Origin of the sequence: Pseudomonas sp. Irchel 3H7 (assembly GCF_900187605.1) — a bacterium.
Taxonomy (GTDB): Bacteria; Pseudomonadota; Gammaproteobacteria; order Pseudomonadales; family Pseudomonadaceae; genus Aquipseudomonas.
The window spans coordinates 623,511-681,181 of sequence record NZ_FYEA01000001.1; the positions used below are offsets into that span (position 1 = coordinate 623,511).

The 57,671-nt window shown below is 60.8% G+C and carries 36 protein-coding genes (2 of these 36 cut by a window edge); 23 read left to right on the forward strand and 13 right to left on the reverse strand.

Going from position 1 to position 57,671, the window contains the following annotated elements:
* On the forward strand, positions 1-1,154 hold the 3' portion of the coding sequence (locus tag CKW38_RS03015; protein WP_176472267.1) for a TonB-dependent receptor. The gene continues 1,327 nt to the left of window position 1, outside the view; only the last 1,154 of its 2,481 coding nucleotides appear in the window; its start codon lies beyond the left edge, outside the window; the stop codon is at positions 1,152-1,154.
* A gap of 1,043 nt (positions 1,155-2,197) precedes the next feature.
* Here CKW38_RS03015 and CKW38_RS03020 read toward each other — a convergent pair.
* The 7 genes from CKW38_RS03020 to CKW38_RS03050 all read right to left on the reverse strand — a co-directional run bounded on the left by CKW38_RS03020 (position 2,198) and on the right by CKW38_RS03050 (position 29,970).
* Entirely contained in the window at positions 2,198-3,154 is a 957-nt protein-coding gene (locus CKW38_RS03020; protein WP_095111782.1) for an alpha/beta hydrolase, read from the reverse strand.
* A gap of 75 nt (positions 3,155-3,229) precedes the next feature.
* Positions 3,230-15,550 (reverse strand): non-ribosomal peptide synthetase, encoded by a 12,321-nt coding sequence (locus tag CKW38_RS03025; RefSeq protein ID WP_095111783.1) that lies wholly within the window; start codon positions 15,548-15,550, stop codon positions 3,230-3,232.
* A 13-nt stretch (positions 15,551-15,563) separates the two neighbouring features.
* A complete protein-coding gene (locus CKW38_RS03030; RefSeq protein WP_095111784.1) occupies positions 15,564-23,387 on the reverse strand; it encodes a non-ribosomal peptide synthetase in 7,824 nt (2,607 codons plus the stop codon).
* Positions 23,384-26,785, reverse strand: a complete 3,402-nt coding sequence (locus CKW38_RS03035; protein ID WP_095111785.1) for a non-ribosomal peptide synthetase — start codon at positions 26,783-26,785, stop codon at positions 23,384-23,386. Before CKW38_RS03035 ends, CKW38_RS03030 begins: the two co-directional genes overlap by 4 nt.
* Positions 26,786-26,963: 178 nt before the next feature.
* Positions 26,964-27,947, reverse strand: a complete 984-nt coding sequence (locus tag CKW38_RS03040; RefSeq protein ID WP_095111786.1) for a TauD/TfdA family dioxygenase — start codon at positions 27,945-27,947, stop codon at positions 26,964-26,966.
* Between the two features lie 37 nt (positions 27,948-27,984).
* On the reverse strand, positions 27,985-28,725 hold the full coding sequence (locus CKW38_RS03045; protein ID WP_007917127.1) for a thioesterase II family protein: 741 nt from the start codon (positions 28,723-28,725) through the stop codon (positions 27,985-27,987).
* A gap of 72 nt (positions 28,726-28,797) precedes the next feature.
* Positions 28,798-29,970: an MFS transporter gene (locus CKW38_RS03050; protein ID WP_095111787.1), complete on the reverse strand. Its 1,173-nt coding sequence runs from the start codon at positions 29,968-29,970 to the stop codon at positions 28,798-28,800.
* A 241-nt stretch (positions 29,971-30,211) separates the two neighbouring features.
* Here CKW38_RS03050 and CKW38_RS03055 point away from each other — a divergent pair, with 241 nt between their 5' ends.
* From CKW38_RS03055 to CKW38_RS03065, 3 genes are all read left to right on the forward strand, one after another.
* Complete coding sequence (locus CKW38_RS03055) at positions 30,212-31,012, forward strand: glucose 1-dehydrogenase (RefSeq protein ID WP_095111788.1); 801 nt, start codon at positions 30,212-30,214, stop codon at positions 31,010-31,012.
* On the forward strand, positions 31,005-32,831 hold the full coding sequence (locus CKW38_RS03060; RefSeq protein ID WP_007917130.1) for a glycoside hydrolase family 15 protein: 1,827 nt from the start codon (positions 31,005-31,007) through the stop codon (positions 32,829-32,831). The genes CKW38_RS03055 and CKW38_RS03060 overlap by 8 nt, the downstream gene beginning before the upstream one ends.
* 311 nt (positions 32,832-33,142) lie before the next feature.
* A complete protein-coding gene (locus CKW38_RS03065) occupies positions 33,143-33,532 on the forward strand; it encodes a hypothetical protein (protein ID WP_007917131.1) in 390 nt (129 codons plus the stop codon).
* Here CKW38_RS03065 and CKW38_RS03070 read toward each other — a convergent pair.
* Positions 33,504-34,136 carry a hypothetical protein gene (locus CKW38_RS03070; RefSeq protein WP_095111789.1) on the reverse strand — a complete coding sequence of 211 codons (633 nt, stop codon included), beginning with the start codon at positions 34,134-34,136 and terminating at the stop codon, positions 33,504-33,506. The genes CKW38_RS03065 and CKW38_RS03070 overlap by 29 nt on opposite strands.
* 76 nt (positions 34,137-34,212) lie before the next feature.
* A complete protein-coding gene (locus tag CKW38_RS03075; RefSeq protein WP_095111790.1) occupies positions 34,213-35,196 on the reverse strand; it encodes a GlxA family transcriptional regulator in 984 nt (327 codons plus the stop codon).
* Between the two features lie 89 nt (positions 35,197-35,285).
* Between CKW38_RS03075 and inhA the strand changes: the two genes are divergently transcribed.
* From inhA to CKW38_RS03095, 4 genes are all read left to right on the forward strand, one after another.
* A complete protein-coding gene (gene inhA / locus CKW38_RS03080) occupies positions 35,286-35,972 on the forward strand; it encodes an isonitrile hydratase (RefSeq protein WP_095111791.1) in 687 nt (228 codons plus the stop codon).
* A gap of 231 nt (positions 35,973-36,203) precedes the next feature.
* A complete protein-coding gene (locus CKW38_RS03085; protein ID WP_095111792.1) occupies positions 36,204-36,995 on the forward strand; it encodes a CPBP family intramembrane glutamic endopeptidase in 792 nt (263 codons plus the stop codon).
* Between the two features lie 102 nt (positions 36,996-37,097).
* On the forward strand, positions 37,098-38,663 hold the full coding sequence (locus CKW38_RS03090) for a PAS domain-containing methyl-accepting chemotaxis protein (protein ID WP_095111793.1): 1,566 nt from the start codon (positions 37,098-37,100) through the stop codon (positions 38,661-38,663).
* Positions 38,664-38,867: 204 nt separating this feature from the next.
* Positions 38,868-39,392 (forward strand): hypothetical protein, encoded by a 525-nt coding sequence (locus CKW38_RS03095; RefSeq protein ID WP_095111794.1) that lies wholly within the window; start codon positions 38,868-38,870, stop codon positions 39,390-39,392.
* 177 nt (positions 39,393-39,569) lie between these two features.
* Here the strand turns inward: CKW38_RS03095 and CKW38_RS03100 are convergent, their stop codons facing one another.
* The 3 genes from CKW38_RS03100 to CKW38_RS03110 all read right to left on the reverse strand — a co-directional run bounded on the left by CKW38_RS03100 (position 39,570) and on the right by CKW38_RS03110 (position 42,646).
* Positions 39,570-39,935, reverse strand: a complete 366-nt coding sequence (locus tag CKW38_RS03100; RefSeq protein ID WP_095111795.1) for a DUF6124 family protein — start codon at positions 39,933-39,935, stop codon at positions 39,570-39,572.
* Positions 39,936-40,540: 605 nt separating this feature from the next.
* Positions 40,541-40,906, reverse strand: a complete 366-nt coding sequence (locus tag CKW38_RS03105; RefSeq protein ID WP_095111796.1) for a DUF6124 family protein — start codon at positions 40,904-40,906, stop codon at positions 40,541-40,543.
* 1,059 nt (positions 40,907-41,965) lie between these two features.
* Entirely contained in the window at positions 41,966-42,646 is a 681-nt protein-coding gene (locus CKW38_RS03110; RefSeq protein WP_095111797.1) for an alpha/beta family hydrolase, read from the reverse strand.
* Positions 42,647-42,741: 95 nt separating this feature from the next.
* Between CKW38_RS03110 and ccoN (CKW38_RS03115) the strand changes: the two genes are divergently transcribed.
* The 10 genes from ccoN (CKW38_RS03115) (at position 42,742) to CKW38_RS03160 (ending at position 50,846) form a co-directional block, all read left to right on the forward strand.
* Complete coding sequence (gene ccoN, locus CKW38_RS03115) at positions 42,742-44,166, forward strand: cytochrome-c oxidase, cbb3-type subunit I (protein WP_008082029.1); 1,425 nt, start codon at positions 42,742-42,744, stop codon at positions 44,164-44,166.
* A 10-nt stretch (positions 44,167-44,176) separates the two neighbouring features.
* Positions 44,177-44,785 carry a cytochrome-c oxidase, cbb3-type subunit II gene (gene ccoO / locus CKW38_RS03120; RefSeq protein WP_003223389.1) on the forward strand — a complete coding sequence of 203 codons (609 nt, stop codon included), beginning with the start codon at positions 44,177-44,179 and terminating at the stop codon, positions 44,783-44,785.
* Between the two features lie 5 nt (positions 44,786-44,790).
* Positions 44,791-44,988 carry a CcoQ/FixQ family Cbb3-type cytochrome c oxidase assembly chaperone gene (locus tag CKW38_RS03125; protein WP_095111798.1) on the forward strand — a complete coding sequence of 66 codons (198 nt, stop codon included), beginning with the start codon at positions 44,791-44,793 and terminating at the stop codon, positions 44,986-44,988.
* Positions 44,985-45,938 carry a cytochrome-c oxidase, cbb3-type subunit III gene (ccoP, locus tag CKW38_RS03130; protein WP_095111799.1) on the forward strand — a complete coding sequence of 318 codons (954 nt, stop codon included), beginning with the start codon at positions 44,985-44,987 and terminating at the stop codon, positions 45,936-45,938. Before CKW38_RS03125 ends, ccoP (CKW38_RS03130) begins: the two co-directional genes overlap by 4 nt.
* 482 nt (positions 45,939-46,420) lie before the next feature.
* Positions 46,421-47,863, forward strand: coding sequence for a cytochrome-c oxidase, cbb3-type subunit I (ccoN, locus tag CKW38_RS03135; protein WP_007917159.1), 1,443 nt, complete (start codon positions 46,421-46,423; stop codon positions 47,861-47,863).
* Positions 47,863-48,471, forward strand: coding sequence for a cytochrome-c oxidase, cbb3-type subunit II (gene ccoO / locus CKW38_RS03140; protein WP_007917161.1), 609 nt, complete (start codon positions 47,863-47,865; stop codon positions 48,469-48,471). The genes ccoN (CKW38_RS03135) and ccoO (CKW38_RS03140) overlap by 1 nt, the downstream gene beginning before the upstream one ends.
* Positions 48,472-48,476: 5 nt before the next feature.
* The gene (locus tag CKW38_RS03145; protein WP_003175465.1) at positions 48,477-48,662 is read left to right on the forward strand and encodes a CcoQ/FixQ family Cbb3-type cytochrome c oxidase assembly chaperone; all 186 of its coding nucleotides are present in this window, start codon (positions 48,477-48,479) and stop codon (positions 48,660-48,662) included.
* Complete coding sequence (gene ccoP / locus CKW38_RS03150; RefSeq protein ID WP_007917163.1) at positions 48,659-49,642, forward strand: cytochrome-c oxidase, cbb3-type subunit III; 984 nt, start codon at positions 48,659-48,661, stop codon at positions 49,640-49,642. The genes CKW38_RS03145 and ccoP (CKW38_RS03150) overlap by 4 nt, the downstream gene beginning before the upstream one ends.
* Positions 49,643-50,172: 530 nt before the next feature.
* Positions 50,173-50,427 carry a type II toxin-antitoxin system Phd/YefM family antitoxin gene (locus tag CKW38_RS03155; protein ID WP_042705038.1) on the forward strand — a complete coding sequence of 85 codons (255 nt, stop codon included), beginning with the start codon at positions 50,173-50,175 and terminating at the stop codon, positions 50,425-50,427.
* A complete protein-coding gene (locus CKW38_RS03160) occupies positions 50,427-50,846 on the forward strand; it encodes a type II toxin-antitoxin system VapC family toxin (RefSeq protein ID WP_007917175.1) in 420 nt (139 codons plus the stop codon). The genes CKW38_RS03155 and CKW38_RS03160 overlap by 1 nt, the downstream gene beginning before the upstream one ends.
* A 37-nt stretch (positions 50,847-50,883) precedes the next feature.
* Here CKW38_RS03160 and CKW38_RS03165 read toward each other — a convergent pair whose 3' ends face one another.
* The gene (locus tag CKW38_RS03165) at positions 50,884-51,888 is read right to left on the reverse strand and encodes a metallophosphoesterase (RefSeq protein WP_007917177.1); all 1,005 of its coding nucleotides are present in this window, start codon (positions 51,886-51,888) and stop codon (positions 50,884-50,886) included.
* Positions 51,889-52,429: 541 nt separating this feature from the next.
* Between CKW38_RS03165 and ccoG the strand changes: the two genes are divergently transcribed.
* The 5 genes from ccoG to CKW38_RS03195 all read left to right on the forward strand — a co-directional run.
* A complete protein-coding gene (gene ccoG, locus CKW38_RS03170; RefSeq protein ID WP_007917180.1) occupies positions 52,430-53,845 on the forward strand; it encodes a cytochrome c oxidase accessory protein CcoG in 1,416 nt (471 codons plus the stop codon).
* An 11-nt stretch (positions 53,846-53,856) separates the two neighbouring features.
* Positions 53,857-54,396 carry a FixH family protein gene (locus CKW38_RS03175; RefSeq protein WP_007917181.1) on the forward strand — a complete coding sequence of 180 codons (540 nt, stop codon included), beginning with the start codon at positions 53,857-53,859 and terminating at the stop codon, positions 54,394-54,396.
* A 365-nt stretch (positions 54,397-54,761) separates the two neighbouring features.
* Positions 54,762-57,212 carry a heavy metal translocating P-type ATPase gene (locus CKW38_RS03185; protein WP_095111801.1) on the forward strand — a complete coding sequence of 817 codons (2,451 nt, stop codon included), beginning with the start codon at positions 54,762-54,764 and terminating at the stop codon, positions 57,210-57,212.
* A 24-nt stretch (positions 57,213-57,236) separates the two neighbouring features.
* Positions 57,237-57,449, forward strand: a complete 213-nt coding sequence (gene ccoS / locus CKW38_RS03190; protein ID WP_007918328.1) for a cbb3-type cytochrome oxidase assembly protein CcoS — start codon at positions 57,237-57,239, stop codon at positions 57,447-57,449.
* On the forward strand, positions 57,442-57,671 hold the 5' end (the start) of the coding sequence (locus CKW38_RS03195; protein ID WP_016984739.1) for a sulfite exporter TauE/SafE family protein. Its footprint extends 454 nt past the window's final position; 230 of the gene's 684 nt are visible here — the first part of the coding sequence; it begins with the start codon at positions 57,442-57,444; its stop codon lies off the right edge, out of view. Before ccoS ends, CKW38_RS03195 begins: the two co-directional genes overlap by 8 nt.

Here is a 57,671-nt window from a genome sequence, read left to right on the forward strand (position 1 = left end):
TGGGCAGCATTTACGACTACGACCAGCGCGATTACGGCTTCGATGCCTATGTCGACGGCAAATTCGACGCCTTCGGTCAGCAACACGAACTGACCATCGGCGCCAACGCCAGCCGTTCGCACAAGGATGACTTCTACGCCGTCGCCGCGCTGCCACAACGGCAGAACGTGCTCGACCCCAACCACCACATCCCGCAACCGGACGAAAGCTACTACCTGGCCAACGCCTCCCGTGGCGGCCCGGTGGACATGCACATCAAGCAATACGGCGCCTACTCGATCGCCCGCCTGAAACTGGCTGATCCGCTGACCCTGGTCCTGGGCAGCCGTGTCAGCTGGTACAAGTCCGACACCGATTCGGTGCAGTACTTCCGTGGCGAAGGCACCCAGGTCGATACCAAGTCCACCGAAACCGGCCAGGTCACGCCGTTCGCCGGTGTGCTGTTCGACCTCAATGACAACCTGACTGCCTACGCCAGCTACACCGACATCTTCACCCCGCAAGGCGCCTACAAGACCATTGATGGCAGCACCCTCAAGCCATTGGTCGGGCAGAGCTACGAGCTGGGGATCAAAGGCGAGTGGTTCGACGGTCGTCTGAACAGCTCCTTCAACCTGTTCCGCACCATTCAGAAAGATGCCGCCCAGGATGACCCGCGTTGCGAGGACAGTTCTTGCTCGATCAACTCCGGGAAGGTTCGCGCGCAAGGCTTCGAAGCTGAAGTCAGCGGTGAAGTGATTGACCGCCTGCAATTGCTCGCCGGTTACACCTACACCCAGACCAAGGTGCTGGAAGATGCCGACGCCACTCAGGATGGCGTGGTTTACAACTCCTATGTGCCGCGCCACTTGCTGCGTGTGTGGGGTGACTACAGCCTGAGCGGGCCACTGGATCGCGTGACAATCGGTGCGGGTGTCAACGCGCAGACGGGCAACTACCGGACTTCGCCTTTGGGCGGTGACAACATTGATGGCGCCGGTTATGCGGTCTGGAACGGTCGCATTGGCTACCGTATCGATGACACCTGGTCGGTGGCGCTTAACGGGAACAACCTGTTTGACAAGCGTTACTACTCGACCATTGGTACCGAAGGGTTCGGTAACTTCTATGGTGATCCGCGTAACTTCGTGATGTCGGTCAAGGCTGACTTCTGATTGGGTGTGATGTGAGAGAGCCCCGCTTTGGCGGGGCTTTTTTTCGCCTGTTGGTCTTGGTGGCCTTGGCGGCTTTGGGGCCGACCATGCTCCTTGGGTTTTGGGGGCATATCCGTTGCTGCGGGTGTTGCCGCTGGCGGTTTCGCCCAAGCGCCGAAAAGGTAACCCAAAAGGCTTTGCCCCGGCGTACGGCACTTCGCTGAGGCTCAGTGTTCCCTCGCTACGGTGTCCATCCGGGGGCATCGCCTACGGTTTGCTTCGCTGCACCTCCTCTCGATGTATGCGGCTGCGCCGCACGGCGCTGCGCGCCTACCCCCGGATGAACACCTCCGCTCGGCCTGCCGAAGGGACAAAAAATCAAAAGCCAAAGCCAGAGCAAGATCAAAAGCCAGATCAAAAGCCCCTCACCCTAGCCCTCTCCCAGAGGGAGAGGGGACTGATCGAGGTGATTGGGCGAACTCCGCCGACTTGCGATACCGCTTTGAACTCAGGCTCTAAAAAGCAAACCAATCAGCCCCTCACCCTCCAGAAAGAGGGGACTGACCGAAGTGTTTGGGAGAGCTAGATCGACGTGAAATACCGAGTCGAACTCAGATTTTGAGAAGCCCACAAATCGGCTCCCTCTCCCTCGGGAGAGGGCTGGGCGGGCGGCGTTCCGATGAGGGGCGAATCCACCAAAAAACCAAAGCCAAACACCCGCTCTTCACCACTCAATAGGCCGAGTGTCAGCTCGCCTGCTCTTGATCTGTAAGGCGACGTCGGAAGGCTGAGTGGAGGGATTGATCCGGGCGTGGGAGCGCAGCGACCGTTTGGCGCAGCCAAACACAGCGAGAGGAGGTGCAGCGAAGCAAACCGTAGGCGCTGCGCCCGGATCGATCCCGGAGCGAAGGAACCCCGAGCTTTAGCGAGCGGGCCGGACGTAGGAGCAAGCCTTTTGGGTTACCTTTTCGGCGTTTGGAAAAGGTGACCCGCCGTAAGGGCGGAACCCTAATCAGCCGTTACCGCAGCAACGGATATTCACCCAAAAACCAACCAATATCCAATCACCCCAACATCAACGCCAACGCCCGGCTCAGGCGTTCATGCACCCGCAAAACATCAGGCATCACCGAAGCCATCCGCAGCAAATCATGCGTCAGCCCCGGACAGTGCTCAACCTCGACACTCACCCCCTGCCCACGCAGTTTGTCAGCATAAGCCTGCCCCTCATCAAACAATGGATCGAAGCCCGCCAACAACACAATCGCCGGCGCCACACCGCGCAAATCCTCCGCCAACAACGGCGAAAAGCGCCAATCCAGATAGTCTTGCGGACTGCGAGCGTAATGCTGATAAAACCAGTCAAGCGTATCGTTCTCCAACAGATAACCCTCACTGAACAACAACCGCGAATCGTGCACGCGCGATGCATCGGTCACCGGATAGCACAACAACTGTGCCTTGGGTGCGATGGCCACAGTGTGCGGTTGCACCACCGCCTGCAGCGCCAGCACCGTGGCCAACGTGGCACCGGCGCTGTCGCCACCAAACGCCACGCGCGAGGCATCAAGGCCAAGACTTACGGCGTTTTCCGCCAACCATGACAAAGCGTCTTCGCCATCCTCCAGCGCCGTTGGAAAACGATGCTCCGGGGCCAGTCGATAGCCGACCGACAACACCGCACACGGCGTGCGCTGGCAAAACTCGCGGCACACACCGTCGTGCGAATCGAGGCTGCCGACAACAAAACCACCACCATGGAAATACACCAGCACCGGCATCGGCGAGGCCCCAGCATTGGGGCGATACAGACGCAGTGCCAACGGCGCACCATCACGTGCCGACGTGTCGATTTCGCTGACCATCAGGTCTTGCGGCGCCGGCCAGCGCAATTGCGCAGTGGTCTGCTCGAAAGTCGCGCGGGCTTCGCTCGGGGTCATTTGGTGCATGGCCGGCAGGCCGGCGTCCTGGCTGTCTTGGGCCAGGTCGAGAAAGGCTTCCAGATCAGGGTGTAACGACATCGCTAAAATCCTTGTATCGGCAAAAAAAGGGGCGCACCTCGGCAGCGCCCCCGGAGATGACTGAGCGCGTGGCGATCAGCCCACGCGTGCCATGCAATGCTCGACCAACGCCTCCAGCTCACGCTGGAAATCGTCCATCAAGGCATCCATCGTGCCGGCGCGATAACGCTGGCTGCTGTAGATGCAACGCAAGGCCAACTGACCGTCATAGACCTGGCCGACAATTTCCAGCCAGTTGCCCAGATTGGCTTTCAGGCTGTAGTTGTCGCCGGTTTCTTCCAGCGCTGGCACCAGCAGTGCCTGCTCGTCGAAACTCTGGTCAAACTGCCCCAGGTAGTTGAACGTGACCCGTGCTTGCGGCAGTTCGGCCAGTTGCCGCGCCACCTCAGCCCCAGCCAGATGACGCAATACGCCATAGCCGATGCCCTTCTGCGGTACCGCTGCCAACTGTGCCTGCACATTGACGATCGACTGGCCGATGTCGTCGCTGTCGGGGCGCAAACGCACCGGGAACATGCTGGTGAACCAGCCCAGGCTGCGGCTCAGGTCGATGGACTCGAACAGGTCTTCACGACCATGGCCTTCGAGCAGAATCAGCGCCGACGGTTGTTGACTCCAGCGGCACAGGGCACGACTGAGCGCCGACAACAGCAGGTCGTTGATCTGCGTGCCGTATACCGCCGGAGCCTGTTTGAGCAGTTGTTCAGTGTGCTCGCGAGACAGTTTCAGTCGCGCCTGCGCCTGCTGACGCACGAGGTTTTTGCCACGCAGGTTGTCGCAAGGCAGGTCGACGCCCGGCTGATCCAGTTGCTCCCGCCAGTACGCCAGTTCCTGCTCGGCAATCACCGGCGCCTGCGCCTGCAAGGCCTCGGCGAACGATCGGTAACTGCTGGTGCGAATCGGCAGTTTCGGTTCGAGCCCCTGCACACACGCCTCGTATGCCACTTTCAAATCGTCGAGCAGAATTCGCCACGACACGGTGTCGACCACCAAGTGGTGAATCACCACCAGCAGGCGCGCCTGGCCATCCGGCAAGGCGACATGCATCACCCGCCAGACCGGCCCGTCGTCGAGTTTCAGGCTGCGCTGGGCGAGGTTGGCCAAGGCTTCGACCTGTTCGCTGTTGTCCGCCTCGCGGCGCCAGAGCAACGCTTCGCCCTGTTCACTAAGGTCACAGTAACGCTGCAACCAGCGCCCGCCTTCGTGGGAGAACCGCAGGCGCAGCGAGTCGTGATGTTGCGCGATCCAGCCCAGTGCCTGCTCCAGTGCATCGAGGTCCAGCGGCTGGCGCGCACTCAACAGCAATGACTGGTTGTAGTGATGCGCCTCGGCCATGCCTTCGGCAAAGAACCACTCCTGAATCGGCAGAAGATTGAACAAACCCTCGGCGGCGACGTGCGTGACGTCCGCCTGCGGTTTTGGCGTGCCCTCCTTCGCCGCTTCCTGCTCGACGATGCCGGCGATGGTTTGATAACGCATCAGGTCGCGCAGCTTGAGATCCATCTGCAACGTCGGATGGTTTCTGACGCGGGAGATCACCTGCAAACTCAGAATCGAGTCGCCGCCCAGTTCAAAGAAATTATCGCTGATGCCCACTTGTTCGACCTGCAGCACCTGCGCCCAGATGTCCGCGAGCAGGCTTTCCTGCTCGTTGCGCGGGGCCAGGTATTGCTCGGTTTTGAACTCGGGTTCCGGCAGCGCCTTGCGATCAAGCTTGCCGTTCGGTGTCACCGGGAAAGCACTCAGGCAAACGATCTGCGCCGGCACCATGTATTCCGGCAACGAGGTGCGCAGACCCGCCTTGAGTTCATCGCCAATGTCTTCGCCGGTCGCAGTGACCACATAACCGATCAGTTGCTTGCCGGAAGCATTGTCGCGGGCGATCACCAGTGCGTCGGTGACCGACGGCAACTGGCGCAGACTGGCCTCGACTTCGCCCAGTTCGATGCGGAAGCCGCGGACCTTGACCTGATGGTCGATACGGCCGACGTAATCGACCACACCGTCGGCACGCAAACGCACCAGGTCACCGCTGCGATACAGGCGTTCACCCGCCGCGAACGGGTTGGGCACGAAGCGCTCGCAAGTCAGCTCCGGACGGCCGTGATAACCCCGGGCGACGCCATAGCCGCCGATGTACAACTCGCCGGCAAAGCCTGGCGGCAGCGGGTTCATATCCTCGTCCAGCACGTACAGCGAGCGTGCGCCCACCGCACGGCCGATCGGCGCATACGCGGCTTCGCAATGCTGGCTGACCGGGACTTTCCAGAGCATCGGCGTGACCACGGTTTCGGTCGGTCCGTAGCCGTTGGTGAAGTACTGCGGACGCAGCGCAGCCTTGACCTGCTCGAAGGTCTGATCCGGCACCGCATCACCGCCGAAGCAGTAGATGCGCACTGGTGGCGGCGCGATACCGCTGGCCGCGGCGTACTCGGCCAGCTGCTTGAGATAGGCCGGCGGGAAGCAGGCAATGGTGATGCCGTAATCATGCAGCGCCTGATAGGTCTGCTCCGGTGTCCACAGGCAACCGTCGCGAATCACCAGACGACCGCCGCTGTACAAGGTGCTCAACCAGCGCTCATGGGCACCGTCAAAGGCGAACGACATGAAGTGCAGCTCGCAACTGCTGGTGTCCATTTCATACAACTCGGCGATGGCCTGACAGTGCATGCTCAGCGGGCCTTGCGTCACCGCGACGCCTTTCGGTCGGCCGGTGGAACCCGAGGTGTAAACCAGATACGCCAGGCCCTGTTCCTGCACCCGGCAGTCGGGGGCGTGGTCGGCATAACGGCTTTCATCAAGGTGATCGATTTCCAGGCGCAGCAGACCTTGCGGCGCCGGCAAGGTCGCTCGCAGGCTGCTCTGGGTCAACAACAGCGCCATGCCCGAATCTTCGATCATGTACGCCAGACGCTCCGGCGGATACTCGATGTCCAGCGGCACATACGCCGCACCGCTCTTGAGCACGGCGAGGAAGCTCACGACCATTTCCAGCGAGCGCGGCAAGGCCACGCCGATCACCACTTCCGGACCGGCGCCGTGTTCGATCAGGCAGTGCGCCAGTCGGTTGGCGCGTTGCTCGAGTTCGGCGTAGGTCAGGTTCATCCCGGCGCATTGCAGAGCAATAGCCTGCGGCTGTTGTCGCGCGTGACGGCTGATCAATTCCGGCAACAGCGCCGCTTGATGGGTATGCGCCGGTTCAGCACTCCAGACCTGCGCCGCTTGCCATTGCTCACCGCTCAAGCGCTGCAAATTACCGAGGCGTTCGTACGGCGCCGCCAGCATCGCGGCGAGGGTGTTTTCCATGGTCTGGCGAATACCGACGACGGCCTCAGCGCTGAAGTGGCTGCGCAAATACAGGTATTCGATCGATAACTCGTCACCGAGCATCACCGCGAGGTCCATCGGCACGTTGGTCACACCGTGGCCGATGGATTTGCCGAAGGTCAGGTCAGTGTCGTTTTCTTCCTGCAGACGGTCGTCGATCGGGAAGTTTTCGAACACCACAATGCTATCGAACAACGCCTGACCACCGAGACTGGACCAGCGCTGTACATCGGCCAGCGGCGCCTGGGAGTAATCGCGAATGTCGAGGTTGTAGGCCTGCACTTCGCCCAGCCAGTCAGCCAGACGCTGATCGGCTTGCGGCGTCTGAATGATCGGCAAGGTATTGATGAACAGACCGAGCATGTTGCCGACATTCGCCAGACTTTCCGGACGCCCCGACACCGTGGCGCCAAAGGTCACCGTCTGCTGCCCGGTGTAGCGTTGCAACAGCAGCAACCATGCGCCCTGAATCAGCGTGTTGGGGGTGATGCGCAGGTCGCGGCAGAACTGCAACAGCCGCGCGGTCTGCGCTGTGTCCCAGTTCGAATAGATCGCATCGTGACCGGCAACATCGGCGCTGTGGCGCGGGTGCATCGCCTGGCTCAGTGCCGTCGGCTCGCTGACCACCGCCAGGCGCGCCTTCCAGAACAACTCCTGGGCGTCCTGATCCTGTGCCTGCAGCCAGGCGATGAAGTCGCGGTAACGACCGTTCTCGCCGATGATTTCGCCCTTGGCGTAATACTGCAGGACCTCACCGAACAGCCGCGAACTGCTCCAGCCGTCCATGAGGATGTGGTGGCTGGTCCAGATCATCTGGTACTGATCGTCGCTCAGGCGCAGCAGGGTCACCCGCAACAAACGCGCATCGGCCAGATTGAAACCGAGCGCGCGGTCATCGCTGGCAAACGCGGCAATCCGCTCCTCACTGGTCTCCTGACCACGCCAATCGAGCACCTGCATTTGCAACGGCGCATGGCGATGCACCACCTGCAACGGTTTGGCCAGGCCGTCCTGCCAATGGAAACTGGTGCGCAGAATCGCCTGACGGGCGATGACAAATTCCCACGCCTGGCGGAAGCGTTCCACATCCAGGCCCTTGATCGGCAGGCTGACCTGCTGCACGTACAGGCTGCTGCCGTTATCCGACAGGGTGTGGAAGAGCATGCCTTCCTGCATCGGCGACAGCGGGTAGACATCCTCGATCATGTCCGCCGGCACTGGCAACGCATCGAGCTGCGCCTGATCCAGTTCGGCCAACGGATAATCCGCAGGCGCCTCGCCAGTCGAGTGCTCGAGTGAGACCACTGCAGCCAGCTTCTGCACGGTCTGCTGCTGGAACAGGTCTTTGGGGGTGAAGCCAATCCCCTGCTGACGCGCGCGGCTGACCAGTTGAATCGAGATGATCGAGTCGCCGCCCAGCGCAAAGTAGTTATCGGTCACGCCGACCCGCTCGATCTTCAGGATGTCCTGCCAGACCTCGGCCAGTTGCTGCTCCAGCGGCGTCGACGGCGCGACGTATTCACGCTGCGACTGGCTGACGTCCGGTGTCGGCAAGGCCTTGCGGTCGAGTTTACCGTTGGGGGTCAGCGGCAACTGTTCGAGGAACAGCCACTGCGCCGGCACCATGTAGTCCGGCAGATGCGCCTTCAGCGCGGTCTGCAATGCTTCACTCAAGCCGTCGAGTTGTTCGAGGCTGAGGCTGCTGTCACTTGGCACCACATACGCGACCAGTTGCTGGCCACTGTGGCCATCCACCGCCAACACCACACCTTCGCGCACATTGTCCTGAGCGAGCAGACGCGCTTCGATTTCACCCAGCTCGATACGGAAACCGCGCACCTTGACCTGATGATCGATACGCCCGACGTATTCGATTCGGCCGTCCTCCGTGAAGCGAGTCAGGTCGCCGGTGCGGTACATGCGCTCGCCACTGCTCGAGAATGGATTGGGCAGGAAACGTTCGGCGGTCAGGCCCGGGCGGAACAGGTAGCCACGGGTGATGCCATCGCCGGCCAGATACAGCTCGGCCGCCACGCCAATCGGTGCTTGCTGCAATTGCTCATCGAGCAGGTACGCCGTGGTGTTGACCAGCGGCCGGCCGATGTTCGCCTGACCACCAAGTTCGCGGCGGGTGCAGGTCGAATAGGTGGTGTCTTCCGACGGCCCGTACAGGTCGTAGACATGCGCCACCGCCGTCTCGCGGTAGAGCGTGTCGACCAGGCTCTGCTTCAACGGCTCACCGGCGAGGTTGATGATGCGCACGCCCGGCGGAATTTGCCCGGTGCGTTGCAGCGCGGCAATCGCCGACGGCACGGTGTTGATCAGGCGCACCTGATCGCGCTCCGGCAAGTCCGGCAGCTCCAGGGCATTGCGCGCCATGACGATCGAGCCGCCGCGTGCGAGGGTGACGAAAATCTCCCACACCGACAGGTCGAAGCACACCGACGTCGACGCCAGCACACCGTGCAGATCGTCTTCGCTGTAGACCTCGGCAGACCAGTGAATCAGCGCCTGTACGTTGCGGTGGGCGATGGCAACACCTTTCGGTTTGCCGGTGGAACCCGAGGTATAGATCACGTAGGCCAGATTGGCCGAATCAGCGCGCGCCGGAAGATTATCCGCAGGCTGCTCGGCAAACGCCGCACCACCCGCCTCGACCAGCACCACCTGCGCATCGGTCTGCGGCAGTTGCGCCAGCAGCGATTGCTGCGTCAGCAAGACTTTCGCCTGACTGTCGTCGAGCATGTAGGCCACGCGATCTGCCGGGTAATCCGGGTCCAGCGGCACATAGGTGCCACCGGCCTTGAGCACCGCCATCAGGGCGATCACCAGTTCCGCCGAACGCGGCATCGCCACGCCCACGCGGATTTCCGCACCGACACCCAGCGCCAGCAGATGATGGGCCAATTGGTTGGCGCGTTGATTGAGTTCGGCATAGCTCAGGGCGACGCCCGCATGACTCAGGGCCAGTGCCTGCGGATGCGCCGCGACGCGAAGCTCAAAACTCTGCGGGATCAGTCGTTCCGCCGGATACGCAGCCTGATTGGCGTTCCATTGCGCCAGGATCTGGCGTTCGGCGAATGGCAGCAGGCCGATCTCACCGAGCAGACGCTGTGGCGCCTCAATGAACTGACGCAGCACTTCTTCCAGATGCCCTGCCAGACTCAGCACGCTGCGTTCGGCAAAGTGCTCGGTGAGGTAGTTGAAGTCCAGGTTCAAGACGTCGCTGGCCCCGGCGATCAGGGTCAGACCGTAGTTGGTTTGCTCGCGGTGCTCCAGGCCGCCAAAACGCAGACCGCCCGGGTTGGCTTCCAGCGCTTCGGACACCGGATAGTTTTCAAACACCAGCAAGGTGTCGAACAGCGCTTCGCCACTCAACTGAGCCAGACGCTGGATGTCCTGCAACGGCGTCTGCTCGTAGTCGCGCAGCAACAGGTTTTTGTCCTGCACGCTGCGCACCCAGTCGCCGACGCTGAGCGTGGCCTGCGGGCTGGCGATTACTGGCAAGGTGTTGATGAACAGGCCCAATTGCTGCTCGATGCCCGGCAGATCCACCGGACGCCCGGACACCGTGGCGCCAAAGGCCACCGTGGCCTGGCCGGTGTAGCGCTGCAACACCAATAGCCATGCGGCTTGTACCAGGCTGTTGAGGGTCACTTGCTGCTGACGGGAGAAACCGTTCAGGCGCTGAGTGAAGGCTTGGTCAAAATGCAGGCGATGCATCTGTTTGCCCGGCCCCGGCACGGTACGCCCGTGGCAAGCCGAGGCCAGTCGGGTCGGTTCCTCCAGTGCGGCCAGCTGTCCGCGCCAGAAATCCTGTGAGGCGGCTTTGTCCTGACCTTGCAGCCAGACCAGGAAATCACGGTAACGACCCTGCGCGCCCGGCACCGGTTGACCTGCGTAATCCTGCAACACCTCGCCGAACATCCGCGAGTTGCTCCAGCCATCCATGAGGATGTGGTGGCAGGTGAAAATCAGCCGATGGCGATCATCAGCCGTGCGCAGCAGGCACAGACGCAGCAGCGGCGGATTCTGCAGATCGAAACCGCGCTCGCGATCAGCCTGCGCCCGCGCCTCAAGCACGGCCGGCAAGTCCGCCACACCGCGCACATCGACTTCGGGCATTTCCAGGGTCAACTGGCGATTGATCACTTGCAACGGCGCATCGAGACCGTCGCGGCCCCAGATGAACCCGGCACGCAACACTTCATGGCGATCCACCACGCGTTGCCACGCCTGCTGGAAACGCGCCACGTCGAGGCCGTCGATATCCAGCAGCATCTGATAGACGTAGGCGCTGGCATCGGCGTCGTACAGGCTGTGGAACAGAATGCCTTGTTGCATCGGCGCCAGCGGATAGATGTCCTCGATGCGTTGGGCGGCGATCGGCAAGCTGTCCAGGTGCGCCTGGGACAACCCGGCCAACGGCACATCCGACGGCGTCAAACCACCGCTTGGATGGCTCAGGCAATGGTCGATCAACTCGCTCAGCGCTACTTCATAAGCACGGGCCAAAGCGTTGATGGTGGACTCTTCGAAGACATCGCCACTGTAAGTCCAGGTCAGGCTCAGTTGGCCCTGATAGACCCGGCCATCGATGGTCAGCCAGTTGGCCATCGGCGCGTTTTCATCCTGGCCGGCGCCCTTGTCTTCGGTAGCCGGCACCCACAGGGCGCCTTCGTCGAAGTTGTTGTCGAACTGGCCGAGGTAGTTGAACGTCACTTTCGGATGTGCGAGATCGTTCAATGCTGCTTGCGAATCGGCGCTGCCCAGATAACGCAGCAAGCCATAGCCGATGCCTTTGTGCGGGATCGCGCGCAGTTGCTCCTTGATGCCTTTGATCGAGGTTTCGAGACTCGCGTCCGGGGTCAGGCGCACCGGGAACATGCTGGTGAACCAACCCACCGTGCGGCTCAGGTCGACGTCATCGAACAGGTCTTCCCGACCGTGCCCTTCAAGCTGCACCAGTGCGCTGTCGGTGTTGGTCCATTGGCACAGCACGCGGGCCAGCGCGGTCAGCAGCAGGTCGTTGACCTGGGTGCGATAAACCGCCGGCGCCTGTTGCAGCAACTGACGGGTGCGTTCGGCGTCGAGACGCGTATCGACGCTGCGTTCGAAACGGTTGCTCAACTGGCCCTGTGGATTGTCCAGCGGCAGTTCGACCGACACATCGCGCAGCTGCCCGCGCCAGTAATCCAGTTCGCTTTCCAGCTCGGCACTGCGGGCATGCTCCTGCAGACGCTTGCCCCAATCCTTGAACGCGCTGGTCTTGGCCGGCAGACGCACAGCCTGACCGCTGCTCAACTGTTGATAGGTCGTTTGCAAATCCTCCAGCAGGATCCGCCACGACACGCCATCGACCACCAGGTGATGAATCACCAGCAACAGACGCTGGCTGGCGTCCGGCAAGTCAACCAATGCTGCGCGAATCAACGGGCCATCGAGCAAATCCAGACTGCGCTGCAACTCCTGGCAAAGCGCGGGCAATGCGGCGCTGTCGTCCAGTGTGACCGTGCGCAGCAAGGCGTGCGCCTGATCCGCAGGCGCGTGGCGCTGCTGCCAGCCGTCGTCAGTCTGGCAGTAGCGCAGGCGCAGGGCGTCGTGGTGGCGTTGCAGGTGCAACAGCGCCTGCTCCAGTGGCGCCGCTTGCAGCGTGGTAGCCGGGGTCAACAGGATCGACTGGTTCCAGTGATGCCGCGCCGGGATGTCGCTATTGAAAAAGTAATGCTGGATCGGTGTCAGCAGCGCGTCGCCGAGCACTTCGCCCTGCTGCATCTGCACCGCGTCGCTCTGTTGCGCGACAGTCGCCAGACGTTGCACGGTCTGGTGCTGGAAGATGTCTTTGGGGGTGAAGCGAATGCCCGCATGACGGGCGCGGCTAACCACCTGAATCGAAATGATCGAGTCACCGCCCAGCTCGAAGAAGTTGTCGTTGAGCCCGACACGCTCGACCTTCAGCACGTCCTGCCAGATCTCGGCCAGACGCTGTTCCAGTGGGTTGCGCGGCGCGGCATACACTTCCTGTACCTGCGCAACTTCCGGATGCGGCAGTTGCTTGCGATCGAGCTTGCCGTTGGCCGTCAGCGGCAGACGCTCAAGGAACGCCCAACTGACCGGGACCATGTAGTCCGGCAGGGTCTCGCGCAAATGTGCCTTGATCGAATCGCGCAGTGCACCCTGCCCTTCGCCGTCCAGTTGTTCTTTCGCGACGATCCACGTCGCCAGTTGCTGGCCGCTGATACCGTCGACCGCCAGCACCACCGCTTCGCGCACCTCAGGGTGCTTGAGCAGTTGCGCTTCGATTTCGCCCAGCTCGATACGGAAACCACGAATCTTCACCTGATGGTCGATCCGCCCGATGTACTCGATCACGCCATCGCCGCGCAGCCGCGCCAGGTCACCGGTGCGATACAGGCGCTCGCCGGCCTGCGGATTGAACGGATCGGGAACGAATCGCGTGGCGGTCATGCCGGCCTGATTCAGGTAGCCCCGGGCCAGACCGGCACCGGCGATGTACAACTCACCGATGCAGCCTTGCGGCACCAGATTCAGCGAGCTGTCGAGCAAGTACCACGACAAGTCGACAATCGGCTCGCCGATCGGGCTGCTGTGGCTTTGCTCAAGATCAGCCATCGACAACGGTCGGTAAGTCACGTGCACGGTGGTTTCGGTGATGCCGTACATATTGATCAGCGCTGGCGCGCGGTCGCCGAAACGCTCGAACCACGGGCGCAGGCTCTGCACTTCCAGCGCCTCGCCACCAAACACCACGTAGCGCAATGAGTTGCTGCGCGTCGACTCGCTGGCGACCTGCATCAATGGCTTGAACGCCGATGGCGTCTGGTTCAGCACGGTGACGTTTTCATCGCACAGCAGGGTGTAGAAATCTTCCGGAGAACGGCTGATGTCATGCGGCACCACCACCAGTTTGCCGCCATACAGCAGCGCGCCGAAAACCTCCCAGACCGAGAAGTCGAAGGCGTAGGAGTGGAACAGCGTCCAGCTGTCCTGCGGGCCGAAATCGAACCAGTGCTCGGTGGCACTGAACAGCCGCATGACGTTGCCGTGCGGCAGCAATGCGCCTTTCGGTTTGCCGGTGGAGCCAGAGGTGTAAATGACGTACGCCAGGCTGTCCGGCGTGGTCAGGCACAGCGGATTGGTTTCAATGTGGTGTTCTGGCGCCTGATCCAGATCGAGGCACGCCAGCCCCGACGGCACCGGCAGTTGCGCGAGCAGATGCCCCTGGGTCAACAGCAGCTCGATGCCGCTGTCCTCGATCATGTAGCTCAAGCGATCATCCGGATAACCCGGATCCAGCGGCACATAAGCGCCACCGGCCTTGAGCACGGCAAGGATGGCGACAATCATGTCCAGCGAACGCTCGACCGCCACGCCAACACGAACATCCGGGCCGACGCCACGGGCGATCAACGCATGCGCCCACTGGTTGGCGCGACGATTGAGTTCGGCGTAGGTCAGGCGTTGCCCGTCATACGTCACGGCGACCGCGTCGGGATCACGCTCGGCCTGCGCTTCAATGGCTTGGTGAATGCACTGCTCAAGCGGTTGCTCGACAGACTGAGGATTCCACTGCGCCAGCAATTGTTGCTGCTGACCGGCATCGAGCATCGGCAACTGGCCGATACGTTGCGTCGGCTCGGCGACGATGGCCTGCAACAACGCGTTCCAGTGTTGCGCCAGACGCTCGATGGTCACCGCGTCGAACAGATCCGTGGCGTACTTGAGCACGGCTTCGATGCCATGGGCCTGTTCGGTGGTGTTGAGGGTCAGGTCGAACTGCGCAGTCTGGCTCTGCCATTCCAGCGGCTCGATGTTCAAGCCATTCAAACGGGTTTCGACACTCGCGCGGCGCTCGGCCTGATGGTTGAACATCACCTGGAACAGCGGACTGTGACTGAGGCTGCGGCCCGGTTCCAGCGCTTCGACCAGTTGCTCGAAGGGCAAGTCCTGATGGGCCTGCGCTTGCTGCGCGGTCTGTTTGACCTGACGCAGCAGATCGACAAAGGACATCTGCCCGTCGATGTCGGCCTTGAGCACCTGAGTGTTGACGAAGAAGCCGATCAGCCGCTCGATTTCCACCCGCCCACGGTTGGCATTCGGCACGCCGACGCGGATGTCGGCCTGACCGCTGTAACGGTGCAACAGGGCCTGGAACGAGGCCAGCAAGACCACGAACAGGGTGACGTTTTCTTGCCGGGCGAAGGCCTTGAGCGCGTTGCTCAGCGCCGGGTCGAGAATCAGGTTGTGGCTGGCGCCGGCGAAGCTTTGCTCGATGGAGCGCGGGCGATCCATCGGCAGTTCGAGTACCGGTTGTTCGCCGCCGAGTTTCTCTTGCCAGTAAGCCAGTTGCCGCTCCTGCTCACCGGCCTCCATCCACTGCCGTTGCCACAAGGCGTAGTCGGCGTATTGAATCGGCAAGGCCGGCAGACCGGCATCGTGACCGAGGTTGAAACCGGCGTAGAGCTGCACCAGTTCCTCGATCATAACTTGCAGCGACCAGCCATCGGAGACGATGTGGTGCAGGGTCAGCACCAGCACATGGTCATTGGGGGTGACTTGCAGCAGCGCTGCGCGCAAGAGCGGGCCGTGCTGCAGGTCGAACGTTTTCTGGCTCTGGGTCTGCACGAACGCCTGGATCAAAGCATCCGCGTCGTTGGTCAGCTCAGCGCTCAGTTGATGAGTCTCCAGTGCAAAGGGTCCTGCGGGCAGGACCACTTGCAAGGGTTGCGCGGTTTCCTGAGAGAACACCGTGCGCAAGGTTTCATGTCGTTCGATCAGCGCCTGAACACTGCGCTCCAGCGCGCTGACATCCAGCGGGCCCTGCAAACGCAGGGCCGTCGGAATGTTGTAGGCCGCACTGTGCGGCGCCCACTGCCAGAGAAACCACTGGCGCTGCTGAGCGTAGGACAGCAGCAACGGCTCCTCAGCCGTGCGCTTGAAAACCGGGGCAATGTCAAAGAGGTTGACGCCTTTCTGCTTGAGCAGAACCGCCAGAGCCTTTCTTTGCTTAGCCGAAAGTTGTCCTACCGACTCGATTAACTCTTGCACGCGTTTTTCCCTCTCAAGAAATCAGTTTTTCCAGATCATCGAGGGATAGACGTTTGAGGGCCTCCAGGGATTTAGCCAATTCATCCTGAACGGGCGACATTTCGACGCGCAAGGCCTCGACTCGCGCACAGAACGCCTTGAGGGTGTCGGTTTCGAACAGCTCTTTGAGCGGCACCTTGTCGCCCAGACGCTCCTTGATCCGGGTCACTACCAGCGTCGCCAGCAACGAGTGCCCGCCGAGCTGGAAGAAGTTGTCCGCGAGGCCCACTTGCTCAACCTCCAGCACTTCCTGCCAGATCGTCGCCACTTCCCACTGCAAATCGCTTTGCGGCGGTTGGTAATGCTGCTGCGCCGGGCCGTCGCCCAAGGCTATCAGTGCCTTGCGATCGAGCTTGCCGTTGGGGGTCAGCGGGATGGCGTCGATCAGGTGCACGTGGCCCGGCACCATGTGCGCTGGCAAGCGACTGGCCAGTGCACTGCGCAAGCGTTCCAGCCACACCGTTTGATCGACCACTGCCTGCGCCACCACGTAGGCGTGCAGGTGTTTACCGGCGGCACCGTCTTGCGCGAGCACCACAGCTTCGCGGATCTCGTCCTGCTCCAGCAGCCGCGCTTCGATTTCGCTGAGCTCGATACGGAAGCCGCGAATCTTCACCTGATGGTCGGCCCGGCCGATGTACTCGATGTTGTCATCGCTGCCCTGGCGTACCAGATCGCCGGTGCGATACAGGCGCTCGCCGTTGCTGGCGTACGGATTCGGCACAAAGCGCTCGGCGGTCAGTGCCGCGCGCATCAGATAACCCCGGGTGACACCGGCACCGCCCAGGTACAACTCGGCAGGCACGCCACTCGGCAGTACTTGCAACTGGCTGTCGAGCAGATAGGCCACGGTGTTCGGCAACGGTCGGCCGATGTTCGCCTGGCCCTGGGGTGTGCGCAGGGTGAAGGTCGAATAGGTGGTGTCCTCCGACGGCCCGTAGAGGTCGTAGACCTGCTGCACCGACGTGCTCGCGTACAGCGTGTCGACCAGGCTTTGCTTGAGCGGTTCGCCGGCCAGATTGATGGTCGCCACCGAATGCGGAATCTGCCCGGCCCGTTGCAGCGCGGCAATCGCCGACGGCACCGTGTTGATCAGCGTGACCTGTTCGCGGGCCGGCAAATCGGCCAGCGCCAGCGCATTGTCCGCCAGCACCAGGCAACCACCGCAGGCCAGGGTGACAAAGATTTCCCAGACCGACAGGTCGAAGCAGATCGACGTCGAGGCCAGCACACCGCGCAGTTGGTCTTCGTGATAGACCCCGGCCGACCATTGAATCAACGCCGACAGGTTGCCATGGGTGATGGCCACGCCTTTCGGTTTGCCGGTGGAGCCGGAGGTGTAGATGACGTACGCCAGATTCTGTGCAGTGACATTCACCAGCGGTGCCGTTGTCGGGAACGCGCTCAACGCGCCCTCTTCCACCAACAGCACCTGCGCGCTCAACGTCTCAGGCAACAGCGCCAGTGCGTCCGGCTCGGTGATCAGCACGGCGGCGCGGCTGTCGTCGAGCATGTGCAACAAGCGTTCCTGTGGATAGTCCGGATCCAGCGGCACATAGGCGCCACCCGCCTTGAGGATCGCCAACAGCGCCACGAGCATGTCCGGCGTGCGGCGCATGCACACCCCGACCCGCACCTCCGACCCGACGCCCAGTGTTTGTAGCTGGTGCGCCAGGCGATTGGCCCGGGTATCGAGGCTCTGATAATCGATCCGTTGCTCGGCGAACAGCACCGCATGTGCTTGTGGCTGACGCTGCACCTGCGCAGCGAGATGTCCCAGCACTGTGCGCGCGTCCGTTGCCGTAACGTCGGCCTTGCCCCAAGCGATGGCCTGTTGACGCTGTGGTTCGGCGAGCAATTGCAGCGCACCCAACGGCTGAGAGGCATCGGCGAGGAACTGCGTCAGCAGGCTCTGCAGTTGCGCGCTCAAACCGCTGATTGCGGCCGCATCGAAACTGGCCCGGTCGTAACTGATCCCCAGGCTCAGTTCACGCCCGGTCACCGCCACCAGCGTCAACGGGTAGTTGGTCTGTTCCTGACGACGAATCGCCGAGAACGTCAGCCCCGTGGCCGGGCCCTGTTGCAGCGCTTCGGCCATCGGGTAGTTTTCGAACACCAGAATGCTGTCGAACAACGCACCGTTACCCGCACCGGCCCAACGCTGAATGTCGTAGAGCGGCGTGTGTTCGTGCTCGCGCAGGGCCAGATTGACGTCTTGCACCTGTTGCAGCCACTGGCTGACGACGATCTCGGCGGACGGCGCCGCGACCACCGGCAAGGTGTTGATGAACAGACCGATCTGCTGCTCGACGCCCGGCAAATCCGTCGGACGCCCGGCGACGGTGGCGCCGAATGCCACATGGTCCTGCCCGGTATAACGCTGCAACAGCACCAGCCACGCCGCTTGCACCAAGGTGTTGAGGGTGACTTTCTGCTCGCGGGCGAAGCGGTTCAAGTCCGCCGTCAAGGTTTCGCTGAATACATGCTCGTGATCGGCGTAACCGCTGGCCGCGTGCTGCCCGCCCGACACGGCACTGGCCAGACGCGTCGGCTCATCAAGATCAGCGAGGGCCGTCGTCCAGAAATCACGACTGGCCTGCTGATCACGCTGACCCAGCCATTCGATGTAATCGCGATAACGCCCCTGCCCGACCGCCGGGGTCAGGCCGGCATAACGCTGCAGCACTTCGCCGAACAACTGCGACGTACTCCAGCCGTCCATGAGGATGTGGTGGCAGGTATAAATCAGGTGATGCGTGGCCTCGTCCGTGCGCACCAGCGTCACCCGCAACAGCGGCGCGCCGGTCAGGTCGAAACCACTGGCCAAGTCCTCGCTGGCCAGTTGCTCCAGCGCCGCACCGATGTCAGCACGACCGCGCCAGTCCTGCATGCGCCATGGCATCTGAGCACTCTGACGAACCACTTGCACCGCTGCGGCGGCATCCTGTGGCCAGACGAATGCCGTGCGCAGGATCTCGTGGGCATCAACGGTTTGCTGCCAGGCCTGCCGGAAACGCTCGGCGTCGAGGCGTTGCACATCCACGCGCAACTGGTTGGTGTACGCCGGGCTGTCCGGATCGTTGACGCTGTGGAATAGAATGCCCTGCTGCATCGGCGACAACGGATAGAGGTCGACGATGTCGCGGGCCGGGATCGGCAGCGCCGACAGCTGTGCCTGGGTCAGCGTTGCCAGACTGAAGTCCGACGGCGTCACAGCCGCCTCGCCACTGTCGCAGCAATGCTCGATCAAACGCTCAAGCTCGCGACGATAGGCCTCGGCCAGCGCCTCAACCGTTTCTGTGCGATACATGCCGGTGCCGAAGGTCCAGGTCAATTCCAGCTCACCGCCATAGACCTGACCATCAACGCTCAGCCAGTTACCCAACGGTGCAGCCGCGTCCTGATTGGCGCCGGTGCTTTCACCACTCGGTACGAACAACGCGCCGGCGTCGGCGTTGAACGCACCGTCGAACTGGCCGAGGTAGTTGAAGGTCACGCGCGGCTGCGGCAATCCCTGCAACTCGGCGGACTGGCTCAGGTAACGCAACACACCAAATCCGATGCCTTTGCCCGGCACCGCACGCAATTGCTCCTTGATCGCGCAGAGGGACGCACCCGGCGTAGCCTCGGGTGTCAGGCGCACCGGGAACAAGCTGCTGAACCAGCCCACGGTGCGGCTCAGGTCGATGTCGTCGAACAGGTCCTCACGGCCATGACCTTCGAGCTGAATCAGTACCGAAGGCTGTTCGCTCCAGTCACACAACACCCGCGCCAGGGCCGCCAGCAGCAGGTCGTTGATCTGCGTGCGATACGCCGCTGGCGCCACTTTCAGCAGTTTGTGGGTCAGTGTCTGGCTCAGGCGCGAGCTGGCGCGGCCCGCCTGTTCGCGGGTCTGGGTGTCCTGGGGGAAATCGCGTGGCAGTTGCGCGTCGCTCGCCTCCAGGGTTTGCCGCCAGTAACCACTTTCAGCGGCCAGCGCTGCGCTCTGCCCGTAACGATGCAGATGTTCGGCCCAACTGTGCAGCGAGCTGCTTTTGCCCGGCAAGACCAGCGGCGTGCCCGCCGCCAGCGTAGTGTAAGCGTGCTGCAGATCTTCCAGCAGAATGCGCCACGACACGCCATCCACCACCAAGTGATGAATAACCAGCAACAGGCGTTGCTCAGCGTTCGGCAGATTCACCAGCACCGCCCGCACCAAACGCCCTTGTTGCAGATCGAGACTGCGTTGGGCGTCGTCGGCGAGTGCCGGCAAAGCGTCCACGCTGCCAAGTTCGCGCACCCACAACAGCTCCGGATCACGTTGGGTCTGCGGCATTGCCTGCCACACGTCGCCGGACGCCTGGAAATTCAGCGTCAATGCTTCGTGCTGTTCGATCAGCGCCGCCAGCGCTGTGCGCAGAGGCGCGGCGTCGAGCGGTGTGGTCGGCTGCAGCATCACCGACTGGTTCCAGTGCTGACGCTGGGCAATCGCGGTTGCGAAGAACCGTGCCTGAATCGGCAGCAATGGCAACGGTCCGCGAGCGGCCGGTACCGCAGCCGTGACGGGTTTGGCTTCGATCAGCTTGGCCACAGCGGCCAGTTGGCCGATGGTCTGTTTTTCGAACAGTTGCTTGGGGCTCAGCTTGATGCCCTGGCGTTTGGCGCGAGCGATGATTTGCAGGCTGAGGATCGAGTCGCCGCCCAGTTCGAAGAAGTTGTCGGTGCTGCCCACGCGCTCCAGTTTGAGCACGTCGGCCCAGATCGCCGCGAGTTTTTCTTCGATTTCACCCACTGGTGCGACGAAGTGTTGAGTGACCACGCCCGGCACCGGCAAGGCACGTTTGTCGAGCTTACCGTTGGCCGTCAGCGGTAATGTTTCCAGTAACACAATCTGTGTGGGAACCATGTAGTCCGGCAGGCACGCCTGCAATTGCTCGCGCAGCGCCTGCGCCTGCAAGGTCAGCCCCGCCGTTGGTACACACCACGCAACCAGTTGCAGACGCGTCGGGTCGTCATCCAGTGCCAGCGCCAGCACCGCCGCTTCGCTGACGCCGTCCAGGCCCAGCAACACCCGCGCGACTTCCGCCGGCTCCACGCGATAACCGCGCACCTTGACTTGGTCGTCGGCGCGGCCGATGAATTCCACCGTTTGCTGACGATTGCGGCGTACTCGGTCGCCGCTGCGATACACCCGCGCACCCGGCGCGCCGAACGGATCCGGCAGGAAGCGCTCGGCGGTCAGCCCTGGCTGATTCAGGTAGCCCAGCGCGACGCTGTCACCACCGATATACAACTCGCCGGCCACCTGATCGGCAACGTTGTTCAGCACATCGTCGAGCACGTAAACGTGAGCGCCGGCCAGTGCGCTACCGACCGGTACGCTGCGCGCCAGGGTCAGATCACCGACTTCATGGGCCAGTACGCCCACCGTGGTTTCGCTCGGCCCGTAGTGGTTGATGATGCGGCAGCCCGGTTTGAGCTCGCGCACGCGCTCGACCAGCGCTGGCGAGCACGCCTCACCGCCGACGATCAGCGCGTGTTCCGGCAGCACGTCGGCAGCCCGCGCGGCCTGCAGCAACGCGGCCAGATGGCCCGGGACGATTTTCAGCATGCCCACTTGATGACTGGCCATGTACTCGGCAAACCGGTCCGGATCGAAGCCCAATTCTTCCGGCAAGACATGCAGCAGTCGCCCCGAACACAGCGCACCGAACAGCACGGTAAAACCAAGGTCGGCGGCGATGGTCGAGACCAGCGCCATGCTGGCGTCCGCTGTCGGCGCCAGTCGCTCAAGCACACCGCGCACATAACTGCCCAGCGCGCCATGGCTGACCAGTACGCCTTTCGGTTGCCCGGTGGAACCGGAGGTGTGAATCACATACGCCGGTGATTGCGCGCACAGCGTCACGGCGGGGCAAGTGTCCGGCATGGACTGCCACTGCTGCGCTGCAAAGGCGATGCCCTGACAACCATCGACCGCCAGCGCGGACACGCGTGCATCGCCGTCGGCGCACAACAGCAGCCGTGCTTTCGCAGCGCCGAGCATCTGCTGCAAACGTGCGTCCGGCGCTTTGACGTCCAGCGGCATGTACACCGCACCCGCCTTGAAGATCGCCAGCACCGAAGTCAGCCAGTCCAGCGAACGCTCCATCAGCACCGCCACCGGCTGGCCATCGCGCACGCCTTGGGCGCGCAAATGATGGGCCAGCCGATTGGCCGCCTGATCCAGCACCTGATAACTCAAAGCCTGATTCAGGTCGCGCGCGGCCAGCGCTTCAGGCTGGCGGGCGACCTCACGATCCCAGTGCTGCAACACCGACAACGCCGGTTCGGCGGGTGCCGGGAGTGGCGCTGGCGAGATCTGCGCAACACTGTGCAACGGCGCTTGCGGCGCTTTCAGCAATTCGCTGAACAGACCGAGCAAGGCCGGCACAAAAGCTTCGACGGTTTCCGCCCGATAGAGGTCGCTGGCATAGGTCATCTGGCCGTGAATCAGCGTGCCGTCATCGGTAATGTCCAGCGCCAGATCGAAGTGAGTGCCATCCTTGTCCAGCGGATACTCGGCCACGCTCAGCCCGGGCAGGGCCATCGAACGCTGCTTCTGCATACCGACATTCTGGTTGAACTTGGCCTGGAACAGCGGGTTGTGGCCCAAGGTGCGTTCTGCCACCAACTCGTCCACCAGTTGCTCGAACGGCAACTCTTGATGCGCCTGCGCACCGAACGCGGCTTCACGCACTCGCGCCAGCAAATCCTCGAAACTGCCGCGTTCATCCACCTCGCATCGCAGCACCTGAGTGTTGACGAAAAAGCCGATCAGCCCTTCGACTTCAGCACGGCCACGGTTGGCATTCGGCACGCCGACGCGAATGTCACGCTGCCCGGCCTGCCGCGACAGGAACAACGAGAACCCGGCCAGCACCAGCATGAACAGACTGATGCCCTGGCTACGGGCAAAGGCGTTGAGTTGCAGGGACAGCGGCGCACCAAAATCAAAACTCAGGGTCTGGCCCTCGAAGCTTTGCGTCAGTGGCCGGGCAAAGTCCGGCGCGACTTCCAGCAGCGGGTGTTCTTCACCCAGTTGCTGACGCCAGTAATCGAGTTGCCGTTCGCCCTCGCCGGCCTCCAGCCAGCGGCGTTGCCAGATCGCGTAGTCGGCGTATTGCAGCGCCAGCGCTGGCAATTGCGGTTCGCGTTCGAGGCTGAACGCCTGATAGCACTGGACGAATTCCTTGACCATCACGTCCATCGACCAGCCGTCAGAGACGATGTGGTGCATGCTCACCACCAGCACGAACTCTCCGTCGGCCAGCGCAAACAGACTGGCGCGCAGCAGCGGCCCGTGGCGCAAATCGAATGGCCGTGCGGTGACGCTCTGCACCTGTTGCGCCAACGCCTGCTCGCGCTCTGACGGCGGCAGCCCGGTCAGGTCAATGCGTTCCACGGCCAGGGGTTGCTGATCAAGGATGACCTGGTGTGGCTGATCACCGTCAGTCTGGAACACCGTGCGCAGGACCTCATGGCGCGCCACCAGGTGATCGAAGGAGCGCTGCAGCGCCGCTTCGTCCAGGCGCCCGTTCAGGCGCAGGCCGGCGGCCATGTTGTAGGCGGCGCTTTGCGGTTCGAGTTGCCAGAGAAACAGCAGACGCTGCTGAGCGAACGACAACGGAATCGGCGCGACATCGTGACGACTGACCGGCAGCGGCAACAGGCTGAAGTCCTTGCCGTCCTCGCGCAGCTTGGCCAGAAACAGCCGACGCTGTTCCAGCGGCAAGCCGACGAACCTCTTCGCGATACGTTCCGCCATGGTGCCGCTCATACTTCTTCTCCTTGCAAAGCATTCATGAACTGATCCATATCGGACCAGTCGTCGTTCGTTGCACTGTCAGCCAGTTGCGCCAGCACCCCCGCCAGTTCACCCAGCAGCGGTTTCTCGAACAGGCTGCGCAGCGGCAACACCACGCCCAATTGAGTTTTGATGCGCGCGATCACCTGCGCGGCCAGCAGCGAATGGCCGCCCAATTCAAAGAAGTGATCATCCAGACCGACCCGTGCCACTTGCAGGACCTCTGCCCAGATTTGCGCCAGTTGTTGTTCGGTATCGGTTTGCGGCGGGCGATAGTCGCCTTGCAGTTGACTCGGATCCGGTGCCGGCAAGGCCTTGCGATCGAGTTTGCCGCTCGGTGTCAGCGGCAGGTTCGCCAGCAACAGCAGATGGCCCGGCACCATGTAATCCGGCAGATTGGCTTGCAGCGCCGCGCGGATTTGCTGACGGAACGCCGTTTGCGTCGCCGCGCTTTGCAGCACCGCCGGATCGCTGACCACGTAGGCCACCAGTTGCAAACCACCGCTTAGCGGAACTGCCAGCACCACCGCCTCGCGGATGCCGGGGCATTGCTGCAGGCGCGATTCGATTTCGCCCAGTTCGATGCGGAAACCGCGAATCTTCACTTGATGATCGACCCGGCCGATGTACTCCACGGCGCCGTCAGGTCGCAGTCGCGCGCGGTCGCCGGTGCGGTACAGGCGCTGGCCGTCGGCGAACGGGTCGGCGATAAAGCGCTCGGCGCTGAGGGTCGGCTGGCGGTGATAACCCCGCGCCAGGCCAGGCCCGCCGATGTACAACTCGCCCACCGCGCCTTGAGGCAGCAGGTTCAAATCATCGTCGAGCACGTACAGGCGGCGTGCGTCGAGACCGTGGCCGATCGGGATGCCGCGCCACGACACGGCGTCGGCCGTCAGCGCGGTGCAGTCGTGAATGGTCGAAACCACCGTGGCTTCGGTCGGCCCGTAGGTGTTGAGCAAGCGCACATGGCCCAAACCGGCCTGTTGCCACAGGCGCAAACCGTCTACCGCCATCGCCTCGCCGCCGACGTGAATCTGCCGCAGCGCAGCGAAACCGGCCGGTGGATTAGCGGCGTATTCCTGCACCAGCCAATACCAATAAGCGGCCGGCAGATCAGCCAGGGTGATGCCATGTTCGACAATGACCTGATGCAACGCCGCGCTGTCCCACAACCGCGCATCACGCAGGACGACTGCGGCACCGTGACACAGCGGCGGGAAAAACTGCTCGACGAAGCCGTCGAAGCTGCTGGTGGCGAACTGCAAAACGCGATCGCCTTCGCGCAAGTCGCTGTAATCGATGGCGCGGGCGATGAACTCGCTCAACGCGCCATGACTGACCGCGACGCCTTTCGGGCGGCCGGTCGAGCCTGAGGTGTAGATCACGTAGGCGAGGTTTTGCGCGGCGACCGTCACAGGCAGATTGTCGGCAGGATCACTGTCGGCCAACTGCTCCAGACACAGGCAATCGACGTCATCCAGATCCGGCAGGCTGGCGAGGCTTTCGCGATCGGTCAGCAGCAGTTTCAGGCCACTGTCATCGAGCACGTGGCGCAAACGTTCGGCCGGTGTCTGCGGATCCAGCGGCACGTAAGCGCCGCCAGCCTTGAGCACCGCCAGCAATGCCACTGCCAGCTCCAGCGAGCGCCCCAGCGCCACGCCGACCAGCACGTCAGGGCCGACACCGCGAGTGCGCAACTGATGGGCCAGACGATTGCTGCGGGTGTTCAACTCGGCATAGCTGAGTGACGGCGACGGCTTGGTCGCGAGAATCACCGCCGCTGCCTGCGGCGTGCGCGCCACCTGCGCTTCGAACAGGGTCTGCACACTGGCGAAAACCGGTTCTGCCTTGGTGACTTGAATCAGTTGTGCACGTTCAGTCTCCGCCAGCAGTTCGACTTCGCCGACGATTTGCTGCGGATCACGGCACACGGACGCGAGGATGTTGCGCCAATGCCCGGCCATCGCAGCGATGGTTGCGGCATCAAAAATATCGGTGGCGTAGGTGAAGGCCGCGAACAACTGCTCGCCCTCCTCGCGGGTGTCGAGCATCAGGTCGCTGGTGGCGGCATGTTGGCGACCGCTGCCGGCCAATTGCTCCTCAGTCAAATAGCCCACCTGCAAACCGGACTCGAGTTGCACGTGCTGCAAGTCGGTCACCAGCGGCTGGTGGTTGAACATCACCTGGAACAGCGGGTTGTGGCTTTGGCTGCGCGCCGGTTGCAAGGCTTCGATCAAGGCGTCGAACGGCAGATCCTGATGAACCTGCGCGCCGAGTGCGGCCTGACGCAGGTTCTGCAACAGATCGGCAAAACGTGTTTGCGCGGTGACTTCGCTGCGCAGGATCTGCGTGTTGACGAAGAAGCCGATCAGCCCTTCGGTTTCGCTGCGGGTGCGGTTGGCGATCAGCCCGCCAACGCGAATATCGGTCTGGCCGCTGTAGCGATGCAGCAACGTTTTGAACGCGGCCAGCAACACCACAAACAGTGTCACGCCCTGACGCTGGGCAAGGCTTTTCAGCTCCTGACGCAGCGCTGCGTCGATCACCGTTTCCAGACGCGCGCCCTGATGACTGGATTGCGCCGGATAGGCACGATCGGTCGGCAGCTCCAGCACCGGATGCTCGTCGCCCAATTGCGTGCGCCAGTAATCCAGCTGACGCTCGCGCTCACCGGCCTCCAGCCAACTGCGCTGCCACAGCGCGTAATCGCGGTAATGCACGGTGAGCGCCGGCAACGACGGCTCGCGCCCCGCCACCCGTGCGTCATAGATGCGCATGAACTCATCGATGAGAATGTTCATCGACCAACCATCGGCGATGATGTGGTGCAGAGTGAGCAGCAATACATGCTCCTGCTCGGCCAGGCGCAATAACCGCAGGCTGAGCAGCGGGCCGTTCTCGAGATCGAAGGCTTGACCGGCCTCAGCCATCATGTGCTGTTGCGCCAGCGGCCAGCGCTGGGCTTCGGGCACCGCACTGAGATCGCTGATCGCCAGTTTCAACGGCTGCGGTTCAGCGACGCGCTGAACCGCGCGCTCACCATCCTGACCGAAGGTGGTGCGCAAGCACTCGTGCCGCGCCGCCAACTGACTGAACGCCTGCTCCAGCGCCTGCGCTTGCAAGTCTCCCGTAAGACGTACCGCCATTGGCAAGTTGTAAGCAGCGCTGTGCGGGTCCAGTTGCCAGAGAAACCACATCCGCTGCTGGGCATACGAAAGTCCGTCTCGCTCGGCGATCCCGTCACAGGCAGTCATGGGCAGTTGCGCAAAATCGATGCCCTCACGGGCCATACCGGCGAGGAACAAACGGCGTTTGTCCTGTGGCAGTTCGATAAAACGACGGGCTAGTTTCTGGGCGTCTGCGGCATTCATGCATGGGGTCCTTGCTGATCGGCGGCGTGACCAGGAGACCCGGTCGTATCAACAAGAACGAATGACAAACGCGATGATTTAGCGCGCTGGCGCAACAGCGGCCCGACGGTAGACACACAAATGCCGAAGCCGGTACGAGACCGGCTTCGGCAGCTTTACCAACAGACGTGGGAATTGCTCAGAGCGGACCCTGTGAATGCCCTTCAGCCATGGCGACAATCACTTTACGCGGACCTTCGAACGGCGAACGCGCGTGCGCCGAGAGCATGTTGTCGAGCATCAGCACATCGCCCTCCTGCCAGGGAAAGCTGATCGCGCACTCATCGAGCACCGCGCGAATCTGCGCCAGCACCTCGTCTTCAATCGCCGAGCCGTCACCGTAGTAAACGTTACGCGGCAAGTCTTCTTCGTCGACAATGTCCAGCAGGCTTTCACGCACTTCCGCTTGCAGGTTGGAAATGTGGAACAGGTGCGCCTGATTGAACCAGACGTTGTCACCGGTCACCGGATGGACCGCCACCGCCTGACAGGTCTGGCGGGTGCGCAGTTCACCGTCATCCTTCCATTCGCAGACAATGCCGTGGGCCTTGCAGTAGGCCTCGACGACCTCGCGATCTTCGGTGTTGAACACGTCTTCCCAAGCCACATCCAACCCGTTGCCGAAGTTGCGCACATACATCAGCCCTTTGCTGACGAAGCGCTCGCGAATCGCCGCGGGAATACGCCGATAGACTTCACGGCTGTCGGCAATCGGCGTCTCGCCACCGGACTTTGCCGCGATCATGCTGTAGAACCAGATTTTCATCGGCCAGTCGCGGGAGTAGGCCTGCTCGTTGTGCAGCGGAATGCTCTGGTGCGCCGGGTATTCGGTCGAGGTGTACACGCCCTGCGTCACGTTGGTGCGCGGCGTCGAGCCGAATTCATAGTTCAACAGCGGATGGCCAAAACTCGCCGCGAACTGCCGGAACTGTTCGGCACCGTTCAGACGGAAACCGCGAAACAGTACCCCGCCGTCGCGCAGCAGATGCTCGTCCACCAGTTCTTTCAATTCATCGAACACTGCCAGCAAGTCAGTGTCCGCATCGGTCGCTTCCACCAACAACGGCAAGCGCCCCCGTTGCGGCAGCAGTGGCCGAACGGAAAATCCCACAGCAACAGCCATGACTGGCCTCCTGTAATCACTCGATAGGTGAACCACGCTAAAAGGCCGGCGCCGCTGCCTGGGCATGACGGCGGTGATGGACTTCCAGATGGGTCTTGATCGTGCGAATGACCCGGGCTTCGTGCTCATGAATGAAGAAGTGCCCACCGGTCATCATGTCCACGGAAAAACTGCCCAGGGTTTCCTTGCTCCAGCCGATCAGTTGCTCGGTGGTCGCGCGGTCTTCCTTGCCGCCCAGCACGTGCACCGGACAATTGAGCAAGGGCCGCTGCGCCGGTGTGAAACGCCCGCACATCATGAAGTCGGCGCGCAGCACCGGCAGGGTCAGGCTCATCAGCTCTTTGTTGGCCAGCACTTCTTCACTGGTGCCCTGAAAAGTGCGCAGTTGATCGATCAATTCCTCATCGCTGCGCGCTTCGGCAAAGCCGCGATCATAGTCACTGCGCAGGGTCGGCGCGGCCGTGCCGGAAGCGAACAGCGCCACCGGCTCCGGCGCACCGAGCTCGCGAAAAGCATGTGCCAGCTCGCACGCCAGCAGCGCACCGAGGCTATGCCCGAACAGCGCGTAAGGCGTTTGCAAGCCGGGCTTGTGCTCGCGGGCCAATTGCCGGGCCAGCGCACGCATGTCGATTTGCAGGGGTTCGTCGAATCGGGCACCGCGCCCGGGCAATTCCACCGGTTGCAGGTGCAACCACGACGGCAGTTGGCGCCGCCAGCGGCTGTAGACCATGGCGCTGGCGCCCGAATAGGGCAGGCACAGCAGTGTCAGCTTTGTCACCGCGTTTACCTCAATAGGGTTATCTGTAAAAGAGAACGGATGAGGTGACGCGGGAATTAGTCGGCTGGCCGATCACTTCAGATGACGGAAACTCTGCACCGCCGACGCGAGGACTACTGCCCCGGCAGCAATCGCCAACCAAAAGCCGCTGCGTGCGCCGAAAGCATCGACCAGCGCGCCCGAACCAGCGGCGCCAATGGCAACGCCGATACTCAAACCAGTCACCAGCCAGGTCAGCCCTTCGGTGAGCTTGGCCGGCGGCACGATGCGTTCGACCAGTGCCATCGCGACAATCAAGGTTGGCGCGAAGAACAGGCCGGCAATGAATACTGCCAGCGCGAGGCCGATAATATTGCTCGCTAGCAACAGTGGCAGCGTCGTCACTGCCGTCGCCACCCCGCCATACAGAAACAATTGCGGCAACGGCAGTTTCGAGCGCATCGCCCCAAACGCAATCCCGGCCAGACACGAACCGATGGCATACACCGACAGCACAATGCTCGCCGCCGCCGGTTGCCCCTGTTGCTGAGCGAACGCGACGCTGACGACATCGACCACACCGACGATCACGCCCATGGCGATCATTAACGCCAGCAACAGCTGAATGTCCGTCGAACCAATGATTGAGCCGTGGTGCTCGAGGGCGTGCGGATGCACCGGCGGCTCGGTGCTGCGCTGGGCGACAAACGCCGTCACGCCGATCGCCAGCGCCAACAGCGCCGCCAGCGGCCCGGCCTCGGGGAACACCGCCACGCACAAGCCCACCGACAGCGGCGGACCGACAATAAAGCAGACTTCATCGAGTACCGACTCCAGCGCGTACGCCGTCTGCAGTTGTGGCTGGCCGCGATAGATTTCCGTCCAGCGCGCCCGCACCATCGCCGACATGCTCGGCATGCACCCGGCCAGCGCGGCGAAGACGAACAGCGTCCAGGTCGGTGCCTGCAAACGCGTGCACAGCAGCAACATCAACAGCGCCCCGCCGCCGATCAATGCCGATACCGGCAGAATCCGCCCCTGACCGAAGCGATCAACCAGCCGCGAAACCTGTGGCGCACAGAACGCCGTTGCCAGCGCGAACGTCGCCGCCACCGCGCCGGCCAACGCATACCCGCCCCTCAACTGCGAGAGCATAGTGATCACGCCGATACCGGTCATGGAGATCGGCATGCGCGCGATCATTCCGGCCAGCACAAAATTGCGTGCACCGGGGGCGTTGAACAATTCGCGGTAGGGGTTTGCCATGGGTTGCAGCCTCGTCAAGGGCCGCCAAGTTGCCATAGGGTCGCGAGGCGTGGAAGCGAGGAATTGTTGGTGGAATGTGAAGGCCTTGCAGATCAAAAGATCGCAGCGTGCCGCAGCTCCTACTGGAGATCGCATTCCATGTAGGAGCTGCGGCACGCTGCGATCTTTTGATCTTCGAGCTGAACTCTCATCGCTCGCCACCAGTCAGCTTTATAAGCCCTCACTCAAGGCGAGACCCCGCATGCACATCTCCCTCACCGGACAAACAGCCCTGATCACCGGCGCCAGTTCCGGCATCGGCCACGCGTGCGCAAAAGCCCTCGCCGCCGCCGGCGCCGCAGTAATCATCAACTACAACCGGCAGGCAGAACCAGCCGAGGCACTGGCCCGACAGATCATTGCCGATGGTGGCCGAGCCATCGCCATCCGCGCCGACGTATCAAAGGAAGACGAGGTTGAACGGCTGTTCGCCGAAACCCTCGATGCCTTCGGTTCACTGGACATTCTGGTGGCCAACTCGGGTATGCAAAAAGACGCCGCCGCTGTGGATATGTCGCTGGACGACTGGAACGCAGTGATCGGCGTCAACCTCACTGGGCAGTTCCTCTGCGCCCGCGCTGCCCTGCGCATCTTCAATCGCCAAGGCATTCGTGAAGGCGTGTCCCGTGCGGCCGGCAAGATCATCCACATGAGTTCGGTGCACCAGCGCATTCCCTGGGCCGGGCACGTCAATTACGCCGCGTCCAAGGGCGGCGTCGACCAACTGATGCAGACCCTCGCGCAGGAAGTCAGCCACCAACGCATTCGTATCAACGGCATTGCGCCGGGGGCCATTCGCACGGCGATCAATCAAGACGCCACTGAAGGCGCTGCCGGCGAAAAGCTGCTTGAGCTGATTCCCTACGGACGCATCGGCGATGCTGAAGACGTCGCCAATGCGCTGGTCTTTCTCGCCTCCGACGCCTCCGATTACATCGTTGGCACCACCCTGTTCATCGACGGCGGCATGAGCCTCTATCCGGAGTTTCGCGGCAATGGCTGAGCATCACCTGGAACGACAAAGCCCGATCGACGCCCACGGCATCATCGGCGACATGCGCAGTGCGGCACTGATCAACGACCGTGGCAGCGTGGATTTTTTCTGCTGGCCGGAGTTCGACAGCCCGTCGATTTTCTGTTCGTTGCTGGACACCCCCGACGCGGGGATTTTTCAGTTGGCGCCGGACCTGCCCGATGCCCGCCGCGAGCAGATTTACCTGCCAGACACCAATGTTCTGCAAACCCGCTGGCTGAGTGAGCGCGCGGTAGTCGAGGTCACCGACCTGCTGCCGATCGCCGATAACGCAGACGATTTGCCGTTGCTGATGCGCCGGGTGCGCGTGGTCAGCGGTGAAGCGACCTTCCACGTGCGTTGCGCGGTGCGCCATGACTATGCCCGCGCCGCCACCCGCGCGCGGATGGACCAGCAAGCAGTGATCTTCAGTGCCGATGGCCAGCCATCGATGCGGCTGACCTCGGATCAACCACTGCACATCGAGACCGACGCAGCGGTAACCTCATTTACCTTGAAACAGGATCAGACAGCCGCGTTTCTGCTCGGCGGCGAAGACGATCCGCGCTTCGAGGAAGGCGCTGCGCAATTGTGCATGGAGCGCACGCTGAAGTTCTGGCGCGACTGGCTCGGGCAGTCAATCTATCGTGGACGCTGGCGCGAAATGGTCAACCGTTCAGCCCTTGCGCTCAAGTTGCTGACCTCGCGCAAACACGGCGCGATTCTCGCCGCCGCCACCTTCGGTCTGCCGGAAACGCCGGGCGGCGAGCGCAACTGGGATTACCGCTACACGTGGATCCGCGACGCCTCGTTCACGGTGTACGCGTTCATGCGTCTGGGCTTTGTCGGCGAAGCCAACGACTACATGGGCTGGCTGCGCGGACGGGTCAGCGATTGCCACGGGCAACCGATGAAACTGAATATTTTGTACGCCATTGACGGGCAACAGGAATTGCCGGAAACCGAACTGACCCATCTGTCCGGACACGGCGGCGCGCAACCGGTGCGCATCGGCAATGGCGCGTACGATCAGATCCAGCTCGACATCTTCGGCGAACTGATGGACGCGGTGTATCTGGTCAACAAATATGGCGACGCGATTTCCCACGAGGGCTGGCGACACGTGCGTGAAGTGGTCGATCAAGTCTGTGAAACCTGGCAGACCACGGACGTCGGCATTTGGGAAATGCGCGGTGAGCAACATCATTTTCTGCACTCGCGGCTGATGTGCTGGGTGGCGCTGGACCGGGCCATTCGCCTGGCTTCGAAGCGCTCGCTGCCGGCCCCGTTTGCGCAATGGGACAAGACCCGGCAGGCGATTTACGCCGACATCTGGGACAACTTCTGGAACGAGGAGCGCGGGCATTTCGTCCAGTACAAGGGCGGCACGGCGCTGGATGGCTCGATGTTGTTGATGCCGCTGGTGCGTTTCGTCAGCGCCAAGGATCCGCGTTGGCTCGCGACCCTCGCGGCCATCGAAAAGACCCTGGTGCGCGACGGCATGGTTTACCGCTATCGCAATGACGACAGCAATATCGATGGCCTGGCCGGCACCGAAGGCGCCTTCGCTGCGTGCTCGTTCTGGTATGTCGAATGCCTGGCTCGCGCGGGGCAGGTTGAAAAAGCCCATCTGGAGTTTGAGCAATTGCTGCGCTATGCCAATCCGCTGGGCCTTTACGCCGAAGAGTTCGACGCCCATGGCCGGCACTTGGGCAATACCCCACAGGCATTGACGCATCTGGCGTTGATCAGCGCGGCGAGTTTTCTGGATCGGCGTTTGAGCGGGGAAAAGAGTGAGTGGCAGCCTTGAACTCGTCCGATTCTTCGTCAGCGTCTGTCAGATAAATCGCATTTTAAACGCCTCTTGTGGGAAGCCGGCCTACACGCCACACACATCACCCAGCGCCGAGTTTCGGCGCTGGGCCTTGCAGCGGTTACCTGCGGCGACACTTTGTGTAAATCAATGCCCGCAAAAAACTCACAAACACCACGCCAAGCTCCCCTCGTAACTTGCACTTACACCCCGAAATACCTTGTTGCCAGCGGTTACATCCGCCCCTACCATCCACCGCAACGGGCACAGCGGAGCTGTCCAACAAAACCCGAATTCAAGGAACCAGAATGAGCCAGCACGTCCAGCGCAACATCGCCGCCCCTCTTCGCACGGGCCTGACCCGCACCCAGCTCTGGGAAGCTGCCGACCAGGGTCTGATCAAATGCTGGGAAGTCGGCCGACAGCGCGCCGCGCGTTTCCCCCATATCGCCCAACAGTGCCTCGACGGTGAACTGCCGGTGCTCGGCTGGAAAGGTGGCGTGAGTCGCAGCCTGAAAAAGCTCGAAAAATACGGCTCGCTGAAATACCTGGCGCAGTGGCAAGGCTTGCGCGGCGAGGATCTGAATATTGATTTGAGTGAAGAGCGTTCGCTGACGTGCTCGCGGACGAAGATGGTGGTGACGTTTACCCCGGACCGGACGAAGTACTTTAATCAGATGGCGGAAGCCGAGGCTTAGCCGTACGGAAGTCCGCTCGGTAGCAATCCGGGAACAGCGCGCAGACGCCGTACTGGGCATCCAGATCGGCCATGTGCTGGTAAAACTGCTCAATTTCCCAGAACGTCTCATCCGCGACGGTGATCAAGTAGAAGTAACTGAGTTGATGATCATTGGGCAGCACCAGCGCAAACTCTGGCAGCGCGTCCATCCTCGGCGCATTGGCCAGCGCCGTGAGCATAGGTGTCGGCGCCTGGGACAACTGTTCGAAGTACTTCTCTTTATAAGCCGCCAGGCCGATAGCTTCGCCCTTGGCCCTGGCATCGATCAGTTGCGCCAGGTTGGCGCGGCGCTGCTGCCAGTACGCGGCTGGCAGGTCGACATACATTTGTTGTTTATGCTTGGCCACTGCCTCATCTGCAGAGATTTGGCGTTTTGGTTCGCCCGGCTCGGCGGCGGCGCGTGCGTCGAGTTCCTTGAACGACAGCATGATCGTCGACTTGGCAAACATGCGCTCCATCAGTTCACGGCGTTGCGGGGTGTCCGGCAGTGACGGTGGCGGTGAAGCGCAACCAGCCAGCATCGCGACGAATACCAGCAGAGCAAGCAGCGATTTGAGTGACATGCATCGTCCTTGAAGTCGGTCGGCAGAATAAGCTGTGCAGTCTATCTGAACCCGGAGAGAGCCCCGCCGGAAATGCTCAAGGCATTACCGGATCTACTGCAGTGCTGAGCGAAAACCGCTCGCGATACGCCTGCGGCGTCACGCCAATCGCCCGTAGAAAGCTACGGCGCAAGGTTTCTTCACTGCCAAATCCGCAATTGGCCGCGATCCGTTTCACCGGCAGGCCGGTGTCGCTGAGCAAGCGCCGCGCCGTCTCGACACGGATCAGTTCAATCGCCCGCGCCGGGGTCTGGCCGGTGTCGGCACGATAATGGCGGACGAAACTGCGTTCGCTCATGCCCGCCTGCTCGGCAAGGGTCGGCACGCCAAGATCGCAGGTCAGGTTTTCGGCGATCCACGCGTGCAGTTCATCAAACCGATTGCCCTGATTCTGCAGTGACAGGGTCACGCTGAACTGCGATTGCCCACCGGGGCGCTTGAGGAACACCACCAGATGGCGGGCGACGTCCAGCGCGATGTCGCTGCCCAGATCTTCTTCGACCATCGCCAGAGCCAAGTCGATGCCGGCGGTGACACCTGCCGAGGTCCAGACCGGGCCGTCGTTGATGAAGATCGGATTGGCCTCGACTTGCAGTTTTGGGTGCTGCTGCGCCAGTTGTTCGCAGCGGGTCCAGTGGGTGACGACTCGGCGACCGTCGAGCCAGCCGCTGGCAGCCAGCAAAAACGCGCCGGTGCAGACCGAGGCCACGCGTCGACATTTGGCGGCGTGTTCGCGCACCCAATCCACCAGCGCCATGTCTTCAGCCGCCGGATAGATGCCCCAGCCGCCGGCGATGATCAACGTATCGCTGGGCGCTTCGGGCAACGGTTCGGCCAACACCGCCAGACCAGCCGACGACATCACCGCCCCGCCGCCGCTGGCAATCACGCTCGGCGCATACGGAATGGGCAAACGGCGCTGACGGGCGATGTCGTTGGCCGAAGCGAACACCTGCAATGGCCCGGTGACGTCGAGAATCTGCATGTTGGCAAACGCGAGTACGTGGATGGCTTTGGGCATTTGGCGTAATTCGTGGGGTGATTGGCGTATGCGCCAGAACCTACGCGCCTACAGTGAAGCCGTCCACCCCTTTTCATGGAGCAAGAACAATGACGCTGCAGATCGGTTTTCTATTGTTTCCGCAGGTTCAGCAACTCGACCTGACCGGGCCGTACGACGTGCTCGCCTCGTTGCCGGGCGTGCAGGTGCATCTGATCTGGAAGGATCTGATGCCGGTCACCGCCAGCACCGGCCTGCTGCTGAAACCGACCATCACGTTTGAGGATTGTCCCAATCTGGATGTGATCTGTGTGCCCGGCGGTGGTGGCGTTGGGGCGTTGATGGAAGACCTAGTGACGCTGGACTTCATCAAGCGTCAGGCTGCTCAGGCGAAGTACGTGACATCGGTGTGCACCGGCTCGCTGGTGCTCGGCGCGGCAGGCCTGCTGCAAGGCAAACGCGCGACCACGCATTGGGCGTATCACGATCTGCTGCCGACACTGGGCGCGATTGCAGCGAAGGATCGGGTGGTGCGTGACGGCAATCTGTTTACCGGCGGTGGGATTACGGCGGGGATCGATTTTGCCTTGGTGTTGGCGGCTGAGTTGGTGGATGCCGACACCGCGCAACTGATCCAGTTGCAACTGGAATATGCGCCGGCGCCGCCGTTCAACGCGGGCAGCCCGGAGACTGCGCCGGGGGCGATTGTCGATGAGGCCCGTTTGCGCGCCGCGCCATCGCTGAAGCTGCGCACGGAAATCACCGAGCGTGTGGCCGCGAAACTTAACCTGCACTGATTCCCAGCCATCCACAAAACCCTGTGGGAGCTGGCTTGCCAGCGATAGCGGTGTACCAGTCGATGAAGATGTCGGCTGTGCAGGCCTCATCGCTGGCAAGCCAGCTCCCACAGGGGACCAGTGTTGGTCACAGGTTCGCGCACTGTCCCGGTTTGCCACCACACCTTCACTTGTCCCCACGCCCCCACCCGTGTAGAAAGCCCTTCCACAAAATTTGCACAGGGACTTTCGATGAAGGCTTTGCCATGGCTCTATCTGGCGCTTCTCAGCCTCGGTTACGGATGGGCGCTGAGTTACGGTCACCTTGGCTGGCTGGCGTTGATTTCCGTTGGCCTGCTGGTATTCGCAGGCTTTGCCGTGCGCCAACAACAGGTGCCGGTCGCACGTTTTCTCGGTCATGGCCTGTTTATCGTGCTGGCTTTGGCGCTGGCCCTGCATTGGCTGCCGGGTTTCGCCAACGGTCGCGCCATCAACCCGCAGCGCTTCACCGACAACGCCGTGCCGTTTTCGATGTACCTGAATCTCGACAAACCACTGATTGGCTTCTGGCTGTTGCTGGTCTGCCCGTGGATTGTCGGGCGACGTTCGTTGCGCCTGAGCGTGTACGCCACCGCCCTCGCCCTGACGCTGAGCGCAGTTCTGGCCCTTGGCGGTGCGCTGTTGCTGGGTGTGATTGCCTGGGCGCCGAAGTGGCCGGATCAGGCGTGGCTGTGGGTGCTGAACAACCTGCTGCTGGTGACTTTGGTCGAGGAAGCGCTGTTTCGCGGCTATATACAGGGCGGCCTCAGCCAGCGCTTCAAACACCTGCCGTACGGTGAAAACCTCGCCCTGCTGCTGGCCTCGCTGCTGTTTGGTCTGGTGCATGCCGGCGCAGGCTGGACGTGGGTGTTGCTGGCGGGTCTGGCGGGTGTCGGCTATGGTCTGGCCTACCGTTTTGGCGGGCTCGGCGCGGCGATCGCCACGCATTTCGGCCTGAACCTGCTGCATTTCGGTTTGTTCACCTATCCGATGCTCGCTGGCTGAAGCAAGCGCCGTTTTGCGACGCTGTGCTGATTATTGAAAAAAAATTTCAATAAAAAGCTGTCACCGCCGACAACCTTTCAAAGCCTTGCGGATTGAAAAACCATGCGTAACAACCAGCCCATTACACAACGCGAACGGACTTTCCCGGCTCAGCAGCGGTTGATCTCCACAACCGACGCCAAGGGCGTGATCACCTACTGCAACGACGCCTTCGTCGAGATCAGCGGGTTTTCGCGTGAAGAACTGATCCGTGCGCCGCACAACCTGGTCCGTCACCCCGACGTCCCGGCGGCGGTGTTTTCGCACATGTGGGGCACACTGAAACAAGGCTTGCCATGGATGGGCATTGTCAAGAATCGCTGCAAGACCGGTGACCATTACTGGGTTAACGCCTATGTAACACCGGTGTTCGACGGCAATCAGGTAGTCGGTTACGAGTCGGTGCGGATCAAACCCACCGCCGAACAGATCCACCGTGCCGAAGCGCTCTACCAACGCATCAACCAAGGCAAGTCGGCGATCCCTTCCAGCGACAAATGGCTGCCGGTGCTGCAAGACTGGCTGCCGTTCATTCTGGTCAGCCAACTGAGCTTCGTGATCGGCGCGACCCTGAACTCGCAGTGGGGCTTCGCCCTCGCCGCCGGTCTTTCGGTGCCGCTGGGTCTTATGGGCCTGCAATGGCAGCAACGCGGGCTCAAGCGCCTGCTACGTCTGGCCGAACAGACCACCTCTGACCCGCTGATCGCGCAGATGTACACCGACAGCCGTGGCGCCCAGGCGCGTCTGGAAATGTCGATTCTCAGCCAGGAAGCACGCCTGAAAACCTGCCTGACCCGACTGCAGGACACCGCCGAACACCTGACCGATCAGGCCAAGCAATCCGACCGACTGGCACACAGCAGCTCGACCGGCCTGGAACGTCAACGCGTGGAAACTGAACAAGTGGCCACCGCCGTCAACCAGATGGCCGCGACCACTCAGGAAGTGGCGAGCCACGTGCAGCGCACCGCTGACGCGACTCAAGAAGCCAATCGCCTGACCGGTCGCGGTCGTGACATCGCTGGCGAAACCCGCGAAGCCATTCAGCGTTTGTCTGTGGTCGTCGGCGAAACCGGCCTGACCGTGACCCAACTGGCCAAGGACAGCGACGAAATCGGAGGCGTGGTCGATGTGATCAAAGGCATCGCCGACCAGACCAACCTACTGGCACTGAACGCTGCGATCGAAGCCGCGCGTGCCGGTGAGATGGGCCGTGGCTTTGCCGTGGTGGCTGACGAAGTGCGTCAACTGGCGCAACGCACCAGCGAATCGACCGGGCAGATTCATGCCCTGATCGCCAAGTTGCAGCAGACGGCTTCGAGTGCCGTGCAAACCATGGAAGCCGGGCATCGTCAGGCTGAAGAAGGTGTGGCGCGAGTGCTGGAAGCGGATCAGGCGTTGGTCGGGATCAGTGAAGCGGTGGCCAACATCACCGACATGACCACGCAGATTGCTGCGGCGACGGAAGAGCAAAGTGCGGTGGCTGAAGAGATCAGCCGCAACATCAGCAATATTTCGGAGCTGGCGGATCAGACTTCCGAGCAGGCGCATAACTCGGCGTTGCTGAGTGAAGAACTGACGAAGACGGCTAACACGCAATACTCGTTGGTGGAGCGGTTTAACCGCTGATTGTTCTAGCAGGATAAAAAACCGGACAGCGAAAGCTTCCGGTTTTTTATTACCTGAAAAAAAGAAAAAGGCGAAAACGCACATTCCGCGAACTTTGTCTAGCTGACAACTCTGACAGTAGACAACATTCTAACAACTGAATATCTATGAAATACCGCTCGATCAATCGACGGGATACCCCCTACGAGACAGAAGGATTTCATCGTGAATTTCAGAGATTTTTATAACGAAGACAACACCCCTCAGACAAATAACTTCGAGACAGAGGACAACGAATTTCAGTGGCAGATCGATTCTTTATCCACCGAAGCGCAAAGAACACTATTCTATAACTCAAGCACGATAACTAATAACTCATGGATATTTTACGGCTCCGTAGGCTCCGTCGATTCAGAGAATCTTTTTGGTTTTATGCTCGCAGTGCCGTATATCAACGAAGACATACTGAAAGGCACTTATACACTTGCAACGGGCTTGTACTGTGACCACAGACATTCAATCAATAAGGGCGGACTGAAAGGCTGGCGAGTTATCCCAGCGGGTGATGCGACATTGAGCATTAAGCTTGATCCTGTACAAGGGACTGTTGAAGGTGAATTCGAAGCGACATTTACAAAAACAAAACCCGACGACACGCCCGAACAAATAAGACCCAAAGGTACTTTCAATTTAAAGAGAGATGACTTGAAAGCCAAACAGTATTTTGAGGCATTACCGGATACTGTTTGATGTACCGCAAAGAAATAGCGGGAAGTTGGCCTGTGATTTTTTGGTGTTGTCTGTGATGCCGCTTTCGCGAGCAGGCTCACTCCTACATTGGATATGCGGTGGTCACAGATATGTGCCCGACAACAATCCCCTGTAGGAGTGAGCCTGCTCGCGATGCGGCCATAACAGCCAGTTAAATTATTGAGGCAACTTCAGCTTATCCAGCAGCCGATTGACCAACAGCTCGTTGAGCATGATCACCTGTTGTAGCGCCAGCAACGGTTTGCGCTCCGGGCCGCCGATTGAGTTGGCGATGTTGCCGGCCATGGCGTGGGCGTATGAAAGCGACTCGCTAGCCTCGACCAGGAGGGTTTCGTCATCCAGCGTGGGGTCGACGAGATAGACGGGGCGAAACTTGGGCGAGCTTGGTGGAGCACCCAGGGCTTCGGGTCGGAGGTAGTAGTCGAGGGCGCGGTCGGTTGCTTCTTTGATCTTTTGCGGGCTGAGCGCTGGGTCGTGGGGGATTGGATCAGTGGCTGGAGGGTTGGGCGTGATTTTGAACATGGATGAAACTCCTATCGCAGTTTAAGGAACCATCACCCTCGCTACCAAACGAGTGGGTGGTGGCCGTACGCGGGTTGGTAGACCGGCTGCAATAGGAACCCGGCGCTCACGAGTGAGCCCCACGCATGACCACCATTGAACTGGGCCTCTACAAAGAGACAGAACAGGGTGTTGCCACACGGCTATTACAGACGGGCTACCAAACCCGATCACTGATTTGCAGTGACAGGCAAACGATATAGCCCGGCCCATAGCCGCGTAAGCCGGCGGATTCTGGCGTACGCGTAGGTAACGGCGCAAGGTGTTGTAGGCCCGATGGCGTAACGGATTGTGTGATTTAAACGTGCTTACAGGATTGCGTTTGCGGGCAGAAAAAGCGCGAAGTCGGGCTGTGATTTTAATGTTGTCTGTGATGCCGCTTTCGCGAGCAAGCTCGCTCCCACATTTGGACCGGGTGCATCAGTGAGAGGTTGGTTAGTCGTCAGGCCGTCATCGCGAGCAGGCTCACTCCTACATTGGATATGCGGTGGTCACAGATATGTGCCCGACAACAATCCCCTGTAGGAGTGAGCCTGCTCGCGATGCGGCCATAACAGCCAACGACTTTATTGAGGCAACTTCAGCTTATCCAGCAGTCGATTGACCAACAGTTCGTTGAGCATGATCACCTGTTGCAGCGCCAGCAACGGTTTGCGCTCCCGGCCGCCGATTGAGTTGGCGATATTGCCGGCCATGGCATGGGCGTATGAAAGCGACTCGCTAGCCTCGACCAGGAGGGTTTCGTCATCCAGCGTGGGGTCGACGAGATAGACGGGGCGAAATTTTGGTGAGTTTGGTGGGGCTCCCAGTGCTTCGGGTCGGAGGTAGTAGTCGAGGGCGCGATCCGTCGCTTCTTTTGTCTTTTGAGACTCAAGCGCTGGGTCGTGAGGGGTTGGGTCGATGCCCGGAGGGTTTGGCGTGGCTTTGAACATAAATATCTAATTCCTGATCAAGGGCCGCGACCGTTCTCTACTAAAAGAAGGGTGGCGGCTGTGCGCAGGTTAGTAGACCGGAGGAATTAGCAAGACCGGCGCGCTCGAAAGCGCCCTGAGCACAGCCACCATTGAGTACAGGCAGATGCGCCTGACTTTATGGGACCTATGCACTTACTAAAACCATACGAGCTACTAAACCCGACCACTGATGGGCAGTGGCAGGCAAACGATATAGCCCGCGCTATGTTCGTGTAAGCCGGCGGATTCTGGCGTACGCGTAGGTAACGGCGCAAGGTGTTGTAGGCCCGATGGCGTAACGGCTCGTGTACTTTAAACGCGCTCGCGGAATCATGTTTACGCACAGGAAATGCTGGGTAGTGAGCGCTACCAGTTCTTGATCGTGTCAGCGAAATAGCCCCTCACCCTAACCCTCTCCCAGAGGGAGAGGGGACTGATCGAGGTGTTTGGTAGAGTTACGCCGACGTGAAAGTCCGAGTTGAACGCAAATTTTGAGAGACCCACCATCGGCTCCCTCTCCCTCGGGAGAGGGCTGGGCGGGCGGCGTTCCGATGAGGGGCAAGAGCACCACAAAACCAAAGCCGAACACCGCTTTTCACCACTCAATAGGCCGAGTGTCAGCTCGCCTGCTTTTGATCTTGATCCACGGGCGACGTCGGAAGGCTGAGTGGAGGGATTGATCCGGGGGTGGGAGCGCAGCGACCGTTTGGCGAAGCCAAACACAGCGAGAGGAGGTGCAGCGAAGCAAACCGTAGGCGCTGCGCCCGGATCGATCCCGGAGCGAAGGAACCCCGAGCCTTAGCGAGCGGGCCGCACGTAGGAGCAAGCCTTTTGGGTTACCTTTTCGGCGTTTGGAAAAGGTGACCCGCCGTAAGGGCGGAACCCTGAGCGGCCTTTACCGCAGCAACGGATATGTACCCAAAACGAAAAACTGTGTCGTAGCTGAAATCGATCCCCCTCACCCCAGCCCTCTCCCCCATGGGGGCGAGGGGGAAGGGAGCAGATCTTCATGCAGTTCAAAATCTCAGCCCGGCTCGGTCACTTGCTGAGAAACTCGGCTACTTTCTGCGCGGCGCTGGCCAAATGCTGTTCATGGGTAAAACCTGAAGCCTTGAGCGGTTTCAAATCATGATTCCCGGCCACCAGCCAAAAAACCTTGATACTCGGCGATAACGTATACGCCTCAACCGCCTCTCGATTGCCCAGCGCATCCCGCTCCCCCTGCACAATCAACGTCCGCGTCTTCAAACCAGCCAAATGCTCAACCCGAGGCTTCTCCGGCTTACCCACCGCATAAAACGGATATCCCAGACACACCAGCGCATCAGCCCCCAACTCATCAGCAAGCAGACTCGCCATCCGCCCACCCATCGACTTCCCGCCAATGGCCAAAACCCCAGCGACATGACGCCGCACCTCGGCATACACCTCACGCCAACATTCCTGCAGTTTCGCAGCAGGATTCGGCGGCCGCTTCACCCCATCCACCCGCCGCTGCGCCATATACGCAAACTCAAACCGCAACACATTCACCCCAAGCCCGGCAAGGCGCCCAGCCATATCATTCATCCAGTCACTGTCCATCGGCGCCCCCGCCCCATGCGCCAGGATCAACGTCGCAGAAACTTCACCATTGGCGGCATCCCAAAGCCACCCATGATCACGCACGCACTGCGCCCATTGATCCCCGTCAATACTGGCCTTGTGCTGTTTGTCCATGCTTGCCTCGCTTTTAGTCTGCCTATAACTCCAGACGAAGGATTCGCGGCGTTTCTCGCGCGCGCTCACTTCGGCTGAACCGTGGATGGGGAACCATGAACACTTCTATCAGTACCGCCTACAACTACAAGGTGGTCCGCCAATTCGCCATTATGACGGTGGTGTGGGGCATCGTCGGCATGGGCCTCGGGGTTTTTCTCGCGGCCCAATTGGTCTGGCCTGAACTCAACTTCAATTTGCCCTGGACCAGTTTCGGCCGTCTGCGCCCGCTGCACACCAACGCGGTGATCTTCGCGTTCGGTGGCTGTGCGCTGTTCGCCAGTTCGTTCTACTCGGTGCAACGCACCTGCCAGACCCAGTTGTTTGCACCAAAAATCGCCGCGTTCTGCTTCTGGGGCTGGCAGTTGGTGATCCTGCTGGCGGCGATCAGCCTGCCACTGGGTTACACCAGTTCCAAGGAATACGCTGAGCTGGAATGGCCGATCGACATCCTGATCACCATCGTCTGGGTCGCCTACGCCATCGTGTTCTTCGGCACGATCATGCAGCGCAAGACCAAGCACATTTATGTGGGCAACTGGTTCTTCGGCGCGTTCATCATCACCGTGGCGATTCTGCACATCGTCAACAACCTTGAGTTGCCGGTGAGTTTCACCAAGTCGTACTCGGTGTACGCCGGTGCAACCGACGCGATGGTGCAATGGTGGTACGGCCACAACGCCGTAGGCTTTTTCCTCACCGCCGGTTTCCTCGGGATGATGTACTACTTCGTGCCGAAACAGGCCGAGCGTCCGGTGTATTCGTATCGTCTGTCGATCGTGCATTTCTGGGCACTTATCACCCTGTACATCTGGGCCGGCCCGCACCACTTGCACTACACCGCGCTGCCGGACTGGGCACAGTCGCTGGGCATGGTGATGTCGCTGATCCTGCTGGCACCGAGCTGGGGCGGCATGATCAACGGCATGATGACCCTGTCGGGCGCCTGGCATAAGTTGCGCAGCGACCCGATCCTGCGTTTCCTCGTGGTCTCGCTGGCGTTCTACGGCATGTCGACCTTCGAAGGTCCGATGATGGCGATCAAGACCGTCAACGCCCTCTCCCACTACACCGACTGGACCATCGGCCACGTCCACGCTGGCGCCCTCGGCTGGGTGGCGATGATCTCGATCGGCGCGCTGTACCACATGATCCCGAAAATCTTCGGCAAGGCGCAGATGCACAGCGTCGGTTTGATCAACGCGCACTTCTGGCTCGCGACCATCGGCACCGTGCTCTACATCGCCTCGATGTGGGTCAACGGCATCGCCCAGGGCCTGATGTGGCGCGCAGTGAACGAGGACGGCACGCTGACCTACTCCTTCGTCGAAACCCTGGTGGCCAGCCATCCAGGCTTCGTCGTGCGGCTGATTGGCGGGGCGATCTTCCTCAGCGGCATGTTCCTGATGGCTTACAACACCTGGCGCACCGTGCGGGCCTCGCAGCCTGCTGACGTCGTTGCTGCCGCGCAGATGGCCTGAGGAGTCCGCCATGAAACACGAAACGATTGAAAAGAACGTCGGCCTGTTGATGTTGCTCATGGTGTTCGCCGTGAGCATCGGCGGCCTGACCCAGATCGTCCCGCTGTTCTTCCAGGACGTTACCAACAAACCGGTGGAAGGCATGAAGCCCTACACCGCGCTGCAACTGGAAGGCCGCGACATCTACATCCGCGAAGGCTGCGTCGGTTGCCACTCGCAGATGATCCGCCCGTTCCGCGCCGAAACCGAGCGCTACGGGCACTACTCGGTTGCGGGCGAAAGCGTTTGGGATCACCCGTTCCTGTGGGGCTCGAAACGTACCGGTCCGGACCTCGCCCGGGTCGGCGCGCGTTACTCGGATGACTGGCACCGCGCGCACTTGTACAACCCGCGCAACGTCGTACCGGAATCGAAAATGCCGGCCTACCCATGGCTGGTCACGCAGGCGGTCGACAGCAGCCACACCGAAACCAAGCTCAAGACCATGCGCACCCTCGGCGTGCCGTACACCGACGACGACATCAGCGGCGCGGTGGCCAGCCTCAAGGGCAAGACCGAAATGGACGCCCTCGTCTCCTACCTGCAAGTGCTCGGCACTGCGATCAAGAGCAAGAGGTGAGCACGATGGTCTTTGAAATGAGCGCAGGGCTGATCCGTGGTTTAGGCACCGTTGTCGTGTTTGTAGCGTTCGTCGGCTTGACCTTGTGGGTATTCAACCGCAAGCGCACCCCGGAGTTCGCCGAAGCACGTCTGCTGCCGTTTGCCGACGAGCCACAGCCCGAACAAAACCAAGCATCTGAAACAAGGAGTACCCGGCCATGACCACCTTCTGGAGTACGTGGATCTGCGTACTGACCATCGGCAGCCTGATCGGCCTGACGTGGCTGCTGATCGGCACCCGCCGGGGCGAGACCAAAGGCAGCGTCGACCAGACCATGGGCCACAGCTTCGACGGCATCGAGGAATACGACAACCCGCTGCCGCAGTGGTGGTTCATGCTATTCGCCGGCACGCTGGTGTTTTCCGTGGGCTATCTGATCCTCTATCCGGGTCTGGGCAACTGGAAAGGCATCCTGCCGGGTTACGAGGATGGCTGGACCGGCGTGCACGAGTGGGAAAAGGAGATGAACAAAGCCGATGCCAAGTTCGGGCCGATCTTCGCCAAGTTTGCCGCCATGCCGGTGGAAGAAGTGGCGAAGGATCCACAGGCGCTGAAAATGGGTGGCCGCTTGTTCGCCTCCAACTGCTCGGTATGCCACGGCTCCGACGCCAAAGGTGCGTTCGGTTTCCCTAACCTCGCCGACAGCAACTGGCGCTGGGGTGGCGAAGCCGAGACCATCAAGACCACCATCATGGGTGGCCGGATGGCGGCGATGCCGGCCTGGGGCGAAGTGCTCGGCGAGGCCGGGGTGAAGAACGTGGCCGCTTATGTGCGTCACGAGCTGGCCGGTCTGCCATTGCCCGCCGACAGCAAGGCCGACCTGCAAGCCGGACAGCAAGCGTTCAGCACCACTTGCGTAGCCTGTCATGGGGCAACCGGCCACGGCACTGAAGCCATGGGTGCGCCGAATCTGACGCACCCGGCCGGGTTTATCTACGGCACCAGCCTGACCCAACTCGAGCAGACCATTCGCCATGGTCGTCAGGGTCATATGCCGGCGCAGAACGAACTGCTGGGTAACGATAAAGTGCAATTACTGGCCGCTTATGTGTACAGCCTGTCGCACGGATTGAATACAGAAAAAATGATTACTGAAGACAACAAGAAGTAATCATTGCGTACACCTCTGCCGCACCATTCTCGGTGCGGCAGCATCCAGCCCCTTTGCGACGCATTGTCGCACCCCTTCACACCCTCTCCTTTCGGTTCCTCTGATTCGGGTCTACGCTTGCTCGATGCGGACTGGCTTGTGCCGGTTCCAGGTCAACGCTGACTGCTGTGTTCCGCGAACCGGCTGACTGATGTGGCCGCAAACGCCGGTAGATACCGGCTGTCGTGCCATTCACCGTCCGTCACCCGAACCGAGCGTTTGAACACACCCCGTTACAAGCGACCTGAACCCCTCGCTTTTTTCGTCCGCTGCGACATTTTGTCCGAGGCTGATTTTGTCCTTACGCGGCGCATGGAAAGGCCGCAGAATCAGCGTTGGAAAGCATTGACCCAGGTCATGGCGCGTTGCAATGACCCCCTGCTCTCTGCATACTTGCGGCCGATTTTAATCCTAATAAAACACCCAAACCGTGGAACCTTAGAATGAGCACAGCAATCAGTCCGACTGCTTATAACTATAAGGTAGTCCGCCAGTTCGCCATCATGACGGTGGTCTGGGGGATCCTTGGCATGGGGCTCGGTGTCTTCATCGCCTCGCAACTGGTTTGGCCGGAGTTGAACTTCGGTCTGCCGTGGACGAGCTTTGGACGCCTGCGCCCGTTGCACACAAACCTGGTGATTTTCGCCTTCGGTGGTTGTGCACTGTTTGCCACTTCCTACTATGTCGTGCAGCGAACCTGCCAGACGCGACTGATTTCCGACAGCCTCGCCGCCTTCACCTTCTGGGGCTGGCAAGCGGTAATCGTCGGCGCGATCATTACCTTGCCGCTGGGTTACACCACCACCAAGGAATACGCGGAACTGGAATGGCCGATCGCCATTTTGCTGGCCATTGTCTGGGTCACCTACGGTCTGGTGTTCTTCGGCACCATTACCAAGCGCAAAACCAAACACATCTACGTGGGTAACTGGTTCTACGGTGCGTTCATCGTGGTCACGGCGATGCTGCACATCGTCAACCACATGTCGCTACCGGTGAACCTGTTCAAGTCCTACTCCGCCTACTCGGGCGCGACCGATGCGATGATCCAGTGGTGGTACGGCCACAACGCCGTAGGCTTCTTCCTCACCACCGGTTTCCTCGGGATGATGTACTACTTCGTGCCGAAACAGGCCGAACGTCCGATCTACTCCTATCGCTTGTCGATTGTGCACTTCTGGGCACTGATCACCCTGTACATCTGGGCCGGCCCGCACCACTTGCACTACACCGCCCTGCCGGATTGGGCACAATCGCTGGGCATGGCGATGTCGATCATCCTCCTGGCGCCAAGCTGGGGCGGCATGATCAACGGCATGATGACCCTGTCGGGCGCCTGGCATAAGCTGCGCACCGACCCGATCCTGCGCTTCCTTGTGGTCTCGCTGGCGTTCTACGGCATGTCGACCTTCGAAGGTCCGATGATGGCGATCAAGACCGTCAACTCGCTCTCGCACTACACCGACTGGACCATCGGCCACGTACACGCCGGCGCTCTGGGCTGGGTGGCGATGATCTCGATCGGCGCGATCTACCACATGATCCCGCGTCTGTTCGGCCGTGCGCAGATGCACAGTGTCGGCCTGATCAACGCGCACTTTTGGCTCGCGACCATCGGCACCGTGCTGTACATCGCGTCGATGTGGGTCAACGGCATCACTCAGGGCCTGATGTGGCGTGCAATCAACGACGACGGCACCCTCACCTACTCGTTCGTTGAAGCGCTGCAAGCCAGCCACCCGGGCTACATCGTCCGTGCGCTGGGCGGTGCATTCTTCGCCAGCGGCATGTTCCTGATGGCTTACAACGTCTGGCGCACCGTGCGCGCCTCGAACCCGGCTGAAGCCGAAGCCGCTGCCCAGATCGCTGTCGTTGGAGCTCACTGATGAAGCATGAAGCTGTCGAGAAGAATATTGGCCTGCTGGCCTTCTTCATGGTCATCGCCGTCAGCGTTGGCGGCCTGACCCAAATCGTTCCGCTGTTTTTCCAGGACGTCACCAACAAGCCGGTCGAAGGCATGAAGCCGCGTTCGGCGCTGGAACTGGAAGGCCGCGACGTTTACATCGCCAACGGTTGTGTCGGCTGCCACTCGCAGATGATCCGTCCGTTCCGCGCCGAAACCGAACGCTATGGCCACTACTCGGTCGCCGGTGAAAGCGTCTGGGATCACCCGTTCCTGTGGGGTTCCAAACGTACCGGTCCGGATCTGGCTCGCGTCGGTGGTCGTTACTCCGATGACTGGCAACGTGCGCACTTGTACAACCCGCGCAACGTGGTGCCTGAGTCGAAAATGCCGGCTTACCCGTTCCTCGTGGAAAACAAGCTCGACGGCAAGGAAACCGCCAAGAAAATGGAGGTTTTGCGCACCCTCGGCGTCCCTTACACCGACGAAGACATCGCCGGTGCACAGGATGCCGTGAAGGGCAAAACCGAAATGGACGCGCTGGTGGCCTATCTGCAAGGCCTGGGCACCATCATCAAAAGCAAACGGTGAATCAGATGGATATCGGGATGATTCGTGGCCTGGGCACCGTTGTTGTGATGGTGGCCTTCATCGGTCTGGCGCTGTGGGTGTTCAGCCCCAAGCGCAAGTCGGAGTTTGAAGACGCGACCTTGCTGCCTTTCGCGGATGATCCCGAAGCCATCAAGCACGTCGAGCAAGCTTCTAGGAGTAACAAAGAATGACTACATTCTGGAGTCTGTACGTCACAGTCCTCAGTCTCGGTACGATCTTCGCCCTGACCTGGCTGCTGCTGTCGACCCGCAAGGGCCAGCGCAGCGAGCAGACGGACGAGACGGTCGGGCATTCCTTCGACGGAATCGAGGAGTACGACAACCCACTGCCGAAATGGTGGTTCATGCTGTTTGTCGGCACCATCATTTTTGCCCTGGGTTACCTGGTGCTGTACCCGGGTTTGGGCAACTGGAAAGGCCTGCTGCCGGGCTATAACTACCTCGATAACGACAAGCAGACTGCGTTCGCCAACGGCCAGACCGGCTGGACCGGCGTGCACGAGTGGGAAAAGGAAATGGCTCGCTCGGACGCCAAGTTCGGTCCGATCTTCGCCAAATTCGCTGCCATGCCAATCGAAGAAGTCGCCAAGGATCCGCAAGCACTGAAGATGGGCGGCCGTCTGTTCGCCTCCAACTGCTCGGTGTGCCACGGTTCCGACGCCAAGGGTGCCTACGGTTTTCCTAACCTGACCGACGCCGACTGGCGCTGGGGCGGCGAGCCGGAAACCATCAAGACCACCATCATGGGCGGTCGTCACGCGGTGATGCCGGCCTGGGCGGAAGTCATTGGTGAGCAAGGCGTTGCCGACGTGGCAGCGTTTGTCGTGACCAATCTGGATGGGCGCAAACTGCCGGAAGGCACCAAGGCTGATCCGGCCAATGGCGGCAAACTGTTCGCCGCCAACTGCGTGGCCTGCCACGGTCCGGCCGGCAAAGGCACTCCCGCCATGGGCGCGCCTGACCTGACCCACCCGGGTGCGTTCATCTACGGTTCGAGCTTCGCGCAACTGCAGCAGACCATTCGTTACGGCCGTCAGGGTCAGATGCCTGCGCAGGAACAACTGCAAGGCAACGATAAGGTGCACCTGCTGGCGGCGTATGTTTACAGCCTGTCCCACGGTGAAAAAGCACCGGAAGCGAACGCCGAGTAAGGCCATCGCTTGAAACAGAAAAGGCCCCGCCAATCTTGATTGGCGGGGCCTTTTTTCATGCTGGCATTCATGACTTGAAACGTTTGCTCAATAGACCTGAGGAAAGGTGCCCTGTAGGTTTTTATCACCCCGATGAGCAGCATCGGGTCAACCTTCAAGGATGAAGCCTACATGTCAAAAAATGACGAAAACACATTGCCAAAACGTTTGCAGCCCTGCCCTGATCATCACGCAACACCGGTAAAAACGCCTGCTGCGCCCGCACGCTCAACATCGCCAGACACCATGGACCATCCAGGTAACGGGGGCGGTCTGGACGGTCTCGGCGGCGGGCGATTGCCCTGACGCGGAGCAGCAAAACACAGCGAAAATTTGCCCAATACCCAGCGCCTCTGCCTTCTGGCAGGGGCGCTTTCGCCGGTGCCGTTATGACAGTGATAAACCGATCGTCCGCAACCCGCCTTTTCGATTGCAGCGCAAACTTCAAGGTAGTAACGTTTCTACACCCGAATCACTGGAGGCCAAAAATGATGGCCATCACGACCATTTCCAGCCGCGAATTCAATCAGGACACCAGCGCTGCGAAAAAAGCCGCGCATCAGGGTCCGGTCATCATTACCGATCGTGGCAAGCCTGCCCATGTACTGCTGAGCATTGAGGAGTACCAGAAGCTGACCGGTAGCCAGGCGAGCATCGTCGATCTGCTGGTCATGCCGAATGCGTCTGACATCGAATTCGAAACCGAGCGCGCCGTCATCACTCCTCGTAGCGTGGATCTGTCCTGATGTTCCTACTCGATACCAATGTCGTTTCCGAGCTGCGAAAACCCCAAGCCGACCAGCACGTGGTGACATGGGCAAACAGCGTCGCCCCGGCCAGCCTGTATCTATCGGCAATTACCGTGCTGGAACTGGAAACCGGCATTCTGCGCATCGAACGCCGTGACCCGCCACAAGGAGCAAGGCTGCGTCACTGGCTCGAGCGTCACGTCAAACCCGCATTTTCGGGAAGAATCCTCTCGGTCGATAGCGCCGTCGCTACCCGATGCGCACAGTTGCATGTGCCTGATCGCAGCAATGAATGCGACGCCTTGATCGCCGCCACCGCGCTTGTACATGGGCTGACGTTGGTCACCCGTAATGTTGCCGATTTTCAACTCAGCGGCGTGCATCTGATCAATCCATGGACCTCTGCCAATCCCTGAATCCGAAAGCCCCGCCAGATCACTGGCGGGGCTTTGATCATGGACGGTTGGCAAAGATTGAATGCACCGCCGTGGTATCGATCAGCTTTCGATTGCGCCACTGATTGTTCCTCACCAGATAGACCTGCAACTGCTTGCGGTCCTCGGTAAAACTGGCAATCAGATAGGTTTGCTGAGACGTACTGCCGCTCAGGTACATGGGCACGCTCCCCTCCCAATAGGCATCACCGCCATCCTTATGCAAATGGCCAGCAAAGATCGCCGTCACTTGATATTTGTTGACCATGTCGTGAAAGCGTTTCTGCTGGGCCTGGGTCCCTTTGTGGTCCAGCGGCTTGTGCATATTGATGATGATCGCGTACCCCGAGGCTCGGGCCAGTCTCAGGTCCTTCTCGAGCCAGTCCAGTGCATGGTTGATTTCAAACGTCGTCGGGTTCAGTGGATGAGCGATCCGTGTGGTGTAAGTCGGCTCGTTATTGAGCTGAACCATATGAACTTCGCCGATATTTTTAGAGTAGGCAAGACTGCCGGAATACGTCTTGCCGAGAAATCCACTGGTGATATTCAGATCAAAGCTGTCCACCTTGCCTTCATGATGCTCCTTGAATTCGACGATACTTCCCGCCGCACAGCTATTGCTAAAACAATCATCAACATTGTTTTCATAATCGTGATTACCCAAGCCATACAAGTACTCACCCTTAAAGTACTTGTTCAACATATCTTTCATAAAAGACCGCTGCCAGCCATGACCGAAAGCGGTTATATCACCATTGATCATCAGTGGCACCTGGGCTTGCGAACCATGCTGATTTCTGAAATCAGCAATACTCGCAAGCTGACTGTCGACCAGCCACTTGGAGCGAACTTCGAATTCCGAGTCGGATTCGGGATCACGGTTATCTGTCTTGTCGGTCCAGGGATATTGAGTATCCGAGGCAAACACCATGTGTTTCGGGGTTCCAGTCACAGCCTGAGCGGAGACGACCGAAGCCCATAAACAAACCCCCAGCACTATGCTTGTAAACTTATTGAAAGCCATACTTATAATTCCATTTAAATTAATCAAATACACGCGAACACGTTTTCGCGACAACAGAACTTATTAGAAAAAACAGAAAACCTCAAAGCACCAAGCCACAACAATCAAGTAGATATGTTTCCGACACAAAAAAACTTACAACAATGCCTGATGCAAAAAGCAATGTTCAACGTTGCGCCTTTAACTATTCATTCGGAATCTTGTGCAATTGATAACCTGAAGATGACATCGTCCATGCTCGCCGCCCTCAAGTCGGTCCGGTTTTTTCACGGCTTGCAGTGGCAATCGCATCGAACTGATCCGCCCTGAACAACAATGGATTAGCCGCTGCGCCAAAACCGTCCATACTCAACAAGTCAATTGACCTGCATCAGGCTTTACTGCATTCGCTACACCATTCAGGCTTTTTACCCAACGCGACCAAAGGTCGCACCCTTGACCCAGAGCGACCGGCGTATCATTGCGCCACTGCAACACCCCTTTTTGACCTTGGTTGGCACGTATCGACCGAGGCATTTTTCCACTGCCGTGGGATGCAATGATGAGCAATCAGATTCCGGTACACGACGTCACACCACCAAGCAAAAACGCGAACAACAGCGTTGACCTTTACGCCTCCAGAGAAAAAATCTACACCCGTGCCTTCACCGGCCTGTTCCGCAATCTGCGGATGATGGGCGGCGCCGCGTTGTTCCTGCTGTATTTCGGCACGGTTTGGCTGAACTGGGGCGGCCATCAGGCCGTGTGGTGGAATCTGCCGGAGCGCAAGTTCTTCATTTTTGGCGCCACCTTCTGGCCGCAGGACTTCATCCTGCTCTCAGGCCTGTTGATCATTGCCGCGTTCGGTCTGTTCTTCATCACCGTGTATGCCGGGCGCGTCTGGTGCGGTTACACCTGTCCACAAAGCGTGTGGACGTGGATTTTCATGTGGTGCGAGAAGGTCACCGAAGGCGACCGCAACCAGCGCATCAAGCTCGACAAGGCGCCGATGAGCGCCAACAAGTTGCTGCGCAAAGCCGCGAAACACTCGATGTGGCTGCTGATCGGTTTTGTCACCGGCATGACCTTCGTCGGCTACTTCTCGCCAATCCGCGAACTGGTCTTCGAGTTCTTCACCGGCCAGGCTGATGGCTGGTCGTATTTCTGGGTCGGTTTCTTCACCCTCGCCACCTACGGCAACGCCGGCTGGTTGCGCGAGCAGGTGTGCATCTACATGTGTCCGTATGCGCGTTTCCAGAGCGTGATGTTCGACAAGGACACGCTGATTGTTTCGTACGACCCGCGTCGCGGCGAAAGCCGTGGCCCGCGCAAGAAAGGCATCGATTACAAGGCCCAAGGCCTCGGTGACTGCATCGACTGCACCATGTGTGTGCAGGTCTGCCCGACCGGTATCGACATCCGCGATGGTCTGCAAATCGAGTGCATCGGCTGCGCCGCGTGTATCGATGCCTGCGACAGCATCATGGACAAAATGGACTACCCGCGTGGGTTGATCAGCTACACCACCGAACACAACCTGTCCGGGCAGAAAACCCATAAACTGCGGCCACGCCTGATCGGCTACGCCGTGGTGCTGCTGGCGATGATCAGCCTGTTGGTCACCGCGTTCTTCATGCGTTCGCTGGTCGGTTTTGACGTCAGCAAGGACCGCGTGCTGTACCGCGAGAACGCCGAAGGCCGGATCGAAAACGTCTACAGCCTGAAGATCATGAACAAGGATCAGCGCGACCACACCTACGTGCTGGAAGCCAGCGGTTTGCCGGATCTGCGCTTGCAAGGCAAGCGCGAGATCAAGGTCGCGGCCGGCGATATCGTCAGCATGCCGGTCGAGTTGTCGAGCGCACCGGAACAACTGCCGTCAAGCACCAACGAGGTGAAATTCCTCCTCAAGGATGCCGATGACGACAGCGTCCACGTTGAAGCCAAGAGCCGATTCATCGGCCCACAAATCCGTTGAGAGAACTGAACATGCCCGCAGCAAACGCCGCAAGTCCCTGGTACAAGCACCTTTGGCCATGGATCATCATCGGGATTCTGGCCTGTTCGGTGACCCTGACCCTGTCCATGGTGACCATCGCGGTGAACAACCCGGACAACCTCGTCAACGATAACTATTACGAGGCCGGCAAAGGCATCAACCGTTCGCTGGACCGTGAACTGTTGGCGCAGACTCTGAAGATGCGTGCGGCGGTGCATCTGGATGGCGTGACCGGTGAAGTCGATTTGCGCTTGAGCGGTGACAGTCAGCCGAAAACACTGGAGTTGAACCTGATTTCGCCGACGCAGCCGGAGAAAGATCGCAAGATCGTGTTGACCCGCAGCGAAACTGAAACCGGGCGTTACATCGGTCAATTGGGTGACAAGGTCGAAGGTCGCCGGTTTGTCGAATTGCTCGGCAGTCAGGATGATCACGTGTGGCGCATGTTCGAGGAAGAGCTGGTGAGCCATGACAAGGATCTGTTGCTCGGTGATGAGCCGCTGCAAGGTGCCGAAGACTTGAAGAAGTAAACAACTTCAAAAGCCCCCTCACCCTAGCCCTCTCCCCCAGGAGAGGGAACTGATCTTGAGCGTTTGCACGTTTAGTGTATGACAGTGAAAATCCAGGCTCACACCGATCGGCTCCTTCTCCCTCCAGGAGAGGGAACTGATCTTGAGCGTTTGCACGTTTTGTGTATGACAGTGAAAATCCAGGCTCACACCGATCGGCTCCTTCTCCCTCCGGGAGAGGGAACTGATCTCGAGCGTTTGCACGTTTTGTGTATGACAGTGAAAATCCAGGCTCACACTGATCGGCTCCCTCTCCCTCCGGGAGAGGGCTGGGGTGAGGGCAAGCGGACAACCCTAATGCAAGGGCTTAACCCCTCAACGATGCCATGACCACCCCACTCCCCTGCTACCACTGCGCCCTGCCCGTTCCGTCCGGCAGCCGCTTCACCGCTGTTGTACTCGGGCAATCCCGCGAATTCTGCTGCCCGGGTTGTCAGGCCGTGGCTGAAGCGATCGTCGCCGGTGGTCTGGAAAGCTATTACCAACACCGCAGCGAAGCCTCGGCCAACCCCGAAGCGCTGCCGGTGCAACTGACCGACGAACTCGCGCTGTACGACCGCGCCGATGTGCAGCAACCCTTCGTGCGCCACGAAGGCGAGCTGGCCGAAACCACCCTGTTGATGGAAGGCATCAGTTGCGCCGCCTGCGGCTGGCTGATCGAAAAGCACCTGCGCACGTTGCCAGCGGTGGCCGAGGCGCGACTGAACCTGTCCAACCATCGCCTGCACGTGCGCTGGGCCGACGCTCAACTGCCACTGAGCCAGATCCTCGCCGAACTGCGCCACATCGGCTACGCCGCCCACCCGTATCAGGCCGATCGCGCCAGCGAACAACTGGCCAGCGAAAACCGCCTCGCCCTGCGCCAGCTCGGCGTGGCCGGTTTGCTGTGGTTTCAGGCGATGATGGCAACCATGGCCACCTGGCCGGAGTTCAATATCGACCTCAGCCCCGAGCTGCACACAATCCTGCGCTGGGTCGCACTGTTCCTGACCACGCCGATTGTGTTCTACAGCTGCGCGCCGTTCTTCAAAGGCGCAATGCGCGACCTGCGCACGCGCCACCTGACCATGGATGTTTCGGTGTCGCTGGCGATCGGTAGCGCCTACATTGCCGGGATCTGGACGTCGATCACCGGCGTCGGCGAGTTGTATTTCGACGCGGTCGGGATGTTTGCGCTGTTCCTGCTTGCCGGGCGCTATCTGGAACGTCGTGCCCGCGAGCGCACTGCCGCCGCGACGGCGCAGCTTGTGAATCTATTGCCGGCTTCGTGCCTGCGTCTGGATGCCGCCGGTCAGAGCGAACGTATCCTGCTCAACGAGCTACGCCTCGGCGACCGGATTCTGGTGCAGGCGGGTTCGATCCTGCCGGCGGACGGCAAGATCATCGACGGCCAGTCGAGCATCGACGAATCACTGCTGACCGGCGAATACCTGCCACAACCGCGCGTGCTCGGCGATGTAGTCACCGCTGGCACGCTCAACGTCGAGGGCGCGCTGACCGTGGAAGTGCAGGCGCTGGGCCAAGACACGCGCCTGTCGGCCATTGTCCGTCTGCTCGACCGCGCCCAGGCAGAGAAACCGCGACTGGCGGAAATCGCCGACCGCGCCGCGCAATGGTTCCTGCTGCTATCACTGATCGCCGCAGCCGCCATTGGCCTGCTCTGGTGGGAGCTGGATTCATCTCGGGCGTTCTGGATTGTCCTGGCCATGCTCGTCGCCACCTGCCCGTGCGCCCTGTCGCTAGCGACGCCGACCGCGCTCACGGCCGCCACCGGTACCTTGCACAAACTTGGGTTGCTGCTGACTCGCGGCCATGTGCTGGAAGGCCTGAATCAGATCGACACAGTGATCTTCGACAAAACCGGCACCCTCACCGAAGGGCGACTGGTGCTGCGTTCGATTCGCCCACTTGCGGCGCTCGACAGTGATCAATGTCTGAGCCTCGCCGCCGCTTTGGAAAACCGTTCGGAGCACCCGATCGCCCGCGCTTTCGGCCGTGCGCCGCTGGCCGCCGAAGACGTCCACAGCACGCCGGGGCTTGGCCTCGAAGGTCTGGTGGGTGGGCAGCGTTTGCGCATCGGCCAGGCGGAGTTTGTCTGCGCCCTCAGCGGCACTGCAACACCGTCGATGCCGAACGAGGCCGGCCAATGGCTGCTGCTTGCCGACACTCAGGGGCCACTGGCCTGGTTCGTCCTCGATGATCGCCTGCGCGACGATGCCCCTGCCCTGCTCGCCGCCTGCAAGGCACGCGGCTGGCGCACATTGCTGTTGTCCGGCGACAGCTCGCCGATGGTTGCCAGCGTTGCCGCTGAACTCGGTATCGACGAAGCCCGTGGCGGCTTGCGCCCGGACGACAAACTGCAAGTCCTGCAGCAACTGCACAAGGAAGGTCGCAAAGTGCTGATGCTTGGCGACGGCGTCAATGATGTACCGGTGCTCGCGGCGGCCGACATCAGTGTCGCCATGGGTTCGGCCACCGATCTGGCGAAAACCAGTGCTGATGCGGTGCTGCTGTCCAACCGCCTCGACGCCTTGGTGCAGGCGTTCACCCTCGCGCGCCGCACCCGTCGGGTAATCATCGAGAACCTGCTGTGGGCGGCGCTGTACAATGGCCTCATGTTGCCGTTCGCCGCCCTCGGCTGGATCACTCCGGTGTGGGCCGCCGTCGGCATGTCGATCAGTTCGTTGACCGTGGTGCTCAACGCGCTGCGCCTGACTCGCTTGCCGAGTCCGCCGCCCGCCAGCACCCGATCGCACACCCGCCCGCTGCCGGCCTGAGCCGCGCGGGCGCCTGGAGTACAGATGCCAGCTCTTTACGTGATGATTCCGGCCGCGCTGCTGATCGTGGCCATCGCCGTGTACATCTTTTTCTGGGCGGTGGACAGCGGTCAGTACGACGACCTCGACGGCCCGGCGCACAGCATCCTCTTCGATGATCAGGATCCGAACCACACCGCCGCCGTGGACGAAGCCAATTCCAACAAACCCGACGACAAGGCCCCACCCCATGCTTGAACTGGCGCCCTTGCTGGTCTCGGCATTGATCCTCGGCCTGCTCGGTGGCGGTCATTGTTTGGGCATGTGCGGCGGTTTGATGGGCGCGCTGACCCTGGCGATTCCCAAGGAACAGCGCAGCCGCCGCTTTCGTTTGCTGCTGGCGTACAACCTTGGGCGAATTCTCAGTTATGCCACGGCGGGCCTGCTGATCGGCTTGGCCGGGTGGGCGGTGGCGAACAG

Bases quoted from the DNA above. Each gene is read 5' to 3' on its own strand.
- CKW38_RS03155 (WP_042705038.1), top strand. From the start codon at position 50,173: ATGGCCATCACGACCATTTCCAGCCGCGAATTCAATCAGGACACCAGC.
- CKW38_RS03090 (WP_095111793.1), top strand. From the start codon at position 37,098: ATGCGTAACAACCAGCCCATTACACAACGCGAACGGACTTTCCCGGCT.
- CKW38_RS03085 (WP_095111792.1), top strand. From the start codon at position 36,204: ATGAAGGCTTTGCCATGGCTCTATCTGGCGCTTCTCAGCCTCGGTTAC.
- CKW38_RS03075 (WP_095111790.1), bottom strand. From the start codon at position 35,196: ATGCCCAAAGCCATCCACGTACTCGCGTTTGCCAACATGCAGATTCTC.
- CKW38_RS03065 (WP_007917131.1), top strand. From the start codon at position 33,143: ATGAGCCAGCACGTCCAGCGCAACATCGCCGCCCCTCTTCGCACGGGC.
- CKW38_RS03020 (WP_095111782.1), bottom strand. From the start codon at position 3,154: ATGTCGTTACACCCTGATCTGGAAGCCTTTCTCGACCTGGCCCAAGAC.
- ccoS (WP_007918328.1), top strand. From the start codon at position 57,237: ATGCCAGCTCTTTACGTGATGATTCCGGCCGCGCTGCTGATCGTGGCC.
- CKW38_RS03035 (WP_095111785.1), bottom strand. From the start codon at position 26,785: ATGAATGCCGCAGACGCCCAGAAACTAGCCCGTCGTTTTATCGAACTG.
- CKW38_RS03050 (WP_095111787.1), bottom strand. From the start codon at position 29,970: ATGGCAAACCCCTACCGCGAATTGTTCAACGCCCCCGGTGCACGCAAT.
- CKW38_RS03030 (WP_095111784.1), bottom strand. From the start codon at position 23,387: ATGAGCGGCACCATGGCGGAACGTATCGCGAAGAGGTTCGTCGGCTTG.
- CKW38_RS03145 (WP_003175465.1), top strand. From the start codon at position 48,477: ATGGATATCGGGATGATTCGTGGCCTGGGCACCGTTGTTGTGATGGTG.
- ccoO (WP_003223389.1), top strand. From the start codon at position 44,177: ATGAAACACGAAACGATTGAAAAGAACGTCGGCCTGTTGATGTTGCTC.
- ccoN (WP_008082029.1), top strand. From the start codon at position 42,742: ATGAACACTTCTATCAGTACCGCCTACAACTACAAGGTGGTCCGCCAA.
- CKW38_RS03105 (WP_095111796.1), bottom strand. From the start codon at position 40,906: ATGTTCAAAGCCACGCCAAACCCTCCGGGCATCGACCCAACCCCTCAC.
- CKW38_RS03185 (WP_095111801.1), top strand. From the start codon at position 54,762: ATGACCACCCCACTCCCCTGCTACCACTGCGCCCTGCCCGTTCCGTCC.
- CKW38_RS03125 (WP_095111798.1), top strand. From the start codon at position 44,791: ATGGTCTTTGAAATGAGCGCAGGGCTGATCCGTGGTTTAGGCACCGTT.
- ccoO (WP_007917161.1), top strand. From the start codon at position 47,863: ATGAAGCATGAAGCTGTCGAGAAGAATATTGGCCTGCTGGCCTTCTTC.
- CKW38_RS03175 (WP_007917181.1), top strand. From the start codon at position 53,857: ATGCCCGCAGCAAACGCCGCAAGTCCCTGGTACAAGCACCTTTGGCCA.
- CKW38_RS03070 (WP_095111789.1), bottom strand. From the start codon at position 34,136: ATGTCACTCAAATCGCTGCTTGCTCTGCTGGTATTCGTCGCGATGCTG.
- CKW38_RS03055 (WP_095111788.1), top strand. From the start codon at position 30,212: ATGCACATCTCCCTCACCGGACAAACAGCCCTGATCACCGGCGCCAGT.
- ccoG (WP_007917180.1), top strand. From the start codon at position 52,430: ATGAGCAATCAGATTCCGGTACACGACGTCACACCACCAAGCAAAAAC.
- CKW38_RS03040 (WP_095111786.1), bottom strand. From the start codon at position 27,947: ATGGCTGTTGCTGTGGGATTTTCCGTTCGGCCACTGCTGCCGCAACGG.
- inhA (WP_095111791.1), top strand. From the start codon at position 35,286: ATGACGCTGCAGATCGGTTTTCTATTGTTTCCGCAGGTTCAGCAACTC.
- CKW38_RS03100 (WP_095111795.1), bottom strand. From the start codon at position 39,935: ATGTTCAAAATCACGCCCAACCCTCCAGCCACTGATCCAATCCCCCAC.
- ccoP (WP_095111799.1), top strand. From the start codon at position 44,985: ATGACCACCTTCTGGAGTACGTGGATCTGCGTACTGACCATCGGCAGC.
- CKW38_RS03060 (WP_007917130.1), top strand. From the start codon at position 31,005: ATGGCTGAGCATCACCTGGAACGACAAAGCCCGATCGACGCCCACGGC.
- CKW38_RS03110 (WP_095111797.1), bottom strand. From the start codon at position 42,646: ATGGACAAACAGCACAAGGCCAGTATTGACGGGGATCAATGGGCGCAG.
- CKW38_RS03160 (WP_007917175.1), top strand. From the start codon at position 50,427: ATGTTCCTACTCGATACCAATGTCGTTTCCGAGCTGCGAAAACCCCAA.
- ccoN (WP_007917159.1), top strand. From the start codon at position 46,421: ATGAGCACAGCAATCAGTCCGACTGCTTATAACTATAAGGTAGTCCGC.
- ccoP (WP_007917163.1), top strand. From the start codon at position 48,659: ATGACTACATTCTGGAGTCTGTACGTCACAGTCCTCAGTCTCGGTACG.
- CKW38_RS03165 (WP_007917177.1), bottom strand. From the start codon at position 51,888: ATGGCTTTCAATAAGTTTACAAGCATAGTGCTGGGGGTTTGTTTATGG.